The 55,252-nt window shown below is 60.3% G+C and carries 60 protein-coding genes (2 of these 60 only partly in view); 28 read left to right on the top strand and 32 right to left on the bottom strand.

The annotated features are described in order from the left end of the window. The 3 genes from AB6B39_RS02840 to AB6B39_RS02830 form a co-directional block, all read left to right on the top strand. Positions 1-869, top strand: partial view of a ligase-associated DNA damage response DEXH box helicase gene (locus AB6B39_RS02840; RefSeq protein WP_348520175.1) — the end only. 1,705 nt of this gene lie to the left of the window's left edge; the window shows 869 of its 2,574 coding nt (coding positions 1,706-2,574); its start codon lies off the left edge, out of view; it ends in the stop codon at positions 867-869. Continuing rightward, positions 856-1,530, top strand: a complete 675-nt coding sequence (gene pdeM / locus AB6B39_RS02835) for a ligase-associated DNA damage response endonuclease PdeM (protein ID WP_284371592.1) — start codon at positions 856-858, stop codon at positions 1,528-1,530. The genes AB6B39_RS02840 and pdeM overlap by 14 nt, the downstream gene beginning before the upstream one ends. 78 nt (positions 1,531-1,608) lie before the next feature. Beyond that, positions 1,609-1,860 (top strand): GlsB/YeaQ/YmgE family stress response membrane protein, encoded by a 252-nt coding sequence (locus AB6B39_RS02830; protein ID WP_284371590.1) that lies wholly within the window; start codon positions 1,609-1,611, stop codon positions 1,858-1,860. Here the strand turns inward: AB6B39_RS02830 and AB6B39_RS02825 are convergent. From AB6B39_RS02825 to AB6B39_RS02810, 4 genes are all read right to left on the bottom strand, one after another. Further along, complete coding sequence (locus AB6B39_RS02825) at positions 1,847-2,767, bottom strand: DMT family transporter (RefSeq protein ID WP_284371588.1); 921 nt, start codon at positions 2,765-2,767, stop codon at positions 1,847-1,849. The two genes, AB6B39_RS02830 and AB6B39_RS02825, sit on opposite strands and share 14 nt — an antisense overlap. Before the next feature lie 117 nt (positions 2,768-2,884). Then, entirely contained in the window at positions 2,885-3,316 is a 432-nt protein-coding gene (locus tag AB6B39_RS02820; protein WP_348520174.1) for a (deoxy)nucleoside triphosphate pyrophosphohydrolase, read from the bottom strand. Beyond that, entirely contained in the window at positions 3,310-4,632 is a 1,323-nt protein-coding gene (gene argJ / locus AB6B39_RS02815) for a bifunctional glutamate N-acetyltransferase/amino-acid acetyltransferase ArgJ (RefSeq protein ID WP_284371583.1), read from the bottom strand. The genes AB6B39_RS02820 and argJ overlap by 7 nt, the downstream gene beginning before the upstream one ends. Continuing rightward, the gene (locus AB6B39_RS02810) at positions 4,586-5,503 is read right to left on the bottom strand and encodes a peptidylprolyl isomerase (protein ID WP_284371581.1); all 918 of its coding nucleotides are present in this window, start codon (positions 5,501-5,503) and stop codon (positions 4,586-4,588) included. Before AB6B39_RS02810 ends, argJ begins: the two co-directional genes overlap by 47 nt. Before the next feature lie 139 nt (positions 5,504-5,642). On the opposite strand from AB6B39_RS02810, the gene secA reads away from it, so the two are divergent. Together secA and AB6B39_RS02800 are read left to right on the top strand one after the other, a co-directional pair. After that, the gene (secA, locus tag AB6B39_RS02805; RefSeq protein ID WP_284371579.1) at positions 5,643-8,429 is read left to right on the top strand and encodes a preprotein translocase subunit SecA; all 2,787 of its coding nucleotides are present in this window, start codon (positions 5,643-5,645) and stop codon (positions 8,427-8,429) included. 197 nt (positions 8,430-8,626) lie between these two features. After that, positions 8,627-9,331, top strand: a complete 705-nt coding sequence (locus AB6B39_RS02800; RefSeq protein ID WP_284371577.1) for a TorF family putative porin — start codon at positions 8,627-8,629, stop codon at positions 9,329-9,331. 120 nt (positions 9,332-9,451) lie between these two features. Here the strand turns inward: AB6B39_RS02800 and AB6B39_RS02795 are convergent, their stop codons facing one another. The 5 genes from AB6B39_RS02795 to AB6B39_RS02775 all read right to left on the bottom strand — a co-directional run bounded on the left by AB6B39_RS02795 (position 9,452) and on the right by AB6B39_RS02775 (position 13,430). Next, positions 9,452-10,456, bottom strand: a complete 1,005-nt coding sequence (locus AB6B39_RS02795) for an acetyl-CoA carboxylase carboxyltransferase subunit alpha (protein WP_284371575.1) — start codon at positions 10,454-10,456, stop codon at positions 9,452-9,454. A gap of 15 nt (positions 10,457-10,471) precedes the next feature. Beyond that, the gene (locus AB6B39_RS02790) at positions 10,472-10,747 is read right to left on the bottom strand and encodes a hypothetical protein (RefSeq protein WP_284371573.1); all 276 of its coding nucleotides are present in this window, start codon (positions 10,745-10,747) and stop codon (positions 10,472-10,474) included. A 9-nt stretch (positions 10,748-10,756) separates the two neighbouring features. Then, on the bottom strand, positions 10,757-11,671 hold the full coding sequence (locus AB6B39_RS02785; protein ID WP_284371571.1) for a site-specific tyrosine recombinase XerD: 915 nt from the start codon (positions 11,669-11,671) through the stop codon (positions 10,757-10,759). A 9-nt stretch (positions 11,672-11,680) separates the two neighbouring features. Next, positions 11,681-13,228: a hypothetical protein gene (locus tag AB6B39_RS02780; protein WP_284371569.1), complete on the bottom strand. Its 1,548-nt coding sequence runs from the start codon at positions 13,226-13,228 to the stop codon at positions 11,681-11,683. Between the two features lie 61 nt (positions 13,229-13,289). Then, positions 13,290-13,430: a hypothetical protein gene (locus tag AB6B39_RS02775; protein WP_284371567.1), complete on the bottom strand. Its 141-nt coding sequence runs from the start codon at positions 13,428-13,430 to the stop codon at positions 13,290-13,292. 103 nt (positions 13,431-13,533) lie between these two features. On the opposite strand from AB6B39_RS02775, the gene AB6B39_RS02770 reads away from it, so the two are divergent. Genes AB6B39_RS02770 through AB6B39_RS02755 form a run of 4 tightly spaced genes read left to right on the top strand, consistent with a single transcriptional unit; the run spans position 13,534 to position 18,317 of the window. Further along, positions 13,534-14,166: a shikimate kinase gene (locus AB6B39_RS02770; RefSeq protein ID WP_284371565.1), complete on the top strand. Its 633-nt coding sequence runs from the start codon at positions 13,534-13,536 to the stop codon at positions 14,164-14,166. Continuing rightward, the gene (gene aroB, locus AB6B39_RS02765) at positions 14,159-15,310 is read left to right on the top strand and encodes a 3-dehydroquinate synthase (protein ID WP_284371563.1); all 1,152 of its coding nucleotides are present in this window, start codon (positions 14,159-14,161) and stop codon (positions 15,308-15,310) included. The genes AB6B39_RS02770 and aroB overlap by 8 nt, the downstream gene beginning before the upstream one ends. Then, a complete protein-coding gene (locus AB6B39_RS02760) occupies positions 15,307-16,605 on the top strand; it encodes an HlyC/CorC family transporter (protein ID WP_284371561.1) in 1,299 nt (432 codons plus the stop codon). Before aroB ends, AB6B39_RS02760 begins: the two co-directional genes overlap by 4 nt. Before the next feature lie 5 nt (positions 16,606-16,610). Beyond that, entirely contained in the window at positions 16,611-18,317 is a 1,707-nt protein-coding gene (locus AB6B39_RS02755) for an amidohydrolase (protein ID WP_284371836.1), read from the top strand. Here the strand turns inward: AB6B39_RS02755 and AB6B39_RS02750 are convergent. Then, complete coding sequence (locus tag AB6B39_RS02750) at positions 18,296-18,754, bottom strand: XRE family transcriptional regulator (protein WP_284371559.1); 459 nt, start codon at positions 18,752-18,754, stop codon at positions 18,296-18,298. The genes AB6B39_RS02755 and AB6B39_RS02750 overlap by 22 nt on opposite strands. Before the next feature lie 135 nt (positions 18,755-18,889). Further along, positions 18,890-19,165, bottom strand: a complete 276-nt coding sequence (locus tag AB6B39_RS02745) for a BolA family protein (RefSeq protein ID WP_284371556.1) — start codon at positions 19,163-19,165, stop codon at positions 18,890-18,892. A gap of 127 nt (positions 19,166-19,292) precedes the next feature. Here AB6B39_RS02745 and AB6B39_RS02740 point away from each other — a divergent pair, with 127 nt between their 5' ends. From AB6B39_RS02740 to AB6B39_RS02725, 4 genes are all read left to right on the top strand, one after another. Beyond that, positions 19,293-19,907 carry a J domain-containing protein gene (locus AB6B39_RS02740; protein ID WP_284371554.1) on the top strand — a complete coding sequence of 205 codons (615 nt, stop codon included), beginning with the start codon at positions 19,293-19,295 and terminating at the stop codon, positions 19,905-19,907. A 104-nt stretch (positions 19,908-20,011) separates the two neighbouring features. Beyond that, positions 20,012-20,998 (top strand): cobaltochelatase subunit CobS, encoded by a 987-nt coding sequence (gene cobS, locus AB6B39_RS02735; RefSeq protein ID WP_284371551.1) that lies wholly within the window; start codon positions 20,012-20,014, stop codon positions 20,996-20,998. A gap of 33 nt (positions 20,999-21,031) precedes the next feature. Then, positions 21,032-22,324, top strand: coding sequence for an SDR family oxidoreductase (locus tag AB6B39_RS02730; RefSeq protein WP_284371549.1), 1,293 nt, complete (start codon positions 21,032-21,034; stop codon positions 22,322-22,324). Beyond that, positions 22,324-22,791 (top strand): DUF2269 family protein, encoded by a 468-nt coding sequence (locus AB6B39_RS02725; RefSeq protein ID WP_284371547.1) that lies wholly within the window; start codon positions 22,324-22,326, stop codon positions 22,789-22,791. Before AB6B39_RS02730 ends, AB6B39_RS02725 begins: the two co-directional genes overlap by 1 nt. Here the strand turns inward: AB6B39_RS02725 and AB6B39_RS02720 are convergent. Continuing rightward, positions 22,788-23,408 (bottom strand): exopolysaccharide biosynthesis protein, encoded by a 621-nt coding sequence (locus tag AB6B39_RS02720; protein WP_284371545.1) that lies wholly within the window; start codon positions 23,406-23,408, stop codon positions 22,788-22,790. The genes AB6B39_RS02725 and AB6B39_RS02720 overlap by 4 nt on opposite strands. Positions 23,409-23,453: 45 nt before the next feature. Here AB6B39_RS02720 and AB6B39_RS02715 point away from each other — a divergent pair, with 45 nt between their 5' ends. From AB6B39_RS02715 to AB6B39_RS02700, 4 genes are all read left to right on the top strand, one after another. Continuing rightward, complete coding sequence (locus AB6B39_RS02715; protein ID WP_371398685.1) at positions 23,454-24,080, top strand: LysE family translocator; 627 nt, start codon at positions 23,454-23,456, stop codon at positions 24,078-24,080. A gap of 169 nt (positions 24,081-24,249) precedes the next feature. After that, a complete protein-coding gene (gene ppa / locus AB6B39_RS02710) occupies positions 24,250-24,771 on the top strand; it encodes an inorganic diphosphatase (RefSeq protein WP_284371540.1) in 522 nt (173 codons plus the stop codon). 20 nt (positions 24,772-24,791) lie between these two features. Further along, positions 24,792-25,208: a hypothetical protein gene (locus AB6B39_RS02705; RefSeq protein ID WP_284371538.1), complete on the top strand. Its 417-nt coding sequence runs from the start codon at positions 24,792-24,794 to the stop codon at positions 25,206-25,208. Positions 25,209-25,331: 123 nt separating this feature from the next. Further along, on the top strand, positions 25,332-26,309 hold the full coding sequence (locus AB6B39_RS02700; RefSeq protein ID WP_284371536.1) for a chromophore lyase CpcT/CpeT: 978 nt from the start codon (positions 25,332-25,334) through the stop codon (positions 26,307-26,309). On the opposite strand, the gene AB6B39_RS02695 is transcribed toward AB6B39_RS02700, so the two are convergent. Together AB6B39_RS02695 and AB6B39_RS02690 are read right to left on the bottom strand one after the other, a co-directional pair. Continuing rightward, positions 26,291-27,643 (bottom strand): MATE family efflux transporter, encoded by a 1,353-nt coding sequence (locus AB6B39_RS02695; protein ID WP_284371534.1) that lies wholly within the window; start codon positions 27,641-27,643, stop codon positions 26,291-26,293. The two genes, AB6B39_RS02700 and AB6B39_RS02695, sit on opposite strands and share 19 nt — an antisense overlap. 24 nt (positions 27,644-27,667) lie before the next feature. Next, positions 27,668-28,444 (bottom strand): YebC/PmpR family DNA-binding transcriptional regulator, encoded by a 777-nt coding sequence (locus AB6B39_RS02690; RefSeq protein WP_284371533.1) that lies wholly within the window; start codon positions 28,442-28,444, stop codon positions 27,668-27,670. Between the two features lie 419 nt (positions 28,445-28,863). Here AB6B39_RS02690 and AB6B39_RS02685 point away from each other — a divergent pair, with 419 nt between their 5' ends. The 3 genes from AB6B39_RS02685 to AB6B39_RS02675 are packed head-to-tail and all read left to right on the top strand — an operon-like array spanning position 28,864 to position 30,488. Further along, positions 28,864-29,367: a DM13 domain-containing protein gene (locus tag AB6B39_RS02685; RefSeq protein ID WP_284371530.1), complete on the top strand. Its 504-nt coding sequence runs from the start codon at positions 28,864-28,866 to the stop codon at positions 29,365-29,367. After that, a complete protein-coding gene (locus AB6B39_RS02680) occupies positions 29,367-29,999 on the top strand; it encodes a TetR/AcrR family transcriptional regulator (protein ID WP_284371528.1) in 633 nt (210 codons plus the stop codon). Before AB6B39_RS02685 ends, AB6B39_RS02680 begins: the two co-directional genes overlap by 1 nt. A gap of 3 nt (positions 30,000-30,002) precedes the next feature. Then, positions 30,003-30,488 carry a DoxX family membrane protein gene (locus AB6B39_RS02675; RefSeq protein WP_284371526.1) on the top strand — a complete coding sequence of 162 codons (486 nt, stop codon included), beginning with the start codon at positions 30,003-30,005 and terminating at the stop codon, positions 30,486-30,488. Positions 30,489-30,645: 157 nt separating this feature from the next. Here the strand turns inward: AB6B39_RS02675 and AB6B39_RS02670 are convergent, their stop codons facing one another. From AB6B39_RS02670 to AB6B39_RS02660, 3 genes are all read right to left on the bottom strand, one after another. Then, entirely contained in the window at positions 30,646-31,416 is a 771-nt protein-coding gene (locus AB6B39_RS02670) for a hypothetical protein (protein WP_371398684.1), read from the bottom strand. A gap of 158 nt (positions 31,417-31,574) precedes the next feature. Beyond that, positions 31,575-32,384 carry a TIGR00282 family metallophosphoesterase gene (locus AB6B39_RS02665; RefSeq protein WP_284371522.1) on the bottom strand — a complete coding sequence of 270 codons (810 nt, stop codon included), beginning with the start codon at positions 32,382-32,384 and terminating at the stop codon, positions 31,575-31,577. Continuing rightward, positions 32,381-33,406 (bottom strand): PhoH family protein, encoded by a 1,026-nt coding sequence (locus AB6B39_RS02660; RefSeq protein ID WP_284371520.1) that lies wholly within the window; start codon positions 33,404-33,406, stop codon positions 32,381-32,383. The genes AB6B39_RS02665 and AB6B39_RS02660 overlap by 4 nt, the downstream gene beginning before the upstream one ends. Positions 33,407-33,593: 187 nt before the next feature. Here AB6B39_RS02660 and AB6B39_RS02655 point away from each other — a divergent pair, with 187 nt between their 5' ends. Then, the gene (locus AB6B39_RS02655; protein WP_371398683.1) at positions 33,594-34,595 is read left to right on the top strand and encodes an agmatine deiminase family protein; all 1,002 of its coding nucleotides are present in this window, start codon (positions 33,594-33,596) and stop codon (positions 34,593-34,595) included. A 57-nt stretch (positions 34,596-34,652) separates the two neighbouring features. Here AB6B39_RS02655 and AB6B39_RS02650 read toward each other — a convergent pair whose 3' ends face one another. The 6 genes from AB6B39_RS02650 to AB6B39_RS02625 form a co-directional block, all read right to left on the bottom strand. Further along, entirely contained in the window at positions 34,653-36,113 is a 1,461-nt protein-coding gene (locus AB6B39_RS02650) for a mechanosensitive ion channel family protein (protein ID WP_284371516.1), read from the bottom strand. 106 nt (positions 36,114-36,219) lie between these two features. Then, complete coding sequence (locus AB6B39_RS02645; protein ID WP_284371514.1) at positions 36,220-37,284, bottom strand: alpha/beta hydrolase; 1,065 nt, start codon at positions 37,282-37,284, stop codon at positions 36,220-36,222. A gap of 128 nt (positions 37,285-37,412) precedes the next feature. Further along, positions 37,413-37,763, bottom strand: coding sequence for a plastocyanin/azurin family copper-binding protein (locus AB6B39_RS02640; RefSeq protein ID WP_284371512.1), 351 nt, complete (start codon positions 37,761-37,763; stop codon positions 37,413-37,415). Beyond that, on the bottom strand, positions 37,763-39,637 hold the full coding sequence (locus tag AB6B39_RS02635) for a sensor histidine kinase (protein ID WP_284371510.1): 1,875 nt from the start codon (positions 39,635-39,637) through the stop codon (positions 37,763-37,765). The genes AB6B39_RS02640 and AB6B39_RS02635 overlap by 1 nt, the downstream gene beginning before the upstream one ends. Continuing rightward, the gene (locus AB6B39_RS02630) at positions 39,634-40,158 is read right to left on the bottom strand and encodes a group I truncated hemoglobin (protein ID WP_284371507.1); all 525 of its coding nucleotides are present in this window, start codon (positions 40,156-40,158) and stop codon (positions 39,634-39,636) included. Before AB6B39_RS02630 ends, AB6B39_RS02635 begins: the two co-directional genes overlap by 4 nt. A gap of 3 nt (positions 40,159-40,161) precedes the next feature. After that, the gene (locus AB6B39_RS02625) at positions 40,162-41,088 is read right to left on the bottom strand and encodes a DUF3034 family protein (RefSeq protein ID WP_284371506.1); all 927 of its coding nucleotides are present in this window, start codon (positions 41,086-41,088) and stop codon (positions 40,162-40,164) included. Positions 41,089-41,224: 136 nt separating this feature from the next. Here AB6B39_RS02625 and AB6B39_RS02620 point away from each other — a divergent pair, with 136 nt between their 5' ends. Continuing rightward, positions 41,225-42,826: an AbgT family transporter gene (locus AB6B39_RS02620; RefSeq protein ID WP_284371503.1), complete on the top strand. Its 1,602-nt coding sequence runs from the start codon at positions 41,225-41,227 to the stop codon at positions 42,824-42,826. Between the two features lie 99 nt (positions 42,827-42,925). Next, positions 42,926-43,855 carry a hypothetical protein gene (locus AB6B39_RS02615; protein ID WP_284371501.1) on the top strand — a complete coding sequence of 310 codons (930 nt, stop codon included), beginning with the start codon at positions 42,926-42,928 and terminating at the stop codon, positions 43,853-43,855. Between the two features lie 77 nt (positions 43,856-43,932). Here the strand turns inward: AB6B39_RS02615 and AB6B39_RS02610 are convergent, their stop codons facing one another. From AB6B39_RS02610 to AB6B39_RS02590, 5 genes are all read right to left on the bottom strand, one after another. Then, on the bottom strand, positions 43,933-44,187 hold the full coding sequence (locus tag AB6B39_RS02610; RefSeq protein WP_284371498.1) for a GlsB/YeaQ/YmgE family stress response membrane protein: 255 nt from the start codon (positions 44,185-44,187) through the stop codon (positions 43,933-43,935). Between the two features lie 317 nt (positions 44,188-44,504). Beyond that, the gene (gene miaB / locus AB6B39_RS02605; RefSeq protein ID WP_284371496.1) at positions 44,505-46,007 is read right to left on the bottom strand and encodes a tRNA (N6-isopentenyl adenosine(37)-C2)-methylthiotransferase MiaB; all 1,503 of its coding nucleotides are present in this window, start codon (positions 46,005-46,007) and stop codon (positions 44,505-44,507) included. Positions 46,008-46,075: 68 nt separating this feature from the next. Beyond that, positions 46,076-46,615 (bottom strand): DsrE family protein, encoded by a 540-nt coding sequence (locus AB6B39_RS02600; protein WP_284371494.1) that lies wholly within the window; start codon positions 46,613-46,615, stop codon positions 46,076-46,078. 10 nt (positions 46,616-46,625) lie between these two features. Further along, positions 46,626-47,324, bottom strand: a complete 699-nt coding sequence (gene nth, locus AB6B39_RS02595; protein WP_284371492.1) for an endonuclease III — start codon at positions 47,322-47,324, stop codon at positions 46,626-46,628. Continuing rightward, a complete protein-coding gene (locus tag AB6B39_RS02590) occupies positions 47,314-47,871 on the bottom strand; it encodes an NADPH-dependent FMN reductase (RefSeq protein ID WP_284371491.1) in 558 nt (185 codons plus the stop codon). The genes nth and AB6B39_RS02590 overlap by 11 nt, the downstream gene beginning before the upstream one ends. Before the next feature lie 47 nt (positions 47,872-47,918). On the opposite strand from AB6B39_RS02590, the gene AB6B39_RS02585 reads away from it, so the two are divergent. After that, positions 47,919-48,413: a hypothetical protein gene (locus AB6B39_RS02585; protein ID WP_284371488.1), complete on the top strand. Its 495-nt coding sequence runs from the start codon at positions 47,919-47,921 to the stop codon at positions 48,411-48,413. Here the strand turns inward: AB6B39_RS02585 and dapB are convergent. Continuing rightward, the gene (dapB, locus tag AB6B39_RS02580) at positions 48,410-49,123 is read right to left on the bottom strand and encodes a 4-hydroxy-tetrahydrodipicolinate reductase (RefSeq protein WP_284371486.1); all 714 of its coding nucleotides are present in this window, start codon (positions 49,121-49,123) and stop codon (positions 48,410-48,412) included. The two genes, AB6B39_RS02585 and dapB, sit on opposite strands and share 4 nt — an antisense overlap. Positions 49,124-49,210: 87 nt before the next feature. On the opposite strand from dapB, the gene AB6B39_RS02575 reads away from it, so the two are divergent. Both AB6B39_RS02575 and AB6B39_RS02570 read left to right on the top strand, forming a co-directional pair. Further along, a complete protein-coding gene (locus AB6B39_RS02575) occupies positions 49,211-49,900 on the top strand; it encodes a LolA family protein (RefSeq protein WP_284371484.1) in 690 nt (229 codons plus the stop codon). Positions 49,901-50,038: 138 nt separating this feature from the next. After that, entirely contained in the window at positions 50,039-50,884 is an 846-nt protein-coding gene (locus tag AB6B39_RS02570; RefSeq protein ID WP_284371482.1) for an exodeoxyribonuclease III, read from the top strand. Positions 50,885-50,894: 10 nt separating this feature from the next. Here the strand turns inward: AB6B39_RS02570 and AB6B39_RS02565 are convergent, their stop codons facing one another. Beyond that, a complete protein-coding gene (locus tag AB6B39_RS02565) occupies positions 50,895-51,944 on the bottom strand; it encodes a hypothetical protein (RefSeq protein WP_284371480.1) in 1,050 nt (349 codons plus the stop codon). 8 nt (positions 51,945-51,952) lie between these two features. Next, positions 51,953-53,161 (bottom strand): parallel beta-helix domain-containing protein, encoded by a 1,209-nt coding sequence (locus tag AB6B39_RS02560; protein ID WP_284371478.1) that lies wholly within the window; start codon positions 53,159-53,161, stop codon positions 51,953-51,955. On the opposite strand from AB6B39_RS02560, the gene mtgA reads away from it, so the two are divergent. Continuing rightward, complete coding sequence (mtgA, locus tag AB6B39_RS02555; protein ID WP_284371476.1) at positions 53,160-53,915, top strand: monofunctional biosynthetic peptidoglycan transglycosylase; 756 nt, start codon at positions 53,160-53,162, stop codon at positions 53,913-53,915. The two genes, AB6B39_RS02560 and mtgA, sit on opposite strands and share 2 nt — an antisense overlap. On the opposite strand, the gene AB6B39_RS02550 is transcribed toward mtgA, so the two are convergent. Beyond that, positions 53,912-55,108, bottom strand: coding sequence for an aromatic amino acid transaminase (locus tag AB6B39_RS02550; RefSeq protein WP_284371474.1), 1,197 nt, complete (start codon positions 55,106-55,108; stop codon positions 53,912-53,914). The two genes, mtgA and AB6B39_RS02550, sit on opposite strands and share 4 nt — an antisense overlap. A 95-nt stretch (positions 55,109-55,203) precedes the next feature. Between AB6B39_RS02550 and AB6B39_RS02545 the strand changes: the two genes are divergently transcribed. Next, on the top strand, positions 55,204-55,252 hold the 5' portion of the coding sequence (locus tag AB6B39_RS02545) for a S41 family peptidase (RefSeq protein WP_284371472.1). It continues 1,274 nt past the right edge of the window; the window shows 49 of its 1,323 coding nt (coding positions 1-49); its start codon is at positions 55,204-55,206; its stop codon lies beyond the right edge, outside the window.

The following is a 55,252-nucleotide window of genomic DNA, read 5'->3' as shown; positions in this document are numbered from 1 at the left end:
ATCTGGCGGACGGGGTGCGCGCCGTGGTCAGCGATCCGGCACAATGGCACCGGCTGCCCGATCAGGTCGAACAGTGGCTGACATTGCAATCGCTCTTCTCCGACCTGCCTGGACCTGACGGATTGCTGGTGGAAAGCTTCTTCGACCGCAACGATCATGTGCTGCTGGTCCACACATTCGAGGGGCGGAAAGTCAATAATGCACTGGGCTTCCTGCTGACCAAGCGGATGGAGACACAACGCCTCGCCCCGATCAATTTCACCATCACCGATTATGCGCTGACCATCACCAGCCTGGAGCCGGTCAATTCGCTCGACGGTCTGCTCGATACGGATATTCTGGATGCCGAGCTGGACGACTGGATCGTCAATTCGCCAATGATCAAGCGCAGTTTCCGTAAGATCGCAACCATTGCCGGACTGACCGAACAGCGCCTGCCCGGTCAGCAGCGCACCATGAAACAGGTCACGTTCTCGACGGACCTGATCTATGACGTGCTGCTGAAATACGAACCGGATCACATATTGCTGCGGATCGCGCGGGAGGAGGCGGAAAGCGACCTGCTCGACATTGGCCGGTTGCGCGGCTTCCTGAGCGAAGTTGCTGGCAAGACTGTATTCCGGACTTTGCCCCATGCCAGCCCCCTGTCTATTCCGGCCATGATGCAAGTGGGCAAGGAACGGATTCGCGGCGAAGCCCAGGACCGGCTCATGGCAGAAGCAAGCCATGTTCAGGACTATATGAACGGGGTCGGCGACTCGCTGCTGGATCAGGTCAGAGATTATGTGGACAGGGCGGCGAAACAGGAACCAGACGGCGGCGCCAGAACGCCCGCAACCCCAACGACGCCGGGTCATGGAACGGCTTGAGTTCGCAACCCGCGCGGGACTGATCGTGTTCGACTACCGCAAGGCCGCCTTCCTGCCGGACTGCGAGACCTTGCTGGTCGCCGATCTGCATTTCGAAAAGGCGTCCTATCTGCAGGCTATCGGCGGTGCACCTCTGCCGACCTATGATACGATGGACACGCTCGCGCGACTGGACGCGCTGATCGATCACTTTCAGCCCCGGCATGTTGCTGCGCTCGGCGACAGCTTCCACGACATTGCTGCCGGAGAGCGCATGAGCGCGCGCGATTTTGACGCGGCCAATGCGCTGGTCGCCAGGGTTTCACGCTTCACCTGGATCCTTGGCAATCATGATCCCGACATTCCGGACGGGCTCATCGGCGGGCGCGAGGATCATCTGCAATGCGGCGATTTTCTACTGACCCATCTGCCAACCCATCCATTCGGTACGGTGGGCGTCAATCTATGCGGACATCTGCATCCCAAAGTACGGGTCCAGACCCGGCGCGGCGGAGTGGCCAGGCCCTGCTTCGCTGTCAGCCGACAGCGTATCATCCTGCCCAGCTTCGGAACCTTTACGGGCGGGCTCGATGTGGGCCATCCGGCGATTGCCGACGAGCTGGACGGACCACGCGCCTTCTTCGCGACGACGCCGCGCGGCGTCATTCCGCTGGACGGTTGAGCGGGTCTTTCATGGAACGGCTTTGGTCTAGCCGGATTAACGTGCTATAAGTTTGCATCATTTGTGGGAGCCTCTGTCATGAGCATTATCTGGACTATTATCGTCGCGGCGCTTGCCGGATTCGTCGCCAAGATCATTCTACCGGATCGTCATGAGCCCAAAGGGTTGATCATGATGATCCTTGCCGGAATCCTGGGCGGGTTGCTCTTCACCTGGCTCGGACAGACGCTCGGCTTTTACACAATGGGCGAAGTCGCTGGCTTTATTGGCACGGTCATCGGCGCCATTCTCGTGTCCATCATCGCATCGAAGATTTTCAAGCGCGGCTGAAAATCCGACCATCTGTCACAAGAAGACCGACGCCGATCAGCGCCCCACCGGCCAGCTGCATCGGCGTTAATCTTTCCCCGAGAAACATCGCCCCCAAGGCGATGGCTGAGACGGGTATCAGATAGGCGACGAGCACCGCATTGGTCGCACCAGCCCGGTCGATCAGGCGGAAATAAAGGATATAGGCCAGCACCGTCGACAGTAGTGCCAAAGCCAGCAGCGCCAGCCAGGCGTCGCACGGCGCGGCGGCGAGCGGAGCCAGACCATCTGTTGCTATTGCGAGCGGGACCATCAGTATGGCGGCGAGACTACATTGCCCCGTCGCAACCATGAGCGGAGAGATGCCGATCCGTGAAAAACGTCGCGAGACGATGCCGGCGACCGAATAGCATAATGCGGCCAGTATGACCGCGGCCTGACCCAGCGCGGAGCCATTCGCATTGAGAATCGCCGACGGCCCGACCAGCACCCCGACGCCGAGCAGACCGATTGCAACGCCCCCGAATTTGGCCAGCGTGATCCGCTCATCGGTCAGAAACAGCCCCGCGATCACAACGGTGAAGAGCGGGGCTGTGGCGTTGAGTATGGCCGCCAGGCCACCCGTAATGCGGGTTTGTCCCCATACGATCAGCATGAACGGCACGGCGACGCCGATCAGTCCGACCGTGGCGAGCGTCGCCCAGCCGCCTGCGTGTCGTGGGACAGGTGTGCGTGTCACCGCCACCAGCCCCCACAGGACTGCGCTGGCCAGGGTCAACCGTACGGCAATGATCGAAAATGGCGGCAGGCTTTGCAGCAGAATTTCGACGAAAAAATAGGACCCGCCCCAGAGCAGGCCCAGAACGAGAAGGATCGCAACTTCGGCACGCCCCATCCGGGTCCGGATCGCAGATAAAGTGTCGCTCATGTCAGCCACACCGGGTCTTGTGCGAAAATATTCGCAGCCAGTTGAGCGCTTACGCGAAATCCGGCTGCGACCCAGGTTTTCAAGATCCTGAAAAGTATCATCTGCCCAGTCCAGCCATCAAGTCAGAAACCGCCGTCCCTTGGGCAGGCGCGCAGCCAGATGGCGCGCCAACGGGATGTCAGCCGGCAAGAGGGGCAGCCGAACAATATCTTCGGCCCAAGCCCATTTCGTCGCCTGCCCTTCGCGCGGGCGAACCATGCCGTCCCACTGCCGACAGACATAGGTCGGCATGATCAGGTGGAAATCGGGATAGGCATGGCTGGCGAAAGTCAGCGGTTCCAAGCAGTCCAGACACGGCTCGACCGATAGCTCTTCATAGAGCTCGCGCACCAGCGTCTCTTCAGGCCGCTCACCCGGTTCGATCTTGCCGCCGGGAAACTCCCACAAACCGGCATGATCCCGACCGTCGGGACGCTGCGTCACCAGCACGCGTCCGTCCGCATCGATCAGGCCGCAGGCGGCGACCCACAGAACAGGGGTTTTCACGATCGGTAATCCGCATTGATGTCGATATAGGCGTGGGTCAGGTCGCAGCCATAGACGGTTGCGGCCCCCTCGCCGAGCGCGAGATCGACCCCGATCCGGATCTCCGATTGCTTCATATAGGCCGCCCCCATGGCTTCACGGTAATTCGGGTCAGGCTGGCCATTCGTGGCCAGGCAGTGCGGACCGATATGAATGCTGAGCCGGTCCCGCTCGGCCGGTTCGCCAGCCTTACCGACCGCCATGATGATCCGGCCCCAATTCGCATCTTCTCCGGCGACGGCCGTCTTGACCAGAGGCGAATTGGCGATGGACCGGGCAACCGCGTCGGCGCTGGCATTGCTGACCGCGCCCGTGACGACGACCTCGATCAGCTTGCTGATGCCTTCGCCGTCGCGCACGATCTGCTGCGACAGATCGAACATTACACGGCGCAGAGCCTGTCGGAAATCCGCCAGTGCGGGATCATCGCTTCCCGTCACTTCAGGGTGATCGGCTGCCCCGCTGGCCAGTAGCAAGAGTGTGTCGGACGTCGACGTGTCGCTATCGACGGTGATCGAATTGAAGGTCGGCCCTGTCAGATCCGTCAACAGAGCCTGCAGGCTTGCCTGATCGAGGCGTGCATCCGTCGCTATATAAGCCAGCATCGTCGCCATGTCAGGCGCGATCATGCCCGACCCCTTGGCGATGCCGTTGATCGTAACCCGGGTCCCGTGGATCATCGCCGTCGCGCTCGCCCCTTTGGGATAGGTATCCGTCGTCATGATGGCGCGGGCCGCCGCGTCCCAGCCATCGCTGCGCATCCGGCTGGCCATGTCCGGAAATTGCGCCACGACCTTGCTGGCGTCCAGCGCGACGCCAATGACGCCCGTGCTGGCGATCTGGACCGCGTCCGCATGACCGCCGAACACCTCCACCGCACCTTGCGCCGTCAGCTTGACGGCGTCCCGTCCGGCCTGACCGGAAAAGACATTGGCCGTCCCGCTATTGACAACCACCAGACGCGGGCCGTCCGGGCGGGCCGACAAGGCCTTGCGCGACCAGTCCACGGGCGCACCGGGGCAGCGATTTTGTGTGAAGACGCCTGCCACAGATGTGCCCGGATCACAGCGTAACACCCAGAGGTCGGTCCGGCCCCGATATTTCACCCCGGCCTCTGCCGTCGCCATGGTGAAACCGTCGAGCGGCGGCAGCGTCGGAAAATACTCTGGCGCAAATGGGCTGATAGCTGTCGTCATAAGGCGTTGGAAATCTTCAAGTTCGGCGTGCGCACTGTCAGGGATCGGGCGTTTCAGACGCGTCCGGCGCCATATCGGATTCATAGACGCGTTCGATCGCAGCATCCTCCCGCAGATCCGACATCAGGCCGTCAATCGCTTCGAATGTCATGAAGCGCGCAATGTCTTCGCGCATTTCCTCGAAACTTCGCTGATTGGGGATACGACGATCGAGAACTTCCAGAACCACCCAGCCGTCCTGCGCTTTGATCGGCCCCACACGGCCACCGATCGGCGCCGCGAAGACGGCGTCGCGCAAACCGGATTCGACCATATCGCGGCTGAGCCAGCCCCGTTCACCGCCCGATTGCGAAGTTTGCGCATCGATCGACAGCTCTGCTGCCAAGAGCTCGAAATCCTCTTCGTCGCGCAGCCGGTTCAGCACATTTGTGGCCTGTTCTTCGTCCGCCACGACAATCTGGCGGATGCGCCGTTCCTCACCCCGTGAGCCGAGATTGTTCTGCGCCTCGTAAAGGGTCCGGATCGTTTCCTCGTTCACCGTCGCCGCCAGATGGGTCTCGATCCGGTAATTGCCCAGAATGCGCTCTCGCGCCGCGGCCAGTCGCCGTTGCGCTTCCTCCTGCTTCATCAAGTCCTGGCTGATCGCATCGAGTGCCAACAGGCGCTGATCGATCAGTTCGTCGACAGTCACCTTGAACACATTGCTACCCGTCGACAGGGCATCGCCCTGACCGATCAGTCCTTGCGCGACCGCGGCGCGTTCCACATCGGACCGGTAGATCACGGTCTCTTCGACCCGCGCCACAACTGGATCATCGGCGCGCTGTATGGCACTTGTCGGCAGATCAGCATTCAGAGACGTCCCGGATTCATCCGTGCCGGAACAGCCCGCCAGAACAGCACTGAACAGTATCAAACTCAGCCCTGTCGGCATCACCCGTCTTATCGTCATCATATTGCAAACCCCATCATCCTGTCTGCCCGCCTGCGTTGACTTAGGCGAGGGCCGTTCCTAAGTCACGCCCAAGCAAAGACGGAACCGCAAAACCCACTTTACGCAGCGCGTTCCGCGCCCCTGCCTCAAGGACCTCTCAATGCTCGGCATCGCCAAGAAGCTGTTCGGTACGGAAAACGACCGCAAGCTCAAGAAGCTCCGTCCCATCGTCGCGCGCATCAACGCGCTCGAACCAACGATGGAGGCGATGAGCGACGATCAGCTCAAAGCCCAGACCGAAGCCTTCAAGACCCGGCTGGATCAGGGCGAAACGCTTGACGAGCTGCTGGAAGAGGCCTTCGCGACGGTCCGCGAAGCCGCGAAACGCACATTGGGGCAGCGCCATTATGATGTGCAGCTGATCGGCGGCCTGACCCTGCACCGCGGCGAAATCGCGGAAATGCGTACGGGCGAAGGCAAGACGCTCGTGTCGACACTGGCCGCCTATCTCAATGCGCTGACCGGGCGGGGCGTCCATATCGTGACCGTCAACGACTATCTGGCGCGCCGCGATGCGGAATGGATGGGGCAGATCTACACGTTCCTCGGGCTGACCGTCGGTTGCATCAACAATCACGATCCGCAAAGTCCCGGTCGCAAGGCGGCCTATGACGCCGACATCACCTACGGCACCAATAATGAGTATGGCTTCGACTATTTGCGCGACAATATGAAACTGTCGGTCGAGGAGATGGCGCAACGCGGCCATGTCTATGCCATTATCGATGAAATCGACTCCATCCTGATCGACGAAGCCCGGACACCGCTGATCATTTCCGGACCGACGGAAGACCGGGCGGAACTGTACCGGACGCTGGATGGGATTATCCCGCTGATCGACGCAGACGGTTACGAGGTCGACGAAAAGGCCCGTACAGCCACCTTCAACGAGGAGGGCAATGAGCAACTGGAGCAGATCCTCCGCGAGCGCGAACTGTTGGAAGGCGAAAGCCTCTATGACATTGAAAACGTCACCATCGTGCATCACGCCAATCAGGCGTTGAAGGCTCACCGCCTCTACGTCGCCGACAAGGATTATATCGTCAAGGATGGCGAGGTCGTGCTTATCGACGAGTTTACCGGACGCATGATGCAGGGGCGTCGCCTGTCAGAAGGCCTGCACCAGGCGATTGAAGCCAAGGAAGGCGTGAACATCCAGTCCGAGAACCAGACCATGGCCTCGGTCACGCTGCAGAACTATTTCCGCCTTTACGAAAAACTGTCCGGCATGACCGGCACGGCTGAGACCGAAGCAGGCGAATTTGCCGAAATCTACAAGCTTGAAGTTCTGGTTATCCCGACAAACCGCCCGATCCAGCGGATCGACATCGAGGATGTCATCTACCGGACAGAAGACGAGAAGTTTGCGGCAATTGTCGACGAAATCGCCGCCTGCAAGGCTAAGGGTCAACCCATGCTGGTCGGCACGGTCTCGATCGAGAAATCAGAGAAACTGTCGCGTTTCCTGACGGAAAAAGGCGTGGAGCACCGCGTGCTGAATGCGCGCCATCACGAGCAGGAAGCCGAGATCGTCGCGCAGGCCGGTGTGCCGGCGGCCGTCACGATCGCAACCAATATGGCGGGCCGCGGGACGGACATTCAGCTTGGCGGCAATGCCGACATGCGGATCGAAGCCGAGACCGAAGGTGTGACGGATGAGAGCGAAAAAGACCGGATTGCGGATAAGATCCGGGCTGAAGTCAAGGCACTCAAGGACACGGCGCTACAGGCTGGCGGTCTTTACGTTCTGGGGACGGAACGGCATGAATCCCGACGGATCGACAATCAGCTGCGCGGCCGGACAGGGCGTCAGGGGGATCCGGGCACATCGAAATTCTATCTCTCGACCGAAGACGATCTGATGCGTATCTTTGGCGGTGACCGCCTGAAAAGCATGATGGGCAAAATGGGCTGGGAAGAAGGCGAAGAGCTGACCAACCGCTTTATGACCAAGGCCGTCGAACGGGCACAAGGTAAGGTCGAGGCCCGCAACTTCGATATCCGCAAGAACTTGCTGAAATTCGACGATGTGATGAATGATCAGCGCAAGACGATCTTCGAACAGCGCATGGAATTTATGACGGATGAAGACGTTTCCGACGTGATCGAGGATTTCCGCCGTCAGCTATGCGAAGATCTTATCGAAAAGCATGTGCCCAAAAAGGCCTATGCCGAACAGTGGGACATTGATGGTCTGAAACAGGCTGTTCAGTCTGCCGGTCTGATGGGGACATTCGAGATCGATGGTCAGCCTGCCCTGACCAATGATTTCCCGCTCGAACAATGGGCTGCCGAGGAAGGCATTGCCGACGAGGAAATGACCAAGCGTCTGAAGGATGTAACCGATAGCGCCTATCAGCAGCTGACCGTCGGGATTGATGATACGGACATGCAGCGTCTGGAAAAACAGGTCCTGCTGCAGGTCATCGATCGAAACTGGCGCGAGCATCTGCAACAGCTCGATGCGCTGAAATCCGTGATCGGTATGCGCGCCTATGGTCAGCGCGATCCACTCAACGAATACAAGTCCGAAGCCTTCACCCTGTTCGACAAGCTGCTCATCTCCTTACGCGAAGACGTGACAGCAGCCATGTTCCGCACGCTTCTGAATGCTCAGCTGCAGCGTCAGCAGATGGCGATGGCTCAAGCGCAATCTCAAGCCAAAAGCCAGGGCGGAACGCGGGCGCAGCCATCGGCCCTGCCACAAGCGCTTAGCGGGGCACGCTCTCCGATGGAATTGATGGGGGCCGCGCCTGGTCTCGGCGAAGCGACGGCTCCGACGCAACCGAAGGCGACACCGGAACAGCTGGACGGGCTGTCACGCAATGCCCCGTGCCCGTGCGGGTCGGGACTGAAGGTCAAACAATGCTGCGGGAAAATCACTTAGCGCGATTTACCCGCAACTGATCGCTTGCGATTGATCAACTGACATTGCGGGCGGAAGCCCGGTTTCGGTGCAAACAGGCATATTATTGCGCCTCATTCCGAGGCGTCAGCTGCATAAGACACATTATTTCATCATGTTCGGTCGAGGCGATGAAATTCGCCTCCTACCCCCTGTCTCGACATTGCAGGGAGATCGTCATGAAAAAATCCATCATCGCCGCTAGCGCCATATGTACCGCCAGTTTGTTCGCCTCAGCGCCAGCCTACGCGCAGGACAGCGACGTCAGCGTTTCCGTTTCCATCGACTATGTGACGGAATATGTCTTTCGCGGGGTCAGCTTCGAAGACGAAGCCATTCAGCCGGGTGTGGAGCTGGGCTTCGGCAACTTCACGCTGGGCACATGGGCCTCGACCGGGCTGGGATCGGACAGTCTGGCCGATACAGACGAAATCGACGTCTATGCCGGTTACAGTTTCCCGCTATCGGACCTCGTCTCCGGGAGCGTCGGGGCGACCTGGTATCATTTCCCAGACGGAACGGACACGTATGAAGGCTATGTCGGATTGGGTTTCGACACAGCACTCGCGCCGTCATTGACAGCCTATTATGATGTCGAGCTGGAAGCCTTAACCTTGGAGGGCGGGATCGGGCACAGCATTCCGACCGGCGACAAGACCAGTTTCGATCTGGGTTTGGTCGGCGGTGTAGTGACGGTCGACGGGCCAGGCGACTATGAATGGGCAACCGCGTCAGCCGCCCTGACCTACGCCATTAATGATGTGGGATCGGTCTATGCGGGCCTGAACGTCACGCTGAATTCCGAGGACGTGCTGAATTTCAGCGCCGGTACGCCGGATGACAGCCTGATCTGGGCCGGTGTCGGTATCGCCGCAGGCTTCTAAGCCCTCGTCACACAGGCCATCAGCCTACCGTCTTTGCTATGGGAGGACACACTTTGGTGCCAGCAAAGACCGCCTGGACGGCTCGTCCGTCCAGGTCTGGGTTCGGTTCCGGTTCTCGCTTCAGCTCTTCTTCGCTACAGGCAGGGCGCGACCGATCTTGAGAAACTTGTCCCGACGGCGGTCAACCAGACGGGCCGTGCCCAGAGCATTGAGGATATCAAGTTCGGAGATGATCTTCGCCCCGACCCGCTTGATCGCTTCGTCCGGGGTCCGGTGAGCCCCGCCGACCGGTTCCTTGATGATCCCATCGATGACGCCGAGTTTCTTCAGGTCCTGCGCTGTGATCTTCATCGCCTTGGCGGCATCTTCGGCCCTTGCCCCGTCGCGCCACAGGATCGACGCGCAGCCTTCCGGCGAAATCACGGAATAGATGGAATGTTCCAGCATCAGAACCGAGTCCGCCGTCGCGATCGCAACCGCGCCGCCTGATCCGCCCTCGCCCGTTATGATGGAGATGAACGGCACTTTGAGCGACAGCCCCTTATCGATGGATCGGGCAATGGCCTCGGCCTGACCGCGTTCTTCCGCGCCCCGGCCGGGATAGGCCCCCGCCGTATCGACGAAGCTGATCACGGGCAGGTTGAACCGTTCCGCCAGCTCCATCAGGCGCACGGCTTTCCGGTAGCCTTCGGGCCGCGCCATGCCGAAATTATGCTTCAGCCGCGTGTCGAGGTCCTTGCCCTTTTCATGGCCCATCACGATCACGGAACGCCCACGAATTTTGGCAGGCCCGCCCAGCAAGGCATGATCATCGCCGAACTGCCGGTCCCCGGCCAGCGGGGTGTAATCCGTCGTGAGAAGTTCGATATAATCGGAAAAATGCGGACGGCCAGGGTGACGCGCAACCTGCGTCTTCTGCCACGATCCGAGTTTCGCGTAGAGCTTCTTGAGCTCTACCGCAGCCCGGGCCTCAGCATCCTTCGCAGCCGTTGCGTCTGTTTCCGCAAGGCTTATCGCCTGCTTGTCGAGCTCGGCTACGGGGCGTTCGAAATCGAGATAGGTCTGAACCATCTGCGCCTGATAGCGTCCCTTGCGCGTGTGTAAACCGTCTTGCGCGCCCGGCATGACGGTCAGACTGGCCTAAAAGGGACGATAGTCCCGACGTGTGACGGCGTGACCGTAGCGCTGAACGAAGCGCCGTTTGACACGGCGCTCCCAACTGGCGCGATTGCCCGGCAATTCGCTTTCGGCGTCCAGAACGGCGTCCGTAAACTGTTTCGACGTCAGCGGTTTGGCGCCTTTCACCAAGTCGGCACCGCGCACCCCGGCACAAAAATCCCAATCCGCGCAAAGCGCGTCGAGCAACAGGTCGAGATCCCGGATCAGATCAGTATCGCGGTCTTGAGAGATCGGCATGATCGTCTCTTAGCCTGTCTTCGGGCGGGTCGCCAGCGGATGCGCGGCTTCGAGCAGCGCTTTCATGCGCGCATCCAGCACATGGGTGTAGATTTGCGTGGTCGAAATATCAGCATGACCCAGCAATGTCTGAACGGCACGCAAATCCGCACCCCCTTCCAGCAGATGCGTGGCAAAAGCGTGACGCAGCACATGCGGGCTGATGCGCGATGGTTGCAGTCCTGCATCACGCGCCAGGTCCTTCAAGGCCTTGGCAAAGGCTTCGCGTGTAAGATGTCCCGACTTGGCCGCGCCGGGAAACAGATAGGGCTTTGCTCGCTGCGCCGCATCGACCCCCTTCGGCAGCGTTTTCACGCGAACAGATTTCCACGCCTCGATCGCCCCGATGGCCGGCGGGGTCAGCGGCACGAGCCGTTCCCGTCCCCCTTTGCCGCGTATCAGAAGGCAGCCATCCCGCCTCTGCACTTGGGACAGAGTCAGGCTGACGAGTTCAGACACGCGCAGCCCGCCAGCATAGAGTATCTCCAGCATGGCCTGCATGCGCAGGCCTTTTGCCGACATGTCCGACGCTGCCTGAGTCAGCAGCGCGTCGACATCGGACTGGCTCATCCCTTTGGGTAGGGGTTTGGGTGCTTTCGGCGCGCGCAGGCGATGAGCGGGATTATCCTGACGCAATCCCTCCGTCTGGGCGAACAGGCAATATTGCTTTAACGCGGACAGTTTGCGGGCCGCCGTGGACGCACCCAGTCCAGCCCGCGCCCAGACCGACAGAACGCCTTCCAGATGACCGGTCGACGCATCAGTCAATGTCCGGGGGTTGAGCGCCGCCTGCCAGTCGCGAAGGTCCCGGCCATAGGCAGCCAGCGTATTCGGAGCAGCGCCGCGTTCCGCGCTCATCATTTCCAGAAAGGAGTCGATGCTCACGATACGCGCCTAGAGACCGCGCAGAAATTCATAGGCTGCCAGACGGTTCGCCAGATCGGAAAACCCGCTTTGACGCAACGCTTTGAGGACCCTGTAGAGCCTGACCGCCTCCTGCGATCCGCGATCCCCCGCCGTGCCGGCATCCGGGATCAGAGTGGCCAGCCTGAGCAATGTTTCGGCCTGCGCGCCACGGTCGAGCGCCTGATCCACGGCAATCCAATCCAGCAGTGAGGATATATCAGAGCCGGACAGATCATAGTCGCGTAGCGCCGCATCGGCTCGCGCACTAAGGCGCGCACCCAGTCCGAGCGCAATCATGACGTCGCCCAGCGCGGCGGCATCCCCTGTTTCCAGATCCATTTCGAGCCAGTCGCCCAAGGGCTTATCGTAATATCCACTCCCCAGCGCATCCGACGCCAGCGCCAGTCTTTGCTGCAGCTCCAGATCTTCCGTCGCAACGAAGAGCGCCTGAATGAGCGGAATATCACCTGTCGCCACGGCGTAGCGGGCAAAGAGCGGTAGATCGACGACCGCCATCTGTGTCGGATCCAGTAAAGCCGGTATGCGGGCCAGAACGCGGTTGGCATCGAGCCCGGCAGCTTTCGCGCGGCGGACGAATTCGGATACGGCTTTGGCATCCCCGTCCAGACCGAGACGGAATAAGCGCGCCGTTCCACGATCCGTCTCATCGGTCAGGACTGCGCCCAGATCGATGGCGGACGCCGCTGCGGGCGGCACTTCAGGCTCGGCCTCGCTTTCAGCGTCGTTATTCAGGTCCAGGACTGCCAGATCGTCAGCTGGTGGCAATAGATTGATCGGCGCCTCTGCTACCACATCGTCGGCAGGCAAGGCGTTCAAATCAATCGGGTCCGATGCTTCGACTTCAGGCTCGATCACAAGCGGCAGGGCTGGCGCGGGCCAGTCGGCGGCAACGTCCATGAAGGCGATCAGCTCAGCCTCACCCAGCGCCATCACTTCGACCCAGAAGCCTTTCGGCGGTTCGGGCACGACCAGCTCGGCGGTTTCGCCACGGTCTCGCAACAGGTCGCGCGCCAGTTCCGCAAGCGCTGTCTCCCCGCGGTGCTCATGACAGGCCGCGCGGAGACGGACCCAGAAACTCTCGCCCCGTCCCTGAGTGATCGTGTCGGAAATGGTGCAGGCGGTCTCGAGATCGCCCTGAGCGATGGCGGCCTCGGCGCGCAGGCTCGGATCGCGCGCTGCCGGATTGCGGGCGGCGAACAGCTCATATTCATCCGGCGTGGCGAGATCTTGTGCCGCTTCGATGCGGGCACGATCAAAGGCGTCCCCGGCCCCGGCCGGCGGAGACAGTCCGGCGAGCACAACCCTGCGCCGCATATTGCTGACGATGGGATGATTGCTGTCGCCTTGAATAGCCTCCAGCAGCGCTATCGCCGTGTTCGCATCAGTCCCCGTCCAGGCTGAACGGGGCAGTTCGCCCGCCACATCGATGCCCGGCGCGAATGCCTTGGCGGCGTCCAGACCTTCGACCTCGATCGTCTGCGCAAAAGCGGGCGACACCAGAGCCATGACGGTCATGGCCGCGAGGCCGACACCGCAACGCAGAGGCCAACGGACCGCGCGTCTGCGACTTGGCACGCTAGCGGTCATACGGGTTGGGCAATTCGATCGTCTGGACATCCTGCGGAGCCGTATCCGGGCCGACAGAGGCTGCCAGCCAGACCAGGATCAGGATAAGGAGCAGCAAAACGCCACCTGTAATGATCAGCATCTTCTTCATAGCGCACCTTATCGCGTTTAAATGTTGAGTGGGGGTTGATAAGACCCCATACTTAGTACCGAATATGACATTCTGCGGGCAGTCCGCAGCACTGAGAGACAGTTTGGCAGACACAAGCACGGAAGATAAGGGCGCAACTGCGCCGAAATTGATGCCTTGTCCCTTTGCGGACCGCCCCATCGCGCTGGTGGGCCTGATGGGTGTGGGGAAGACCACTGTGGGTCGACGCCTGGCCCGGGCCCTCGACCGGGATTTTTTTGATTCGGACGAAGAAATCGAGCGCGCCTCGGGACGTACGGTTGCCGGCTATTTTCGCGATCATGGTGAGGCGGCCTTTCGCGACGGGGAACGACGCGTCGTCGAGCGGCTGCTGACAGACGCCGCCACGGTTCTGGCGACGGGCGGCGGCGCCTTCATCCATCCTCCGACGCATGAGCTGCTGAAGGAGCGGGCGCTGGTGATCTGGCTGAAAGGCGATTTCGAAACCATCATGGAGCGCGTCTCCCGCAAGGATACGCGGCCCCTTTTGCATGTCCCCGATCCGCGGACCCGCATGCGCGAGCTGATGGATGAACGCGAGCCTATCTACAGCCAGGCCCATATCACCGTGCCCGTTGCCAAGGGGCCGCATATGCGCACGGTGGCTCGGGTTGAACGCGCCATTCGTGCCTTTCTGGCCGCGCGGTCGAGCCCTGACAAGCCGTCTCCCAGACCCGGACTTCGCCAGAATGGCTGATCCCACCCAAACAGATACCAATCAGGCTCACGCCATCGACACGCCTCTGCACGAAGTCCGCGTCGATCTGGGGTCGCGCGGCTATGATATATGTATCGGCGGCGGCGCACTCGCCCACCTTGCAGACCGGCTACGCGCCGTCACGCCCTCAGGCCGGGTTGCCGTGGTCACAGACGAGACCGTTCACGCGTTGCATGGAGAGGCACTGGCCGGAGCCCTGTCAGATTTCCAGACACATATGATCGTGCGGCCCGAAGGCGAAGACCAGAAGAGCATGGAGGGGCTGGACGCCGTGCTGGATTCGCTGTTTCGCGCAGGCTTTGACCGGTCCGATACGGTGCTGGCCTTTGGCGGCGGAGTGATCGGAGATCTGACGGGCTTCGCCGCCAGCGTCTTCAAACGCGGTGCCCCTTTCGTGCAGGTGCCCACCACATTGCTGGCACAGGTCGACAGCTCGGTCGGCGGCAAGACGGCGATCAATAATGCCTATGGCAAGAATCTGGTCGGAGCCTTCTACCAACCCCGACTGGTTCTGATCGACACGGACCTGCTCTCGACCTTGCCGCTCCGCCAGATCAAGGCGGGCTATGCCGAGATCGTCAAATACGGGCTGATCGATCGTCCGGAGTTCTTTTCAGCCCTCGATGACGGGCTGGGAAAGCGCGTGCTGGACCGTGATGCGGACGCCCTGCGGGAGGCCATTTCCGTCTCTTGTGCAGCCAAAGCCGATGTCGTGGCACAGGATGAACGTGAAGGCGGGGTCCGGGCCCTGCTGAATCTGGGTCACACCTTTGCGCATGCACTGGAACGGGTGGCAGGCTATGGCGGCGCATTGCTGCACGGCGAGGCCGTCAGTGCCGGTCTGGATATGGCGTTCGAATTCTCAGCTCGCACAACGCTGTGCCCGCAACTGGCCGCCGACCGGGTGCGTAACCATCTGACCCGTCTGTCCATGCCGACGCGTTTGGACATGTCGCATTTCCTCGGCGATCCGGACAGCGTGATGTCGCATATGCGGCAGGACAAGAAAAATTCAGGCGGGCAGATCACACTGATCCTGTGCCATGATATCGGTCGCAGCTTTGTCCATCCCGGCGTCGATGAAGCCGAACTGGCCGCCTATCTGGAGGATATCGCCCCATGAGCGCCCTACTGGAACCGGACAATCTGATCCTGATCGGCGTGATCCTGACACTGCTGGTCTGTTCGGGATTCTTCTCTTCATCCGAAACCGCGCTGACGGCAGCGTCGCGCGTGCGCATGCACGCAGCCGAAAAGGACGGCGACCGGCGCGCCACCATCGTCTCGCGCCTGATCAACATGCGCGAACGGCTGCTGGGCGGAATCCTTCTGGGCAACAATCTGGTCAATATTCTGGCGTCGATTCTGACCGCGCGCCTGTTCGCCGAACTGTTCGGTGACGGCATCATTGCAACTGCAGTGGCAACGGGTGTGATGACGGCGCTCATCCTGATTTTCGCAGAAGTACTGCCGAAGACCTACGCCATTTCCCAACCCGACAAGCTGGCCCTGATCGTCGCGCGCCCGATCAGTCTGATCATCCGTTTTCTCGCGCCGATTGTTCTGGTCGTGCAGGCCATCGTCAATGGCGTGTTGCGTCTGTTCGGTGTCGACACCAATGCCAGCGCCTGGACGGCCGCCGATGAAATCAAAGGCGCGGTCGATCTGCACCTGCAGGAAGGCGGAGTCGCCAAGCGCGCCCGCGACCAGATTTACGGCGTGCTGGAAATTGGCGAGCTGACGGTCGAAGATGTGATGATCCATCGCTCCAGCCTGTCCATGGTCGACAGGGACAGCCCGACGGACGAACTGATCAAGGAGGTCCTCGCATCCGGTCATTCCCGGCTACCCGTTTATTCGGGCGACAGTGATAATGTCGTTGGCATCATTCATGTCAAGGATCTGCTCGCATCGCTGACCAAATCCGGCGAGGTTGCCACCGTTGACGTGAAGAAATTGCTGCGTCCACCCTGGTTCGTCCCGGAGACGACGTCGGTCGTGAAACAGCTCCGGGCCTTTCAGAGCAAGCGCGAGCACTTCGCGCTGGTCGTGGATGAATATGGCGCGCTGATGGGCGTCATCACGCTGGAAGATATTCTGGAAGAAATCGTCGGCGATATTCAGGACGAATATGACGAGGAACTGGCCGGCGTGACCCGGTCCAAGGATGGCGGCGCAGTCGTGCGCGGCGACGTGGCCATCCGCGATCTGAACCGGGCCATGGACTGGAAACTGCCGGACGACGAGGCGGTAACCATTGCCGGGCTGGTCATCCATGAAAGCCAGACCATTCCGACGGCGGGGCAGACCTTCGCCTATCACGGCTACCGATTCGAAATTCTGTCGCGTGAGCGCAATCAGATTCAATCCCTGAAAGTCCGTAAGACGTTCGAGCCCGATCAACGGAAGCTTCCGTGAGGCAGATGCGCTGGCAACCGGTCGGATTTGCCGTTGCCATGGGAATGATGCTCGGCGGATGCGCGGCAGATGCAGTGATTCCCGATGCGCAGCTGATCACGGGCGCGACATTCATCACGATGGAAGACGGACCCGCGCCCGGCGCTATGCTGATCGAAGATGGCAAGATCACGGCGCTCGGCACCGAAGACGCGCTGCGCGTCCGCAATCCCGGCGCGGTGCTGAGCGACTTTTCCGGGCGCACGATCATGCCAGGCATCGTCGACAGCCATGCGCATGTGCGTGAGCTGGGTCTGGATGCGCTGAAGGTCGATCTGGTCGGCGCGCGAAGCGTCGAGGCCATAATTGCCCGCATTCGGCAGCAGCGACCCGACGCGCAACCCGGTGACTGGATCATCGGGCAGGGCTGGGATGAAGGCGCTTTTGCCAGCTATGACGGAACGGATGCGGTGGGCGGCTATCCGACGACGCGAGATTTGAGCGAAGCTTATCCTGACAATCCAATCGCCTTGGAAAGTCTACACGGTTTTGCTGCCATGGCCAATGACGCCGCCCTGATGCGCGCGGGTATCACGGACACGACGCCTGATCCGGAGGGTGGCACGATTTTGCGAAGTCCCTCAGGCCACGCCACAGGCGTGCTGCTGACGCTGGCGCAAAATCTGTTGTTCGACGCTGTCCCTGACCCCAGTCCGGACCAGCTCGAAGCTGCGATCATCGCGGGTCTGGGCCGCCTGGCAGAAGCTGGCGTTACGAGCGTTCACGAAGCTGGTATGCAGACCGGGGATGTCGCCGCTTTCCAGGCGCTCGCCGAGGCGGGCCGCTTGCCGATCCGCGTGTTCGGTATGCTCAATGGAAATGATGCAGCGCTGATGGAGGACTGGTTCGCGAGCGGTCGGCAGGACGATCCGGATGACTGGCTCGATATCGGCGCGATCAAGGTCTTTTATGACGGAAGTCTGGGGTCGCGCACGGCGATCCTGCATGCCCCCTATACGGATCGCCCCGAGGCTGCGCGCCCGACGGCGCGAATTTCACTGCCGCAGGTCGAACGACTGGCCGAACGGGCGCGACAGACCGGATTTCAGATGGCGGTTCACGCGATTGGCGATGCCGCCAATGATCACATTTTGACCAGTTTCGAGCGACGCCTGGCACCCGACGCCAACGGCCCGGTTCCGGATCACCGCTGGCGGATCGAGCATGCGCAGCTCGTGCGACCTGATTTTGCACAACGCGCGAGCGCCTTGCGGCTCATCGCCTCCATGCAGCCCAGCCATGCTATGGGGGATAGTGACTGGGCCGAAGACCGCGTCGGCTCTCGCCGCATTCGCCGGGCCTATGCCTGGCGGATGTTACAGGACGCCGGGGTCCCGATCATTTTCAACTCGGACCTGCCGGGCGAACCCTGGGAACCGATGCAGACGCTGCATTTCGCAACCACCCGAACCAAGCGGGACGGAACGCCGGAGGGCGGCTGGTATCCCGCGCAGGCGGTCGATCGAGAAACGGCACTGCGGGCGATGACGATCGACGGCGCGCATGCGGCTTTTCAGGACCAGGCTCTGGGCAGTCTCGCCCCCGGTAAGTGGGCCGATTTCGTCGTGCTGAGCGATAACCCCCTGACGGCGTCCGATATACAGGCGATCACGGTCGAGGCGACCTATGTCGCCGGGACACGAATGACCGATCAGGGCGCCAGCTCACCCTGATTGAATTTATGGACAAGCGTAAAGATCGCAACCGCCAAGCCATGACCGGAAATACCGACCGTGCACCAGGCGGCGGGAACAAGCATAGTGAAACCGTCACCGGGCTGGCTCAGGTCGATCGCCAGAAACACGATCATCACAAAGACATAGCTCGCCAGATGGATCCAGAACGAAAGTCGCAACCCTGCGAGCCCTTTTGAGGCTTCCGTTATTTTCTCTGCTTTGGCCTGCTCGTTCGGATCGACCGTCAGGGCCACGACATCGACATTGAACGCCGCCGCCAGTGCCATGACGGATTCGTAGGTCGCGGCCTCTCCTTTTTCGATACGCTGTACGGTGCGCGTGCCGATCCCGGCCAGGTCGGCGAGATGGTCCTGTGACCAGTGTCGTTCTTCGCGCCAGCGCTTTATCTTCGAAGCATCAGGGTGAAATTGCATAACTGTCTCCTCGGCCCGGAATAGGCGATTACAGAGTTCAGACAATCGCAACAGCCTCTGGTCCGCAATGTCATCACCCCGTCAGCGACACGTCACGACCCCGCCAGCAAGACGCCAGACAGGGGTCTGGATCACCTAGTCATTCACCGTCAGACGGATGGCGTGCAAGCGTTTCACCTCGTCTACAATCGTGTCCATGACGGCCCGGTGCCGCGCCAGTCGGGACAGGTCTTCCAGCGCGGCAGCCGTAATCCGGATATGAATGTGGCTCGGCGTGTCGCCAAATTCGGCCTTATGCTCAGCCGCTCCGCCATGACCGGCATGCTGATGCGATTCGTCTTCGACCGACAGCAGCGACGGCGCGAAAGCCAGAGTCAGTTTCGTCTGAATTGTTGCAAGAATATCGGTCATAGCCGTCCTTAGACTGTTTTGCGGCCCTGCGTCGACCTTGCGCGGTGATCGTGACTTGATTTGAGGCCCGCATATCGCCATGTTGCGCCGTTCGAAATTTCATTCTTTTCAACGACCGGAGTATTCCTTGGCCTCTTCCTGGAAATCCAAAGGCATCGATATCAGCGCCGCGAAAGCGAAGAAGAAAAAGGCGCCGTCGCAGGAGCCCTGCGAATGGGCCGGATGCGAAAAAATGGGCGGCTGCAAGGCCCCGAAGTCGCCGGACCGCCTGCGCGAATATCATAATTTCTGTCAGGCGCATGCGCGCGAATACAATAAGAACTGGAACTTCTTCCAAGGCATGTCTGATGCCGACATTACGGAATGGCAGGTGGGTGCCCGCCATGGTCACAGACCGACCTGGGACGTGCGCAAGAACACGGCCGAGCGCGCGCAGGCGAACAAGAAACGCAAGGCGGGAGCAACGGCGGCGACGGCGGAAGGCTACACCATTTTCGGCGATGGCGGCGATCCCGGCAGCGTCGACGCCGCGCCGCGCCGCAGCGTATCCAAGATGGCGCTCAAGGCCTTGCATGATCTGGGTCTGGATGAAGGGGCCACACCAGACGAGGTCCGCAAGCGCTACACCAAGCTGGTCAAACAGTTCCACCCCGACGCCAATCAGGGTAAGCGCGACGCCGAAGAAAGCTTCCAGCGCGTGCTCAAGGCCTGGAAAATCCTCAAAAACGCCAATCTCGGCTAGCGATCATGCGCTCAACGCATGGTGGTCAGTCATCGCTGTGCTTGGATTGTAAGCCAGCAGGGGCTAGAGCCGCTTCATATTCCACTCTTATCAGATAGATTGCCATGAGCACCGACCAGTTTCCGCTGTTTCAACCCGACATCACCGTTTCCGCCCGCGAAACATTCGGCGTCGATTTCGACATGCAGGTTCCGGCCTTTTCGCAGGCATCGGAATTCGTCCCGTCGATTGACGATGCCTACCGCTTTGACGGACCGACGACGCAGGCGATTCTGGCCGGCTTTGCCTATGATCGTCGGGTGATGATTCAGGGCTATCACGGCACGGGCAAGTCGACCCATATCGAACAGGTCGCCGCACGATTGAACTGGCCGATGGTGCGCATCAATCTGGACAGCCATGTCAGCCGGATCGACCTGATCGGCAAGGATGCGATCGTCCTGAAGGACGGCATGCAGATTACGGAGTTTCGAGAAGGCCTGCTGCCATGGGCGCTGCAGAACCCGGTCGCGCTGACATTCGACGAATATGATGCGGGCCGTCCGGACGTGATGTTCGTGATCCAGCGCGTACTGGAAGCGCAAGGCCGCCTGACGCTGCTGGATCAGAACAAGGTTATCACGCCGCATTCCGCATTCCGCCTGTTCGCCACGACCAACACGGTGGGCCTCGGCGATACGTCCGGCCTCTATCACGGCACGCAACAGATCAATCAGGGCCAGATGGATCGCTGGTCGATCGTTTGTCAGCTCAACTATCTGCCGCATGACGAAGAAGAAAAGATCGTTCTGGCCAAGAGCCCGTCTTATGACAATGCGGAAGGTCGCGACGTGATTGCCAGCATGGTCCGCGTCGCCGACATGACCCGTAATGCCTTCATCAATGGCGACATCTCAACGGTCATGAGCCCGCGCACGGTGATGAACTGGGCCGAAAACGCCCGCATCTTCGACGGTGATCTGGCCCAAGCCTTCCGCCTGACCTTCCTGAATAAATGCGACGAGCTGGAACGCCCCGTCATCAGCGAATTCTACCAGCGCGCCTTTGGTGAGGATCTACCGGAGAGTTCAGCAAGCGTGATGGTGGCGTAGAGCAACCACCACTTGATTGAAGGAGAGCCGGCGATGCGCATTCTGGTTCTCGGCGCCTACGGCCTGATTGGACTTCCTCTATCCCGTCGTCTGTTAGAGGACGGTCATTCGATAGTCGGACTGGGCCGGTCCCGATCACGAGGGAAGGCCCTGCTGCCAGAAGCCGACTGGATTGGAGCCGACCTGTCGGTGCTGAAAGAGGCCTCCGACTGGTTGCCACATCTGGAGGCCGTCGATGTCGTGGTCAACGCATCCGGCGTTCTGCAAGGCGGGCTGAACCGCCGCGTGTCCGATACGCAGCATAGCGCCATCGTCGCCCTGATACAGGCATGCGAGACGGTGGGGGTCGAGCGCTTCGTTCAGATATCCGCAACGGGTGCGAGTGAGGGTGCAACGACTGAATTCTTCCGTAGCAAAGGTCGGGCCGACAAAGCGATTCAGGAATCCGGCCTATCTTGGACAATCCTGCGGCCCGGTCTGGTCCTGTCTCCGCAATCCTATGGCGGGACGGCGCTTATACGCATGCTCGCGGCCTTTCCCTGGGTGCAACCCATCTTCATGGCAGACGCCCAAGTTCAGACCGTTCATGTCGCTGACGTGGCGCAGGCCGTCGCCCTGTCCGTGGCGGGAGAGTTGGACCGGCACGATATCGACTTGGTCGAAACCAAGAGCCATGACCTTCTCGACGTCGTTCTTGCCTTCCGGCAGTGGCTCGGTTTCGCACCGCCGCGTCATGCTTGGCATGTTCCGTCTTGGCTGGGATGGATGACCGTCCAACTCGCCGATCTCGCTGGATGGCTGGGATGGCCGTCCGCTCTCAGATCGACTTCCTTGACCGTATTGGCCGATGGCGTCCGAGGCAACGCTGCGGACGGGACTGCCTTGCACGGTGCATCCTTGCGGTCTCTGCAAGCCAGCCTGCAGTCCCTGCCCTCGACACGGCAGGAGCGGATCGCGGCGCGTCTCTCGCTCGTCTATCCGGTCATGGTCGCGACCCTGTCATTATTCTGGATCGTTTCGGGCGTGATCGGAGTGATCAGGCACGAAGTCGCTCTGGACGTTCTATCCGAGGTCGTACCGGAAGGTCTGTCTCGTCTTGCGGTTTTTGGCGGATCCCTCGCAGACATTATTGTCGGCACCATGATCGCCTTTCGTCCAACCGTGCGCATGGGTTGCGCTGTAAGCTTCGTCCTGGGAGGGGCCTATCTGGTCGCGAGTGCATGGCTGACGCCGACTCTCTGGGCCGATCCGCTGGGACCGATGGTCAAAGTCTTTCCCGCCCTGACCCTCGCACTCGCTGTGGCGGCCATGTCGGAGGCGCGGTGATGATGATCGACTTCGTCCGGTGGCTGCACGTGATCGGCGCAACCGTCCTGCTGGGTACGGGGGCGGGAATCGCCTTCTTTATGCTGATGGCGCATCGGACGCGAAGCCCGACCCTGATCGCCCATACGGCGCACATCGTCGTCATCGCAGACTGGGTCTTCACTGCCAGCGCTGTCGTCATCCAGCCCCTGACCGGATTGTGGCTGGCCCATATGATTGGCTGGCCTCTAACGGAAGGATGGATCCTGCTCTCCGTCGGGCTCTACGTTCTGACAGGTATTTTCTGGCTGCCCGTCGTCAGGATTCAGAAGAAGATGCGCGACTTGGCTCTGCAGGCCGTCCGTGAGAGAACGGATCTCCCTGCACGCTATGACCACCTGTTCCGAATCTGGTTCGCCTGCGGTGTTCCAGCGTTCTTTTCAGTCCTTGCTATCCTCTGGTTGATGATCGCGCGACCTGTTTTTTAGGCCAGCAAGCCACCTACCAGAATCCCTGCCCATGCGAAAATCCCGATGGATACGCTGAGCGCTATGAGCATCAGCACGCCGTCGCGCGCGATCAGGGCCAGCCCCATCAACCCCAATATGAATGCCGCCGGGACGACACCGAAAGGGATCAGGCCCAGCGGAACCATGGTCGCCGATAGCAGGATCGCCACGAGCGCGGCGAGCACGAGCATGGGGCCTTCCGTTGCGGACGGCAGACGCGGCCGGATGACATTGTCGATCCTGGCGAGCCACGGCGCGACCTTGGCGTGAGCCTTTGCAACGCGCGCATGCGGAACCTGCACCTTGGCCAGGATGTCAGGGACCCACGGATAGGGCCGCCGTGCCAGCAGTTGTACGGCAAAGGCGATATTGATCAGACCGAATGCCGCCGGCAAGCCGGGTATTGCGCCGATCGGCGTCATCAAGAACAGGCCGCACAGCACCATGACGGGACCGAAGGCGCGGTGGCCCATGCTGGCGACAATGTCGCGCAAATTGCTGTCTTCGCCGTCCATTTCTGACAGGACATGGGCGAGCACACCTTGCAACGGCGCTTCTTCGATCGGGGGGTCGATATCGTCAGACGCTTCGGTCACAGCGGTGACAGATAGGGCGGACGCTGTTAGGGCGCTAGCGCTAATATGAGGGGCATCGCGTTGGATTTCGAAACATGGCTGAAACTGGTCGTGCTGTTTGGTGCGGGCGGATTGACACCGGGACCGGCGGTCATGCTCGTGATGGCGAGTTCCTTTCGCTATGGGTTTCGCCCTGCCATGCTGGCCGCTTTCGGGATTGCGGCGGCCAATGTCCTGTGGCTGCTGCTGGCGGCCAGTGGGACGGGCGCCCTGCTGGAGGCCTTTCCAGCCGTCACCTTCGCGCTCAAAATGCTCGGCCTGCTGGTCATTCTCTATCTGGCGTTGTCCGTTATTATCGGGCCCTTACCCGATATGTCGGTCGGCAGCGAAGATGCGCCGCGGCGGTCGCGCCTGTTCGCCAAGGGGCTGGGGCTGCAGATCAGCAGCCCGATGCCGCTCGTCTATTTCGGCATTTTGCTGCCGGTTTTCTTCGATCCGGCCAAACCCATGATTCAGCAATTTCTGATCATGCTGATCACCGTCACCGTAACAGAGATTTGCGGGCTGGCCGTCTATGCCGGCTTCTCGCGCTGGATCCGCACGAAGCTGCAGGATCCTCGCGCTGCGAAGGCGTTCAACTGGATCATCGGAATCGTCATGATCATTTCGGGCGGCTGGGCGATCCTGGGGTGAGGCGCCGTCAGGCAGAGGGACTGCGAAATCCGGATGACTTGACTCCAGACAATGGCGGTCGTCTCAAGCGCGGGTAGGCCTTGCGGAGCGGCGCAGAGGCTTCTATGGGCGGCGCGACGTTACTGGTCTTTTGGGCCAGCCCCTTTAATCGTTTAGCGACCCAGCCCCGATGAACCTCTCAGCCATTTCCGCCGGTGAGAATCCGCCCGATGACATCAATGTCGTCATCGAGGTCCCGCTTGGCGGCGAACCGATCAAATATGAGCTCGACAAGGCCAGCGGAGCCATGTTCGTGGACCGCTTTCTCTATACGTCCATGCGCTATCCCTGCAATTACGGCTTTATTCCGCACACGCTGTCCGATGACGGCGATCCGACGGATGTTCTGGTCGTCGGCCAGCGTGCGCTGATGCCGGGTTGCGTCGTTCGCGCCCGTCCCGTCGGTGTTCTGATGATGGAAGACGAAGCGGGTCTGGACGAAAAGATCGTGGCTGTGCCGCACACTAAATTGACGCCCTATTATTCGCAGATCCAGACCTATCGCGATCTGCCGCAGGTCCTCCAGGACCGGATCCCGCACTTCTTCGCCCATTATAAGGATCTGGAAGAGGACAAATGGGTCAAGGTGCTGGGCTGGGGCGGTCTCGACAAGGCACGCGAATTGATCGCCAGCGGCATTGCCGCAGGCTGAGTGAACCCGGAGTCGATGTCATGATGCGATCGATCCTTATCCTGACCAGCGTCCTTATTCTGGGCGCGAGTGGTCTGGCCGCCGCGGATGAGCCTGTGGAGACACAGGCCACGCCCGCCGCGCTTCTGCTGGACGCTCTGGCACAGCAGGGCCTGACCGAAGACGCGTCCACCCCGGCCCCATGGTCACCTGACCTGAAACAGGGCCTCAATAGCTTTTCCGGTCGCGCGCCCGTCTGCCTGCGCCAGTGCGAAATCAAATTTGTCGATGGCTATGAGAGCTGCGCAGCCCTGTTCGAAAAACTGGCCGCCAAGTCGCCGCAGACAACACAAACGCCGCGATCCGAAATGTGCGGACGCGCGGCCCTGTCCGGCTTGAACGTCTGTCGGTCCGACTGCGAACAGCTCAATCAGCCCGAGGCTCAAGCCAGAGACTGACTCCAGAGACATAAATCTCAGTGGCTCTCGTAGCGTCCAGCCTTGGGACTATGCCGAAGTCTGCGTCTATGCGACAAAGTCACTATGACATGTCACTCACCCGACAGCCGCCGAATTGGCTCGATGCGGTTCCTGCCGGCTTTCCTGCTCTTGACCCTGCTCCCCGGAGCCTGTCTCTCATCTGATGTGGTCCCTCAAGCGGACGATGCCACGCCCGAAACTTCACTGACTGCGGAGCAGCAGCTGGCGCGCTTCGTCACGATATTCCCGGGTCGCTATGACAGTACCCGCCAATGGCTTGACGAGGCGAGATCAGATCAGCGTAACTATCGGCGGCACTCCATTTTCCGACGGGTCGAAGTCCCGGCTCTGGGTGACATCGTTTTTCTGGCCCATCAATATCGCGACGGCGATCCGCAAAAAGTCTACAGGCAACGGCTCTATACGTTAAGCCTCGCAGACTCGCGGGAGGATGCGGCCTTTCGCCTGCGGGTTCATGTCCCCCGGACGGACGACATGTTGGCCGGGGCCTATCGCGATCCGTCGCCCCTATCCGTCTTGGGGCCGGATGACTTCACCGTCTGGGAGGGCTGCGATCTGTTCTGGTCGCTGGACCGGCGGGACAATCAGGACCGGTTTGTCGGCACACTCGACGAAGGCGCCTGCCGTTTTTCATCCGACGCGTTCGCCCAAGACATTGTCCTGGAAGAAACGCTGACCCTCACGGCTGACGGGATCACCTTTGCCGATCGCGGGCTCAGCCTGACGGGCGACTGGCTGTTCGGCATGCGAGGGGCGGTCCCGAACATATCGCTGAAAGTCCGACCCTTTCTCTGTCAGTCGGGCATCAGGACGGCGTGGCTGCACGATCAGGGCGGAACCTCGGACGCACTCGGCTTTCCGATCCGGCTCGACCGCTTGCGCTCTGCGGACATGACGGGATTGCGCCTGACAATCCCGTTCGCGGAGCAAAGGGATCTGACAGTGCTGGACCGATGGGACGCCGAGCAGATCAGCTTGGACGCCCAAGATAGACGCGTGGTTTGCCGACATGCGCCGGAAACGCTTTATTCCGAGACGATCTATTCCGAAGCCGACTGAGTTTCCGGGCCGATATGTCGAAGAATGCGGGGATAATAGACGCCCAAGGTTAGCGCGCGCACCGCGTAATAGAACAGGAACGCCAGCCAGATACCAGCTGGACCTGTCAGCGGGACCAGGACCGTATGCGCGCCGATATAAAGCACGACAGCAGCCACTCCGGCGTTGCGCATCTCCGCCGTGCGGGTCGTTCCGATGAAGATACCGTCCATCTGATAGGCCGCGAAGCCGATGATGGGGGCCAGTGCAGCATAGGGCAGATAGGTTCGCGCCATGTCCCGCACGGCCGGATCGATTGACAGACCGTCGATCAGGAAGGGCCCCAGCCCAATGATCAGCGCGCCGATAATCAGCGCGAACAGGGCCGAAAAACGCGTCGTCAGGCGCACGGCACGGTTAAATCGCCGTCTGTCCTTAGCTCCATAGGCCGCCCCCGTGACGGCTTCCGCCGTATGCGCAAATGCATCCAGCACCAGCGCGCTCATCGTGATCAGCTGCATGTGAATATGGTTGGCCGCCATGAAAAGCGATCCTTCCGACGCGGCGGCATTGCTGAAGAAGTTGAATCCAAGCGTCAGCGCCAATGTACGGATGAAGATGTTGGAATTGGCCACGCCGAGCCGCCGTAGCTGGACCGGGTCCAGAAGGTTCGAGCGGGTCACAACCCCAGGCTGTAGCCCGCCCCGCCGGATGAATTCGCGCCGCATCAGCATCAGCCCCATGCCGAAGCCCGCCCATTCCGCGAGAGCCGACGCCAGTCCCACGCCATACAACCCCGCTCCCAAGCCGATCACGAACAGAGGCGACAAGACGATATTGACGAGGTTAAGGACGACCTGGAGCTGCAGCGCCAGACCGGCCCGGCTGATCCCGACGAACCACCCCATCAGAGCGATGGTCCCCAATGTCGCGGGCAGACCCCAGAGCCGGGCCTGAATATAGGTCGAGGCTTCTGCTTCGAGAGCCGGATCTGCGGTAAAGATGGCGAAGGCGGCGGGAAGCAGTAATAGCTGCAAGGCAAAGACCAGCGCGCCGATCAGGAGGCCGAGTGGCACGGCCCGTAATATATGGCCCTGAACGCCTTCGACATTTCCGGCCCCGTCATCCTGAGCCGCCAGCCCTGCCGTGCTCATGCGCAGAAAGCCAAAGCCCCAATAGACGATACCGTAAATGACCGCGCCCAGACCAATCCCGGCCAGCGCCTGGGTCCCGACAAAACGTCCGATCACGAATGTATCGACCAGCCCGACGACCGGCGCAGCCGCATTGGCCAGCATGATCGGCCAACTCTGGTTGAAAACGGCCCTGGCCGTAAGCGTGTGCGTGGCGGCCACAGTGTCTAGCCGCGCTATGCTGCCCTAATCGTCTTCCAGACGCGCGGCAGCTTCATCCGTCATGTCGAAATTGTGGAAGACGGACGACACGTCATCCAGATCTTCCAGCGCGTCATTAATCCGCATGACCTGCGCAGCAATGTCCGGGTTATCGATATCGTTCTGGGCTTTCCAAACCAGATTGACCGATTTGGCTTCTCCGAACTTGGCTTCCAGATTGGATGCCACTTCGCCCAGATCATCGCGCGCAGTCCAGATCGTGTGAACGGGTTCATATTCATCCCACTGATCTTCCGCTGGGTCGTCATGTTCGACATCGTCCGCACCCGCTTCGATCGCGGCTTCCATGACCGTATCTTCATCGGCTGTTTCCAGCGCATATTCAATCTTGCCAACCTGATCGAACATGAAAGCGACGGAACCGGTTTCGCCCATATTACCGCCATTCTTGGAAAAGGCGGTACGGACTTCCATAGCCGTGCGGTTGGTATTGTCCGTGCTGGCTTCGATGATGAAACCGATACCGCCGGGGCCGAAGCCTTCATAGCGCATCTCTTCATAGTCTGCGCCGTCACCGCCTGCGCCCTTGTCGATCGCGCGCTGGATATTGTCCTTGGGCATGGACTGGCCCTTGGCGTTGGCGATCGCTAGGCGCAGACGCGGGTTCATGTCCGGGTCGCCGCCGCCCATTTTGGCAGCCACGGCGATATCTTTGGCGAGTTTTGAGAACAGCTTGGAGCGCAGCTTATCCTGGCGACCCTTGCGGTGCTGGATATTGGCCCATTTGGAATGGCCTGCCATGGTGAACCTCGTTTTGAAATCGTCTCTGGCGGTAAAGTTGCGCCCCTGTAACCAAGCAAGGCTTTGGCGGCAAGCCAGCGGATCGCCCCGAAGGCACCCTGTTCCCATCATTCTCACACATCCGTGACGTGGCGTGATAAACCGTTACTGGAACGATCGGTACACATGTGGCTTGAAGGTGGTGACAGGCACAACCGTCTGCCCCCGGACCATAAAAATAACCGGGATCACAAGAAAAAGAGAGAGAGAGCCCATGTCGCAGGACCATACATTTTCCCACCTGTTTACCTTCGCCATTCTGGGCGGGATCACGGGCAGCCTTGTCTACCTGCTGCTGACCACAAGCACAGGTCTCTACTAGGCCGCCGTCCCGCTCTCGCTGGACCTTTTCCTTTTCTCCCGTCACAAGGACCAAACCCATGAAGACCAATTCCGATATATCGCGCGCCGTGCGGGCCCGCCTTGCCACCGTCGCCGCCCTCGGCGTGATCTACCCAGTCGCCGCGCTCGGCGCAGCGCTCTGTGCAACAACCATGTTCTCCGGCGCCGCCTTTGCCGCCGAGGCCTCTGCGGCTGTGCAGGTCGACCATACCTCGTCCGCACCCGCTGAGTTTCAAAAGAAAAGCTTCTCGCTGAAAGGCTCCGTGACTATCGAGCAACGCGGCGATCGCACCGTCATCGTCTTTTCCGATGATTTCCGAACCAAAAACGGCCCGGATCTGAAAGTCTTCCTGTCGCAAAACACTGTTACGGACGCGACTGGCCGCAACGCCACACAGAGCGCGGTTCGGCTGGGCGTCTTGACGTCCAACAAGGGCGGGCAGGAATATGTGCTGCCGGCAGGCATCAATCTGGCTGACTACAATTCGGTGCTTGTTCACTGCGAAGCCTACAGCAAGCTCTGGGGCGGTGCGGATATCTGATGAACGATACTGGCGCAGACATGACTCCGACCAAAATGGGCCGCCCCGCCCTGTTCGACCCCGACCGCGTTGTCGAACAGGTCGCGGACCTGTTCTGGGCGCACGGTTATGACGGCGTGTCCCTGTCGGACATTACGGCGGCCACAGGCCTGTCGAAATCTTCGCTTTATAATAGTTTCGGCGGCAAGGACGCCCTCTTTGCCAAGGCACTCACCCACTACCATGACCAGACCGTCCAGGCCGGGGCCGACTGGCTCGCGCTGGATGATGGGACCGACCCGATGGAGAAACTCGACCAGTTGTTATCTGGCCCGGCTGATGACGTTCATGGCCAGAGCGACCTGCGGGGTTGTTTCCTTTGCAACACATCAGCCGATGGCATCGGGCGAGCGCCGGATGTCGATCGGCTGATCGGCAAAGGCTTCGCCCAGCTCGAAGCCGGACTGATGGCTCTGTTCCGGCGCTTCTCCCCCGACGCCGCGACCGATACATTGCACAATGCAGCGCGCCTGGCGCTGACGACCTATACCGGGCTGCGCGTTCGCAGCCGGACCCAACCCACACGCGCCGAGTTTGACTCCGTGCGGATCGCGACGGTTCAGGCCGTTCGCGCCATTCTGAAAGAAAGTTGACCCATGTCCATCCTCAAGAAATATCTGCCGATTGGCCTGAGCCTCTTCAGTGCCGCCATCTTTATCGACAGCTTGCGCTTCAAATTCACAGACGCGCCTGAAACCCAGACCATATTCGGAAAACTTGACGCCTGGGCGACCGGCTTCGGTGCCGACGGCATTTTCGACAAAACTGGCATCTTCTCGCAATATGTCATCGGATCGGCCGAACTGGTCGCCTCGATCCTGCTGCTGATTGGCCTGTTCTCACGTTTCGTGAAATGGGGCGTCGTCGGCAATCTGATCGCGCTCGGCGTGATGACGGGCGCTGTAAGCTTCCACCTGTTCACGCCGCTCGGCATCGACCCGAACAATGATGGCGGACTGCTCTTCGTTATGGCCGTTCTGGTCTGGCTGTCGCAAATCATCATGCTCTATCTGCGCCGCGACACGCTCGGCGGACTACTCAGGAACCCGCTCAGCCTGTTCAAGGCACCAAGTCAGACTTAGGCTGGAAAAGCGGGATAGATTGTCATGCTGGAACACCTCCTCGAACAGGCGCCCTGAGGCGCTCCTGTGCCGGATCGCCAGAACGCTATGGGCGGGTTTGCAATGAGGGGCTCGACAATTCCGAGACGAAAATCAGAGAACCCTTCCTCTGATCGTTTCACCCTTCCGGGGCGGCTTCAATCAGTTCGAGGTCGCTCACGCTCAATTCCATGACATTGGTGATATTCTTGCCCAAGGCCGTGACCTGCACATCCATGGAAAAACGCGACACATAGGGATGACCGTTAGGCGCGATGGAACAGCCTTGTTCCATCCGCATTTCCCGGATCTTCGCGATCAACAGAACCGTCATCGGTCGCGTAATGTGGAAGGCCGCTTCCTGTATGCGGCCAGACGGCTTGTGATAAACCAACTCGCCCTCCAGCCGATCAGACAGTTTCTTGGCCATGGACCGTTCCTTGCGGTCCAGATCCCGGTCGCCGGTCTGCATGAAGAGAGACACCATGCGCTCCGCCGTCGGACGTAGACGGGCCATGGCGTCCGTCTCTTCAAGAACGGTAAAGTCTTCAGGATTCGGGGTCGCCCCTGCCGGGTTGCACCAGAAGCTTTGCGCCTGCGCGGCAGGCGTTCGGTCTTCATCTTCGATCTCTTCGATCATTTCGCGCAGAGCTTTCTCCATCTCGCCACGCGCATCCTCGGTCTGCTCCAGCACTGTGACACGCTCACCCGGCGGCTGCGACGGATCGATGCGCAGTTTGGCAATAAGCGGATCGTGAACATCGTCACCTTTCGAGCCCGACACGACCACATCGACCGTATGCCGATAGGGGACGAAGTCCGGCGCCGCGGCGCGGCCCACAGCATCATTGCGGGCCAGAATATCGAAAATATCCTCAGCCTGCGCCGGAACAACCATGACCCCCGCCATGAGAACGGCCATCACAAGAGAGTTGAGGGCGCCAATGGGCCCGGAAGCAAAGGATCGAGTGGTCATGACAGGCTTCATGCCATGCGAGCCAACCTCATCAAGGGTTGATATGCAGCACGCGACGCGAATAACCGCGGCAGTCACGACGCTCTGACTGATCAGGCCGCCGGCACCTGATCGGCCAACTGTCCCCCGATCCGGATCGGTTCAGCCCGCACAGCCAGCCCGCGCCCATCGGTTTCGACGAAGACACCGCAGAGCGTCCCGGTTCCGGTCGCTGGTTCGAACCGGGCGGACCGCATGCGCGTGGTGAAGCGACGCAGCGGCTCATCGATTTCCATCCCGATCACGGAATTATAATCGCCGCACATGCCTGCATCGGTCTGATACGCCGTGCCCTGCGGCAGGATCCGCGTATCGGCTGTGGGAACATGCTGATGCGTGCCGACAACCAGCGAGGCGCGGCCATCGCAGAAATAGCCCATCGCGTTCTTCTCGCTCGTCGCTTCGGCGTGCAAATCAACGACGACGATGTCGGCGACTTCCCCCAAAGGGGCGGCTGCCAACTCACGCTCGGCGGCCTGAAACGGATCATCCAGCGCATCCATGAAAACGCGACCATGCAGGCTGACGACCAGCATTTGATAGCCGTTCACATCATAGAGATTGGCCCCGCGCCCCGGCGTGCCGGGCGGGTAATTGGCCGGGCGCAGAATACGCGGATCATTATCGATCAGGCTGATGCCCTGCGGTTGATCGAATGTATGGTTGCCCATCGTCAGAACATCCGCACCTGCATCGAACAGCTGCTCCGCCGTTCCAGCCGTAATGCCGAAGCCGCCCGCCGCATTCTCCGCATTGATAATGACCGCATCCAGCTCCAACCGTTTGCGCAGGCCTGGCAGATGATCTGACACGGCCCTGCGCCCCGACCGTCCGACGACATCGCCGAAAAAGGCGAGTTTCATTCCTCTTCGGCCTTGTCGGCGCTGCGGGCGATCGTTTTCGTCACGCCGTCGCGCTCCGATCCTTTGACGGCCCGGGTCGGGCTGTCGGCCTCATAGGCGTCGACAATCTTGCCGACCAGCGGGTGACGGACCACGTCTGCGCCCTTGAAATGGATCTGGCTGATGCCGCGAATGCCCTCCAATATATTGAGCGCATGCGCCAGACCGGAGGGTTGGCTGCGCGGCAGATCGGTCTGAGATGGATCGCCCGTCACAGCATATTTGGCCCGCTCGCCAAGGCGCGTCAGCACCATCTTCATCTGCGCGACCGTCGCGTTCTGCGCTTCGTCGATGACGACGAAGGCATCGGACAGCGTCCGCCCGCGCATGAAGGCCAGCGGCGCGACTTCGATGTCGCCAGCGGCGCGGCGGCGATCCACCTCATCACGGCCCAGCACCATGTGCAGCGCGTCCCAGATCGGCTGCATATAGGGATCGACTTTTTCGTTCAGGTCGCCGGGCAGGAAGCCGAGCTGTTCGCCCGCTTCGACCGCCGGGCGGCAGGCGATGAACTTGTTGACTTCACCGCGCGCCAGCAATGACGCGCCATAGGCTGTCGCCAGAAAGGTCTTGCCCGTGCCTGCCGGACCGACGCCGAAAGTGATGGTATCGTCGCGCATGGCATTGATGAAGGTTTCCTGCCGCGGCGTCTTGGGCACAATCGGACTGCGGCGCGGAAAAGGAATGATGGCCTCGGCGCTAGCCGCCTTGACCTTACCCTGCCCCATGGCGCGGATCAGCGCGCGAATGTCGGACGGACCACATGGCCAGCCACGCTCCAGCCGCTGGTAGATTTCCTTGACCAGTTCGCCTGCGCGCGCACGGCTAGGCGTGTCGCCATTAATGTGCACGGCGCTTCCCGGCGCTTCGATATAGACGTCGAACGCGTCTTCGATCAGCGCCAGATTGGCATGGTTCGGGCCACACAGTTTTCGCACCAGCGAGGCATCGGAAAATTCAAGAATATCGGTCTGTTTGCTCACACTGTAGGAAATAGAGGCGGATCACGATAAAAGCGACTGATGATTGTGACGGAAACGAACCTTTATGCAGACAAAGCGCAGAATTTCGCCGGTCGCGGCGCGTCTGGCGGCTGGCCTGACAGTCGCCGCATGTTTGATACTCACGGCTTGTGGCTCCAGCCGTAACACCGCGCCCGTCAATAACGTTGTGAATACCGATATCCCCGGAGCCACTGTGAACCCCTCGCCAGATCGGGAGCTCATCATTCTCGGCGCGCCGGGTCGCGACGGCTATTATGATGCGGTCCTTGATGAGATTGTCGATTTTCATATCCATTACGCCGAGCAGATCAGCCGTCATGACGATGTGATCGTCCTGACCGGGCCGCAGCTGTATGACCTTTATGTCGACGCGCTAGGAACTGACCGCGTTGCCAATCGCGCCGTGGCCGATATCTGGATGCGGGATTTTGCCCCGCTCAATAGCGAAGCCCCTGTCATGATGCGCTATTCGGCGGCTGGACAAGGCGGCGGTCGCAAGAGCCAGCGCGAAGCGGATTACGTTCAGGCCGGTCTGGCCCGCTTGCTCAGGCGTGCCGGGATCGATGTCGCAGATAGCGAGCTGATCAATGATGGCGGCAATTTCGTCGACGATTATCATGGCCGCGTCGTGATCAGCCGGAAATTCCTGCGCGATAATAATCTGAGTGAAGATCAGGGCCGGTCCGCCATTGGCGCGGCGACAGGCGCCGATCACATCGCCTTTATCGATGCAGACGAACAGGGCGGTCTGGAACATGCGGACGGGGTCGTCGCCTTCATTGCGCCCAATGTCCTGGCCATTAACAGCTATCCCGAAGACCCCGCCTATGCAGCAAAGCTCAAGGCGGACCTGCGGACCGGGCTTCCAAATGTGACGCTGCATGAAATCGTCACGCCCTATGATGGGGACCGGATCTATGATGCCCGCTTCGGGTCGGCCTGCGGACTCTACACCAATATGCTGGTCACGATGGACCGCATCTATGTGCCCCAATTCGGTATTCCCGAAGATGCAATAGCGATCGCGCAGCTCGGCGGCTGGACGGACAAGACGCTGATCCCCGTATCTTCCGCGCAGGTCTGCCGCATGGGCGGTGGTGTGCGATGCATGAGTTGGCAAGTGCGCGGCAACATGGCCGCACAGCTAAAGGCGTGGTTGCGCCAATAATCGCCTGTTCGTTCACATCGGAGAGGCCGGAAGACAGCGCTTCAATGGCCGACGCGCTTACTCGGTCTTTACACTTTTCTCCGCCATCCTGACGGTAATCTCGGCCGGGGCGCGTAAATTCAGATCGCGCTGCGGGAACGGGATTTCGAGCTCATACGCCTCAAGAGCCGTATGCAGCGCCCAGTTGTAATCCGCCATGACCCGACCCGGACGTTTGACCGCACGATCATTGAGCCAGACGACCAATTCATAGTTCAGGCTCGAATCGCCAAACTCGACAAGCCACACCTGCGTCTCTTTACCCGGCTCCTTGACCGTCCATTCCACAGCTTCCGCAGCCTCAAGCGCCGCTTTTCTGACGACCTCCTTATCGGTGCCATATGCGACACCGAAAGGCACGCGCAGACGGCGTCTGGGATCGCGTAACGTCCAGTTGATAACCTGAGCCTTGATGAACTCCTCATTTGGAACAAGAATATCGACGCTGTCATTGGTAGTCACCAGCGTTGACCGGATATTGAGCTCCTTGACCTGTCCGCGCACGCCGGATTGCAGCTCGATAAAATCTCCGACTTTGATCGACTTCTCGAACAGAATGATGATGCCCGAAATGAAGTTGGAGAAGATCGACTGCAGGCCAAAACCGATACCGACGCCGATCGCGCCGGACACAACGGCAAAGGCGGTCAGTGGAATGCCGATACTCTGCAGGGCGATGATCACGGCCAGGATCATCAGTCCAATCTTTGCCACCTGTCCCAGCAATCCGGACATGGATGGTGTCAGCCGTGGCGAGGATCGAAGGGAGCTCTGCGCTGCATCGCCTAGAATGCGCCCAATCCAGAGCGCGGCAATCGCCAGGATGAAACTGGTCAGCACATCCAGAATCGATATGCGTGTACCACCGATCGAGAGGGCAGCGCTGTCCAGCGCGCCCGTCAGCGGGTCGAGCAGATTGAGAATATAAAGCGCGGCGACACCCCAGGCGGTAATGGCAATGAGCGTCCGCAGCGGCCCGGCTTCCATGTTCCGCGTCAGCAAGCGGACGATGATGGCCGCATTGGTCAGGCTCGCGGCGATCCTGAGAATATTGGACGGCAAGCCGGCTGCCGAGAAAATAAAGGTGGCCAGCCAGAGCAGAAGCACCACGAAGAGCGGCCACATGATGCCAGCAATGGCATTATACGCTTTATGGAGAAACGCATCCGGTTTGCGCGCAGCGCGCATCGCCTCGACACGCTGTTTTGGCCCCCGGGAGAGAATAAAACCCAGAATGGCGGCCAGCAGAATAGCCAGCAACTGCCACAGCGATGAAAGCGAAAGAAGCTGGTCCAGGACACTCAGCCCCCAGTCCTGCGCCTCAGTCAGCATATCCTGAAAAGACCGACTGACTTCGACGTCGACTTCGTCAAACACTCCCTGAACCGTATCGGGGGTCGGGTCGGCATCCTGCACATCGGGTTCGGCCTGCGCTGGCATATCTTGGGCTGGCATATCTTCGATCTGCTGATCCTGCATGACGATCTCCCCTGACGATGCCCGAATGCCGGGTCCTCGTACTGAGCAACCCTATATGGGATCAGCCGGAAAGATACGACTCATCTGTTGCGACCGATCCCCGGCCTTAGCCTTTTACGAAGGCGGCGATCGCCGGGACGACACTGTCGGCCAGCGGCAGGTCGGGATCGGCATAGGTCGCCAAATTACCCCCACGGTCTGCGGGTGCGTCCTTGAGAATGTGATTGACGCCGGGCAGCACGACCAGCTCGGCCCCGGCATCCGCCAGGCGCTGCGCGTCCTCGACCGTCACCTGAATGTCATGCTCGCCTTGCACCACAAGAACGGGCGCATCGATCGCTGCGACCAGTGTGGCCGGGTCAGTCGCAAACATCGATTTCAGGAAGTCTTGGACCATGGGGTTGAACAGGCCCTGCAGCGCAGGATGCATGCCGGAGACATCAACACTGTCCCCCGCCTCCAGACTGTCGATCGTCGACAGCGCATTCGGTAGAAGTGGCGCATTGGCAGGATTGGCCCGGAGCTGTTCGCGCAGGACATCGCCCAGCATGCGACCCGGCGACGCGACGAGGATCACGCCGCACAGGCCCTCATCCATCTGCGTCGCGGCGGCGCTGACCATGAGACCGCCTTCGGAGTGACCCAGCAGATAGACGCAGTCATTGCCGCTTTCTTCGCGTAATAGCCCCGCCCAGTCGCGATAGTCCTGGGCATATATGTCGACGCTCACCGCATTTGGATCGCCTGCGCCCGCACTGCCGAACATGCCGCGCTTATCGATCCGCAGTGAGGAAATCCCGGCATCCTGAAGGCCGTCGGCGAGTAACTGATAGGTCTGCGTCGGGCCAGCCATCGGGTTGTTCCCGTCTCGGTCCGTTGGGCCCGAGCCCGGCACGATCAGGATGGCTGGCGCACCATCGCCGGCACTGCGGAACGATCCGGCCAGATTATTGACAGTCAATTCCCGGTCGGTCCGGGCCACCGCGGGCGCACTCACTTCCGTCGGAGCGTCTGCCTCGGCCGCAGGGGCATCCGCCATCATCTCTTCGGAGGCTGTGTCGACTGCGGACGGGCCTTCGGAACAGGCGGAGAGCATCAGTGCCGTTAGCGACATGACGGAGGCAGCGAAAAATCCGGGGCGATATTGTCTTGGGCGTTGTCGTTCGGACATGGGGTGGTTCTCCTTTAAGTCGGTTGAACCCTATCCCATCGATGCAGAGCGTCAAATTCATTCCGAAACGAATGCGCCCTTTCATGATTACCGACATGCGCGGTCCTGACGGCGCAGGACAATGAGATTCAGGGCGTGACTGTCACATCCAGCTTCATCTTCGGGTGGATGGCGCATCGCACCTCATATCGGCCCGGCGCGTCGAACTGAATGTCGCGAGTCTCCCCCTCCTCCATCGAGCCGGAATCAAATCGCAGTGCCTCGCTATCGACGAAGGCGTGATGCAGGAAAATATCATCATTGATGACCCGCAGCGTATCTCCCGGTTTAATCGTGACGGCACCGGGCGCATAGGTACGTTTTTTCTGTGAAATCATGACGACACTGGACGATTGCGCCATCACGCCTGCGGGAAATGCAATCAGTGAAATGATCAGGGCTTTCGTCAGGGTCGACGGGGCTTTTCTCTGTCTGGACATCAGGCGGCTTCTTTCCGGCTGGTGGTTCGGGGCGATTGCGTCGATTGCGGCAACGTCACTGTAAAGACGCTGCCCTTGCCGGGAACGGACCGGACAGACAGGTTTCCGCCCAATCGGCGGGCTATTCGATCGACAATGCTCAGCCCCAGACCTGTTCCATCAACAGCGCGGCTATAACCCGCATCCAGCTGGATGAAGGGCTGGCATATCCGGTCGAAATCGTCCGGTTTGATTCCGATCCCGGTATCGATGACATCCAGCCGAAGCCTGCCGTCCGGGCGAACATTGATCTGAGCCTTGACCGCACCGCCAGGTCGATTGAACTTCACGCCATTATCGAGCAGTTTGAAAACCAGCTGCGACAGATCATCCATCTCGCCCTTCACCTCGCAGGCATGGTCGGGTCTGTTCCAGATTAGCTTTACCGAACGTTCCGCGGCGAGGGCCGTCAAATCCTTCATGCCCGCATCGACCGCCGATCGCAGATCCGTACTGGGTAGTTTTCCAAGATCGACAGGGTCGGTTTCGCCATTGGCGATTTCAAGCATGTCGCGGACGATCTGCGCGATCTTCCCGCCGCTTTCCGAGATCAGACCCACCATACCCGCATATGACGCATGACCGTCGTCTTTTGAAAATTCACGCTGCAGTACATCCGACAGGCCGACAATCGCATTGAGTGGCGTATTCAGTTCATGCCCCATCGCTGCAAGAAACATCGTCTTGGCACGGCTGGCCGCCTGGGCGTCTGTCAACGCGATTCGCAAACGTTCGGACCGATCGCGCGATTCCGTAATGTCGCTCCAGATGAACAGGCGTCCGCCTTCGCGGGTCGTGGAGGCATTGACCCGCACCCAGCGACCGTCGGGCAACTGGAAATTGTTACCCTCTTGCAGTCCAGCGCTCCCGATCGTCCGCGGGACACCGTCAATTCCGAAATGAGACTCGCATGGCGACCCGACAATATCTCCTGTCAATTGGGCGTCGAACAGGCTCATCACACCGGGATTGGCAAGTATGATGCAGCCATCGACATCTGTCAGCAGGATCGCGTCCTTGGAATTTTCCAGTGAATCTGCCAGCCGATGCTGAGCCAGCGTCCGCAGGTCCTGCTCCATTTCCATGCGTTCGCGGATATTGCTCTGCATGTCGCGCATGGTGCGCAGCAACTGTCCCGTCTCGTCGTCCCCGCCTTTCGGGATCAGCGTATTCAGGCGTCCGGCCGAAATCTGTTCTGCGACCCGCGCCGCAGCTTTCAGCGGTCGCACGATCGTCAGGGCAAGCCAGATGCTGAGCCCCACAGTCAGAAACAGGGCTGCGCTGAGGGCATAGCCCGTATAGCGACGGACCAGCGCCATGGCACTCAGGGCAGCTTCCCGGTTGCGAAAGCTCTCATTGGTCTGCAGTTCGACGATAATGTCGAGATTGGTCTCGATCGTAAGGGCCAGCGATTCCAGATCCTGATCTATGCGCCCCGCAGCCGTTTGCCCGCGCACGCGATTTTCCCAAATCCGGAAATCCTGCGCGACATCTTCGAAGAAATCATCGGCCCGGGGCGCAATCGATCGTTCGCGGGCAACAGCCAGATCTTCCGTGAACCGGACACTCAGCGTATCGAATGCCGCGAACGGGTTATCTGGATCGGATGGTCGGAACACTTCCAACTCAAGCGCGGCGAAAGCCTGACTGGCCGAGCGCGCAAAGTTAATGGCCATCAACGGCCTATCGAACGTGTCTGTCACGACTTGGCCCGCATCATTGATCGACAGAAGCGCATAGCCACCGAGGCTTGCGATCAGCACCGTCATGGCCAGAAATCCCGCAAACAGTTTCTGTTTGACCGAGACAAGCAGTCGAGGGGCCTGAAGGCTCACCGGTTCCCCACAGGCGCGCGTGAATGGCTATTGGGCTTCCCGTTGCGTGGCGGAACGGCTGAGCGCTCCGTCACATCATTATGAAACGGTGCCAAGCGAGCGAGCAGCCGGTTCTGGGTCCGGAACGCAACACCCTGTTCGTCCATCGCGTCCTGCATATATTCGACCAGGCGATTGAAATGTCGCGTTTCGATCCCCAGACCGTCATGCGCACGGCGCATATGCTGACCATCGTAAACGCAGGGACCATCAGCCAGATGGCACATATGAAGAACCAGCATGGACTGGAGCCGGTCCATGTCGGAATTGGCAAAGATCGGTGCCATCTCCGGATCGGCCAGCGAACGCGCCAGCATATCAGAAATGACCGCGCTCAACACGGCGTAACCGCCAAAATCGTCATAGAGCGTTGTGCGCTCACCCGCGAAGGCCGGGATCTGGATCAGAAGCAGGCCCGACGCCAGAACGAACGACGCCCCTCGTTTTAATCCTTTGAAGAGGGGCCGCGGTAGGACGGACATCACCTAGAACCCCAACTGAACAGATCCGTAGACACCCTGCTGTCGACCCTGCAGGGCGATCGGCCCCAGATCGACGGCGGCCAGGGTGAACGATACAGACTTGTTGGGGAACCAGGCAGCGTAGGCGGCCATGGCATCGCCTTCTTCGGCAAAGGCCAGATTGTCAGGCTTCGTCCGATAATCTGCGCCCAGCACCAGATGGCGCGACACCATATAGACAGCTGAGCCTTCGACCTGCAGCGAATAATCATTATTGTTCGGACCGCCAAACCCTAGCAGCCCCAGCTGATTGGCCTTGGTTCCGCGCAACGACGCACTGAGCAGGAGGTTTCTGTCGAGCACCAGCTTGGATGCAGCAGCATAGAGATCGACACCGGACCGACTGGTTGCGCCGAGCGCGCCGACAAGCTCGCTATTGGCTGATGATTTGAACTGCGCCCCGACGGAAATCTGCGGCATCAGACTGTTCTGATCGAAGACCAGATCGCCGGCCACTTTCACCTTGGCACCGACGATATCCTGATGAAATTTGTAGCCGTCTCGCAAGCCCAGTTTTGGCCCCGTCGCGCCCGTGTCGAAGGTCTGGCGTGCATAGGACAGCTCGATGCGGTTGCCGACCCCCACTGCAGCCCCTGTAACCTGCAAGTCGAAATCATCGAGCGCGGCCCGCGAGTGGAAGGCCGTCGCCCCGTAACTGTCCCTGGATCCATATCCCGTAATGGTGGCCCAGCTTGCAAGACCGGCCCCGCCTGTTCCTTCGACTTGGCTTACCCCACCCGTCGCCAGCAGTCGTCCCTGATCGGGGCGCGCCAGGTCCGCCATAGCGCAACCCGTCACAGCAAGCCCCGCAGCGACCGCAATCGCGCGCAGCATCTCTCTGCGCAGGTTAGCCAAATGCGGCTTCGTCTGTGTCGAAGATCTCGATGTCATGATGCAGTCAGGCTCTAATTATTGCTGGTTAATGAGCCGTTGATCCATAGGCGCCACTAAGATTGGCGATCAGATGTTTGCTTTTGCGTCAGAGCCTCATAAGGTCGGGAAAAGCCACCCGATTGATGAGCCCGACATGACCGACAGTACCGTTCCGACAGAACCGCCACAAAAAGGGTTTCTCTCATGGGTCGAAAAAACGGGTAACCGCCTGCCGGACCCTGTCTTCATCTTCTTTTATCTGATCGCCCTGCTGTTGATCATATCGGTTGTTCTGAAATGGATGGGCCTGTCCGCCCTGCATCCCACGCAGGTCGGCGCTGACGGATCGCCCGAAGTGATCCGGTCTGCCTCTCTGCTCTCGGCAGAGAATATTCAGCTGCTCTGGACGGAAATGCCGAAGACCTTCACCCACTTCCATCCGCTCGGCTATGTGCTGGTGGTGATGCTGGGCGCGGGCGTGGCGGAACGCTCGGGCCTGTTTGCGGCGGGCATTCGTCAGGCCGTTCGCGGCGCGCCGCTATTCCTGCTGACGCCGGTCGTAGCGCTGGTGGCGATGCTGTCCAACCATGCGGCGGATGCGGGCTACGTTGTCATGATCCCGCTGGCTGCAATCCTGTTCGCATCCGCCGGACGACATCCGCTAGCAGGTATTGCCGCCGCTTTCGCCGGTGTATCGGGCGGGTTTTCCGCTAACATCTCCCCCGGTCAGCTCGACGCCTTGCTGTTCGGCATCACCGAAGCCGCCGTTGATGGCTCAGGTCTGGACCCAAGTTGGACCATGAATATTGCCGGCAACTGGTGGTTCATCGCCGTTCTGATGGTGATCTATCTGCCGACTATCTGGTTCGTGACCGACAAGATCATCGAGCCCCGCCTGGGCAAATGGGCCCCCGATGAGCGTCAGGCCGCAGAATATGGCGAAGAAGACAAGCCACTGAGCGATGCACAGCGCCGGGGCCTGCGCAATGCTGGACTGGCCATGCTGGCCGTCTTTGCCCTCTGGGCCGCCATGACCTTTGCCCCCGGTACGCCCTTGCTCGCCGACGAGACGGCCGTGCCCGGACAGGCTTGGTACGTGACCGCAACGCCCTTTTTCCGTTCGCTGGTCGCGGGTTTCATGATCCTGTTCCTCGCCATGGGCTGGGCCTATGGTCGCGCTGCCGGATCGATCAAGGATCATCGCGATCTGGTCAATATGATGGCCGAAGCGATGAAGGATATGGGCTATTACCTCGTTCTGGCCTTCGCCGCCGCCCATTTCGTCGCCATGTTCAACTGGTCCAATCTGGGCCTGATTACGGCGATCCACGGTGCCAACGGGATTGAAGCCTCGGGCCTCCCCCTGCCGATCGCCCTCGGCCTGATCGTGCTTTTCGCGGGTTTGCTGAACCTGTTCGTCGGATCGGCGTCTGCCAAATGGGCTCTGCTCGCTCCGGTGCTCGTGCCGATGCTGATGCTGCTCGGCGTCTCTCCGGAAGGGGCAACCGCCGCCTACCGGGTCGGCGACGGGGCAACCAATATCATCACGCCGCTCATGGTCTATTTCCCGCTGATCCTCGTCTTCGCCCAGCGTTGGCAGAAGGATTTCGGGATCGGTAGCCTGACGGCGATGATGATCCCCTATTCGGTCTGGCTGCTGATTACGGGCGTCATCCTGATGATGGTCTGGATCTTCCTGGGTATCGATCTGGGGCCGGGCGCGCCGGTCGGCTACATATTGCCAGGGGCGGGTTAGTCCAACTTCAAGCGCTGATTGACCGGAATTGCCAGATAGGTCTTGAGTGTAAGGACGGATGTCGTAGAAAGAGGCTCCTTCTGTTTTCGGAGCCCTCTCATGCCCATCCGTTGTCTTACCCTTCTGTCTCTGTCGACCGCGCTTCTGGCTTGTGCGCCCGAAACCGCTCTGGACAATGCGACGTCAGCCGAGTCGGCTGAACAACCCATTACCGAGACCATAGCACTCACCCTGAACGAAGCCTGGGTGCTGGACGGGTTCGACGCGCCGGAGAGCGTGATCGCGACGCAAGACGGGCGCGGCTATTACGTGTCCAATGTCGGCGGCGACGGCACGGCGCAGGATAATGACGGCGTTATTTCACTGGTCGGAACGAACGGCACGATCCTCGAACGCAACTGGGTCGCGGGCACGGATGCCGTCCCGCTGCACGCGCCAAAAGGCATGACGCTGGTCGAAAATGACAAGGGTCTCACCCTGCTCGCCACCGATATCGACCACGTCGCCTTCATCCTCGCTGATGAGGGACGCCTCGCCAAACGCCTGCCGGCACCGGACGCAACCTTCCTGAACGACATTGCCAAGGGTCCGGGCGCGAGCGCCTTTCTCAGCGACAGTGCCAATGCCCGCATCTACAAGCTGGAAGATGACACGATCACGGTCTGGCTCGAAGACGACCGTCTCGGCGGCGTCAACGGCCTGCAGATGGAAGGCGACAGACTGCTCGTCACCACGATGAGCGCGGGTGAGTTGCTCAGCATCGATCTGGAAACCAAGGCCATTACTGGCCTCGCGGCGGGCATGGAGAATGCCGACGGTATCGGACTGCGCAGCGACGGGAGCTACATCATCAGCAGCTGGCCCGGACAGCTCTGGCATGTCCGCGAGGGCGAGGCCCCTGTCCTGTTGCAGGACACGAGCGGTGAAGAGGGCGCGACCCTGATGAACGATATTCTGCTCGTGGATGACGCTACGCTGATTACGCCGAACTGGATGCCGGGAACCGTGCGGGGCTACAGAGTGCAATAAAAACGCCCGCCGGGAGGGCGGGCGCGACTGATCGATCTTTGACGGTTTGAGCCGTGCGTGCGATCAAACGGTCTTGATCAAGCCTTCTTGATGAGGCGGATCAGGAAGATCAGCACGACGGCGCCGATAAAGGCCGTCACGATGGTCCCCAGAATGCCACCAAAGGCGACGCCCAGCATTCCGAGCAGCCAGCCGCCGATGAAGGCGCCGACGATACCGATGATGATGTCTCCGATCAGCCCGTAAGGCCGCCCGGATTTCATCACCACCCCAGCGAGCCAACCCGCCACGGCCCCGATCAGAATCCAGATCAGAATTGCTTCCAATGTCATAATGTCCTCCCAAATATGCGCCCATCGCGCATCTGTCGCTTACACCAAAATGCGACAATTAAGAAGGAAAGTCGTGAATTGGCCATCAACGGCACATGAATGGCTTCGCCGTGAAGGGTCTTCTATTCACAAAAGCTGGGCGGCAGAATCTTTACATTTTTAGTTGAAAGCCGAGCATAACTCGACCCCTTATGCTTTCCAGTGATTATGTAATCTGGAGAAATGGTGGCTCTGTAAATTGCACCATCGCAAGTTAATACGCACCATCCCTACATGGTTTTCGGTAAAAACCGCAGCAACAGCATTTAGCCTGATCCTTAAACCAACGCCCCCACCAGAGAGTTCACCCCCGCGCTCGTGATCGTCACGGGCACGATTTGCCCGATCAGGTCGTCAGGGCCGTCGAAATGGGTGCCTGTCAGGTAGGGGCTGCGTCCGAACAGACGTCCCGGCTCTTTGGCATGGCCTTCGACCAGCACATCGAGCGTTTTGCCGATCAGGCTTTCATTCCATTCGCGCTGCTGCGTGTAGAGCAGGTCTTGTAGCCGTTTGAGGCGCTCCGATTTCACCGCTTCAGGCACCTGATGGGGCAAGGTGGCGCCAGGTGTGCCGGGCCGGGTGGAGTATTTGAACGAGAACGAGCTGGCATAGCCGATTTCGCGCACGCAGTTCATCGTCGCTTCGAAATCCTCATCCGTTTCACCGGGAAAGCCGACAATGAAATCCCCGGACAGGGCGATGTCCGGACGCGCGGCGCGGACTTTCGCAATCAGGTCGCGGTAATGCGCATAGCTATGGCCGCGATTCATGGCGTGGAGCACCCGATCGCTGCCGGCCTGAATCGGCAGATGCAGATAGGGCATCAGTTTCGGCTCAGTGCTGAGCGTTTCAATCAGCCCGTCATCCATGTCGCGCGGGTGGGAGGTGGTGAAGCGCAGCCGGTCGATCCCGCCGATCTTGGCCACATGACGGATCAGTTCGCCCAGACCCCACTCCGCCCCGTCCGGACCATCCGCATGGTATGCGTCCACATTCTGTCCGATCAGCGTGATTTCGCGCACGCCCTGGCTGGCGAGGCTGCGCGCTTCGGCTACGATCTGTTCGACCGGACGGCTCACTTCCGCGCCGCGCGTATAGGGGACGACGCAGAAGGTGCAGAATTTGTCGCAGCCCTCTTGGACGGTGAGAAACGCCGAATAGCCCTTGGCCTGACGCCCGGCAGGCAGCGCGTCGAACTTCTCGATCGTGTCGAACTCAGTCTCAAGCACATCACCTGTTTCGCGCGACACACGCGCAATCATTTCCGGCAGCTTGTGATAGGTCTGCGGGCCGAGCACCATGTCGACCACGGGGGCGCGGCGCTTGATCTCAGCGCCTTCGGCCTGCGCGACGCAGCCGGCGACGGCGACTTTCATGTCCGGTTTATTGCGTTCCTTATGCTGCCGGATCCGACCCAGCTCGGAATAGACTTTCTCGGCTGCCTTTTCGCGAATGTGACAGGTGTTGAGGATGACCAGATCGGCATCGTCCGGTTTGTCGACAGCGGCGTAGCCAATCGGTGCGAGCACGTCGGCCATACGCTCGCTGTCATAGACGTTCATCTGGCACCCATAGGTCTTGATGAAGACCGATTTGGTGTTTTTGCCCGGCGTGATGCGCGGTTTCGCGATCGTCGGTGCTTCGACGTTCAGATGAGTGGCAGGTCTGGGTTTGCTGGCGGCAGCCGTGACAGGTCGTCCGATATCCAGAACAGTGCTCTTTCGCGCTGTCTTGGTACTCGAGCGGCTGTCACGGGACGCGGTTTTATCGCGGGGTGACATGGCGGGCTTTCGATGATGTAGTGATGCGCGCTTTAGAGCCTCATCGAGGCCCCTGCAAGCCGGCCCACTCAGAACGGGTTCAGCGTATAGCCATCCTGTTGCAGTTGGGCATGAGCCGTCATGGCGGACAGGGCGAGCTCGACACCAGGCAGCAGATCGTCTTTGGCGATGTCGCGATAGGCGGCGGTCTGTCCGCACAGAATGATGCGGACATTCCGGTCCGTCAGGGCCGCAATCAGCGCGACATTCGGATTGGTGCGGCCCTCATGACGATCCGCATAGGCTTCCGCGTGCAGCATATCGAACGCCGCGCCACCATGGGTGACAACGGCCAGCCTGATATTCTCCGGATCGACGCCGGCGGCAGCATGCATGTTGAGGAAGCGCGCGGCACTTTCCAGTGTCCGGTTGAGCGCATCACCCTCCGACGCTTTGGCGGTGTCGAAGGCCACTTTGAAACTGATGTCATCCGGCAGCGTCTGCGCCTCCGCAACCACCGCCTTAGGTCCGAACCCGTCGATAACGGGACCTGTCTGGAAGTCACTGGGCCCGGCCAAGGCCGCAACCGGAAACAGGATCATGCAGGCGAGGAGACAGATATGGCGCATGCGGAGGTCCTTATGGATCCGGGGTCTTTGGTCTGAACTGGCACAGATCGGCGATCTTGCAATCATAGCATTTCGGTGTGCGGGCGACGCAAGTATAGCGGCCATGCAGCAGCACCCAGTGATGGGCCCCCATCAGAAATTCGTCCGGCGTCACGCGCAACAGGTTCAGCTCCACCTCCACCACATCCTTGCCCGGCGCCATACCCGTCCGGTTGGCGACGCGGAAGATATGCGTATCGACGGCCATGGTCGGCTGACCGAAAGCTTCGTTCATCACCACGTTCGCGGTCTTTCGCCCGACGCCCGGGAGCTTGATCAGATCGTCCCGGTTTTGCGGGACCTCGCCGCCAAACGCGTCGAGGATCATGCGCGACAGCTTGATCACGTTCTTGGCCTTATTGCGGTACAGGCCGATCGTCTTGATGTGATCGCGCACCACATCTTCGCCCAGCTCGAGCATGGCCTGCGGATTGTCCGCCTTTTCGAACAGGGCCCGGGTCGCACGGTTCACGCCGACATCGGTCGCCTGTGCCGACAGGGCGACGGCGACAACCAGCGTATAGGGGTTGGAGTAGTTTAGCTCTGTGCGCGGATTTGGATTGTCGCGGTGCAGCCGCTGATAGATTTCCGCGATCTGCGCCCGGTTCAGTTTCGGGCGCGGCAAGATGTTGTAGAGCCTTTCCTTTTTCACACGCACCTCAGCTGTCACGCGCCTGTCTGGCCCGTTCGATGAGCTGGCCCAGCATCTTGTCCGCCAGGCCGTTTGTCGGCTCCACGGCGATGCGGCCCTCCCCGTCAAAGGCCTTCGATGCATTGCCGCAGCCGACTTGCGCCGGAACGACTTCAGCGCCGACGCGGTTCAGAATATAATGTAGCTGGCGCAGACACATGATCCCGCTCATCGGGCCGGGTGTGCAGGATGCAATGCCGTAGATCGGTCCGGTCAGATGCCCGGTCTCCACGGTCGACGTCCAATCGATGACATTCTTCAAGAGTGGTGGCAGCGACCCGTTATATTCGGGCGTCACGATCACGATCGCGTCAAACGTCTTCAACCGGTCGATCAGCGCCTGAACCGTGTCCGGCGTTCTCAGATCGCCATGATAGAGCGGCATGTCGTACTCGGACAGATCGATCTTGACGGGCTCCGCATCCAGCGCCGCTGCCTTGATCATCAGGGCCGTTTCCAGCGTCTGGTTGATAGAGCCTTCACGCAAGCTGGCGCAGACAAAGGCAATGGAAACAGGATCGGACATGGCATCAGCCCCTATGTCAGCGGCTGCCACGGGGCAAGCCGCTTGAAGTGAAGCCTTTATACGCCATATCGGGAGGCATGGTTTACGGCGATATTGTTCTCTGGGCGGTTTTTGGTCCCGTTGCACTGGTTGCATTTGTGTTCACGATCCGCGCGGCGATCGGCTGGGTCGGACTGACAAAAGAGGCGAATGACGATTTCGCCTATCGCTGCGAGCAGGACATGGTCGGCGCCCATGTTGCACAGGACCGCTTTGTCAGCGCCTATCGCCGCGTGCATGCGCCGCGCGTATCGAGCTATGTTGCGGCGACATTGTGGACCGTACTGCTGGCGACGCCGCTGATCGCCAAGATCATGGAAGTCTTGTTGGACATGCTGTGGCGCGCCTCGGGCCGATCCCGCGTGTTCGAACCGGGCTATCTGGTCTGGGCCTTTTTCATCTTTTTCGGCCTGATGGGGGCCTGGGCCGCTATCGCCTTTCTCAGCGCGCGCCGCTTTCATGCGCGCACGCCAGGGCGGCTGGAGGACGAACTGGCCCGTTAGACGGTTATCATGTCCTCCAGGGAATAGAGCCCCGCCGGACGGCCCAACAGCCAATCGGCGGCTTGAACAGCGCCGTCGGCGAAAACCTGCCGGTTCAGGGCCCGGTGACCCAGCGTGATCTGCTCCGATTCGGAGACGATCCGGACCTCATGATCACCATAAATGCCGCCGCCGCGCAGAACCGAAAAACCGATATCACCAATCCTCCGCGCACCGGCTCGTTCATGCGCGGCGACATCGGAGAGCGTGACGCCCCGTCCTTTGGCGAGCGCCTCACCCAGCATTAGCGCGGTTCCGGACGGCGCGTCGACCTTGTGTCTATGATGCATCTCCAGCACTTCCACATCCCAGTCGTCGCCCAGCGAGGCCGCCGCCTGCCGTGCCAGCGCGCACAGCACCGCAATGCCGATGGAAAAATTGCCGGACCGGAGCAGGGGCAAACGCGCCGACACATTGGATATGGCGCGCTCTTCGTCAGGACTGAGTCCAGTCGTTCCCGACACCAGCGCCGTCCCGTCCGAAAAATGGGGCAGCGCCTGCACTAGCGCCGATCCGACTGAAAAGTCGATCACAACGTCGCATTGCGATAGAGCCGGATAGTCCGCATCATCCTTCGATATGCGCGCAACAATGTCGTAGCGTTTCTGCGCTGCCAGCCCGACCGCCTGCCCCATGCGCCCGTCTGCACCGATAATACCGAGAGTTTTCATGATTTCGGCTTACAGCCTTGCGGAAGTTTAAGGAAGATGAGCTAGACGTTCAGTCGCCGTTTAGTTCCGCTTCGCTATAGGGACCGCATGAAATCGATCCATACACTCTCCGCCGCCGCTCTGATAGCGCTGGCCGTTCCGGCTTTTTCGACCGCACAGGATGCCTACGCGCCGCAGCCGCGTGTCCAGAATGCCTCCACGACCAATCTGCCGGCCTTTACGCACCCGCAGTCGGTTCCTCAGGATCTGGCGCGGGTGGATGGTGGCCTGAACGCGACGGGCAGCTTTCAAGGGCGGTTCACTCAATATGGTGCGGATGGATCGGTCTCCACCGGCACAGTCCACCTGCAACGCCCCGGTCGCGTCCGGTTCGAATATGACGCGCCCAATCCTCTGCTGATTGTCTCAGACGGTGTCACGCTGGTGCAGCAGGACCGCGCACTGGAAACTTTCGATCGTGTGCCACTCTCGGCCACGCCGCTGAACTATTTCCTCAAGGAAAATGTCAATCTGGCGCGCGATACGGAAGTTATCGGGTTTCAGAAACTGCCAAACCAGTGGCGCGTGACTTCCCGCGACGGGTCTGGCGAGATGGCTGGAGCGATCACGCTGGTTTTCGATCCGCAGAGCCTCGCCCTGATGGAATGGGTCATTGCCGATGAATTTGGTGGCACGACGACGGTGCGTCTGTCCGAGCTGCAATATAATCAGGCCCTTGATCCGCGCCTGTTCATTCTGCGCGACCAGCGCGAAGATCGCCGCGACCGCCGCCGCTAGGCGGGGTCGCCAGCACACTGATCCGATCCGGCACTAGATCTGGCATTGGCTTGGCCAGCACCCGACGCTGGGTCGCGATCTGACAAATGGGCGAAAGTTTCACCTGACGCTGCACGCCTGCTGCGTTAGGCAGCCCATATGAAAATCTCCATCGCCACCTGGAATATCAACTCGGTCCGCCTGCGCGAACCCAGCGTCTTGCGGTTTCTGGAAGAGCGGCAGCCGGACATTCTCTGCCTGCAGGAAATCAAGTGCCAAAACGACCAGTTCCCGATGAAGAACTTCAAGGCGCTCGGCTATGAATATATCGAAGTCGCCGGGATGAAAGCCTATCACGGGGCGGCGACGATTTCGAAGCTGCCGCTTGAGCGCCTGCCGACAAGCTTCTGTCCGCTCGATCACGCCCGCCATGTCAGTACGCGCGTAGTGGCGGACGCGGCGCGCGGCGATGCGGGCGATTTCGAGCTGCATAACTTCTATATTCCGGCCGGCGGCGATGTGGCCGACCGGACCGTCAATGATAAATTCGGGCACAAGCTCGATTTCATCGAGAACATGCGTGCATATTTCGCCGAACGCTTCGCCATCGGCGACCAGCATCAGGTGCTGGTAGGGGACTTCAACATCGCCCCACATGAGCATGACGTCTGGTCGCACAAGCAGCTGCTGAAGGTTGTCAGCCACACGCCGCAGGAGGTCGAATTGCTCGAGACCCTGCGCGCCAGCCACGATTTTACTGACACATCGCGCCTGTTCCGGGACGACGCTGAAAAACTCTATAGCTGGTGGAGCTACCGGGCGAAGGATGTAATGGCGTCCAATCGCGGGCGTCGCCTCGACCATATCTGGGTCAGCCCGGCCCTGAAACCCGCCGCAGTCGCGACGGGTCGCGAAGGCTTCGAAATCCATACGGATGCCCGCATCTGGGACAAGCCGTCAGACCATGTCCCGGTCGTTCAACTCCTGGATCTGGACGCGATCTAAAAAAGCGCTGTCACACGCCGCATTCGCCGTCCATCTCTGCGATCCAGCCACGGATCAGGGCGAGGCCTTCCGCGTGCGCGAGGCTGCGACCCAGTTCTGGCATCATCGCGCCCGGTGCCGTGCTGGCCATACGGTAGGTCATAATCGACCGATCGGGCGCACCCGGCACGATCGAATAGAGATGACCGCCCGTGCCGGACCCTGCGGCGATGGGTGGCTTGCAACGGCCCATCGCCCGTTCATCGACAGCGTCCAGCCTCAAGTCGAGGCCGGACGTGTCGGCTGGACCATCGGGTTGGTGACAGTGAGCACAATTTGCGGCCAGATAGCTGCGCGCGCGATCAGCAATCGGCAGGGTCTCGTCGCGGTAGTCGAGCTGAGGCGTAAAGGCATCATGGCGCATCACGCCCGCAACGACCATTTTCCCCCGATCCTGGAATTGCGGGGCCGTCGCCCCCAGCGGATGGAAGGCTTTGGTGCGCATATCCGTGACGTGGCAACCGGCGCATTGATTTTCATTAGGCACGACATAAGCGAACGGATCGTTCCGAGCCTCGCCTGACAAGGTCAAGGCGATCACCGCGCCTGTGCGTTTCAACCGGGCTTCGCTCTCACTCGCGTTCCAGACATAGGAGACCGGTTGCCACCCGGCGTCGCGACGCACCAGCAGGCGCGTTTCGATAATGCGGTGCGCGCTCAGATCGATCGCACCCAATCCCTGATCGTCCGTTTTCAGAACCCTGTCTTCACGCTCGGGATAATAGAATGTCTTGCTGAGAACCGACCCGACCGGAAAGTCGAGCGCCCCATCCGCCAGAACGGTGGCCGCCTGCGGCGTATAGACGGTCCGCATCTTGTGCGCGTAATCCGTAAAGAGCGGAGCCGACACGTCATAGACCACGCTCCCGCCCGTCGGAACGAGATGGCCGCGATCAATCTTCAGCACATTCCATTCCGCCAGCGTCGAGGGATTGGCCTCGGCGTGAAAGACGGCCTGATCCGGAGCCGCCTGCGAACAGGCGGACAGGATCAGACCCGCAGCCAGAATCAGGCGTTTCATGTCCGGGCTCATCGCTCCGGCAGGACCACTTCGGCCAGACGGGGCAAGGTGCAGCGATGCGGCTCCGTTTCGACACGCATATTCGCGCTATCATTCGCCAGATCCGCATTGAAGACCTCTGCATCCTCTTGCTCGATACAGATTTGCGGGTCTTCTTCTCCGCGCGCGTAACCGTCCCAGAGCACATGCGGGAACCGTCCCGTCAGGCCGAATTTCAATGTTTTCGCCGCCTTGAGCTCCATGCCGTCCGGCTTATCGCCGCCGCCGGACAGGCTGTTGGAATGAACATGGATCCGGTCCGGATAAGGATCGAATGTGTCCGACCAGGAGGAGTCCGAGAAGTTGGACGAATAGACAGAGGAGATGATGATGTTAGCCGTACGGTTGTCACGGATGCGGTTCTCGAAAATCTCAATGTCATCATGGCTGTTGACCACAACGCCCGATCCTGCCGGAATGCTGGCCACGGGTGTGCCGGGGTGACCGAAATTACCGCGATCGTTCGCATAGACATCATTGTCGAAGACCCGCACCCGAGCACCCGGCTGCGTCAGTCCCGGCATGTTGAAGACGAGGATCCCGCCTGTATTATCGGTCGCGACATTGCCGTAGACATCAGCGTCCTGCGTGTTCTCGATCTCGATCCCGGCCACATTGCGCTCAGCGCGGCTGTTGCGCACGATCACGCCGCGTGACTGCCCGACATAGATGCCCGCATCCGAAGCGCCGATGGCGACCACATCTTCGATCAGCACATTGGTCGTCTGCACCGGATAGAGACCATATGCGCCGTTTTCCGTTTTAGGCTCGCCCGTCCATTCGACGCGCACACCCCGGATCGTCACCCCGTCCGTATCGCTGATCTTAATGGCATCGCCCTGACTGTCTTCGACTGCGAAGTTCTCCAGCACGACATTGTCACCGGTGATGAGCAGACCTTCAGCACCTGCGATCTGATTTCTGAAAGACAGAATGCTGGCGTCCATGCCTTCGCCCCGGATCGTCACATCATCGACGGTCAGTGACAGGCCGCGGTCCAGTTGATGTGTGCCCGCCGGAATGGTGATGACATCACCGGCTTGGGCGTCCAGAAGGGCCAGCTGCAGTGTGTCCTGATAGGCCACATCCGTTTCGACAGGAGCTTCCGCCGGCGTACAGGCGCTCAGGCAGAGCGTTGCAAGACAGATGGCGGTCGGCAGTATAAGATGATAGCGCATGGTAACGTCTCCCCACACCAATAATGAAGCCGAACCCCGCCCAGTCAAGGGACAGAGCAACGACCCGGGCCGCCTGTCGCAGTGGGCGGCCCGTCTCGGTCTTCTTCTATGCGCCGTCTTTCTGGCGATCCACGCTATGGGGCTGAGCCACAGCGTCGCGCCGGTTCATGGGTCGCTGAACATGCTGATGCGCCCCAGTGGAACGGAACTGCGCCAGGACTGGGTTCCGATCGAACGCATATCGCCCGATCTCGTGCAGGCCGTGATCGCGGCTGAGGATTCCCGCTTCTGCGCCCATAATGGGATCGACGTCGATGCGCTGGAAGAGGCGATCGAGGAGAATCGCGATGGCGGACGGCGGCGCGGCGGTTCGACATTGACCCAGCAGACCGCCAAGAATGTGTTCTTGTGGAATGGCGGCGGCTATGCGCGCAAGGCAGTCGAAGCATGGCTCGCTCTCTATATCGACACGATCTGGAGCAAACGCCGGATCATGGAAGTCTATCTGAACATCGCGGAATGGGGCGACGGCATTTACGGGGCCGAAGCGGCTGCGCAGGCGCGGTTCGGCAAACCGGCATCAGACCTGACCCGGCAGGAAGCCGCATTGTTGGCCGCCGTGCTGCCAAGCCCGAACAAGTGGCGCGTCGACCCGCCCGGACCTTACGTGCGCAGGCGGGCCGGCACATTGCGGCAACGCGCCGCCGTCGTCGCCAATGAGGGTCTGGATGACTGCGTGCTGCGGGACGACTAGCTAAGTACGTCGAGCAAGGCCGTCGCCAATGTCGGGATATTGTCGCCATTGGCCCCGGCAATATTGATGCGCCCGGAATTGGTCATATAAATGGCATGGTCTTCGCGCAGGGTGATCGCCTGATCCTGGGTGACCGGCAAGGTCGAGAACATGCCGTTCTGATCGATCACGGCTCGGGCGATATGTTCGCCGCCTTGCACGTCGAGCGCGTCGCTGAGCTGATGGCGCAGACCCCGCATCCGTTCGCGCATGACCGTCAGCTCTTCGGACCAGATTCGCCGCAGCTCAGGATCGCCGAGAATGCGCTCAACGATCTTTGCACCGTGGTCCGGCGGCATGGAAATCAGCGTCCGCTGGATCATGCCGAGCTGCGACTGGGCAATCTGTGTTTGGTCCGGTGTCTCGCAGAGCACGGCCAGCAGACCGACCCGTTCCTTGTAGAGTCCGAAATTCTTTGAACAGGAAACAGCTATCAAGGCTTCGGGGCAGTCCCGCATCGCGAGCCGGACGCCATAGGCGTCTTTTTCAAGCCCATGCCCGAGACCGAGATAGGCCAGATCGATAAACGGAAGCAGACCTCTCTTATTCAGGAAGGGGATGAGGCGGTCCCATTGCGCCGGTGTCAGATCGGCACCGGTCGGATTGTGACAGCAGCCATGCAGGACGATGATGTCGCCTGCCTTGGCGTGATCCTCCAGATGGGTCAGCATATCCTCGAAGTCGACGCCGAGCGTATCGCGATTATAATAGGGATAGGATTTCATCGCAAAACCGGCTGAGCCGATGAGAGGAATATGGTTCGCCCATGTCGGGGTCGACACCCAGACGGAGGCGTCCGGCGCAGCCGTAAAGGCGAGCTGTGCGCCGATCCGCAGCGCGCCGGACCCGCCCGCCGCCTGTGTCGATGCGATCCGTCCAGCCTGCAGGGCGGGATGTTCCGCGCCTAAAACCAATGACAACATATACTCCCGATAGGTCACCCGACCCGTCGTCCCGACATAGGTCTTGGTCTTTTCATCGGCGACGATCTGCGTCTCTGCCATCTTGACGGCTTGCATGATCGGGATGTTCCCCGCCGAATCCTTGTACACACCAACGCCGAGATCGATCTTATCGGGGCGGTCATCGGCCTGACATTGCTGCATCAGCGCAATAATGGCATCGGGCGGAAGGGCTTCGAGACGATCAAACATGGACCCGGCTTTAGAACAAAGCCGGACGATCAACCAGAGGGATGCGTGACAGACAGTCGCTTTTCATCGACGATAATGACGACTAGGCCCTGTTCATGACATTCAAACCTGCAACTGCCTTGTTTTGCACCCTGACGGCTATTA

This window comes from Algimonas porphyrae (assembly GCF_041429795.1).
GTDB lineage: Bacteria > Pseudomonadota > Alphaproteobacteria > Caulobacterales > Maricaulaceae > Litorimonas > Litorimonas porphyrae.
This window is presented reverse-complemented; position numbering and strand designations above follow the sequence as displayed.

What these genes read in the sequence shown, in the direction of transcription:
- AB6B39_RS02830 (WP_284371590.1), top strand. Translation starts at nt 1,609, where the DNA reads ATGAGCATTATCTGGACTATTATCGTCGCGGCGCTTGCCGGATTCGTC.
- AB6B39_RS02670 (WP_371398684.1), bottom strand. Translation starts at nt 31,416, where the DNA reads ATGGCGGGGGTCATGGTTGTTCCGGCGCAGGCTGAGGATATTTTCGAT.
- AB6B39_RS02690 (WP_284371533.1), bottom strand. Translation starts at nt 28,444, where the DNA reads ATGGCAGGCCATTCCAAATGGGCCAATATCCAGCACCGCAAGGGTCGC.
- AB6B39_RS02600 (WP_284371494.1), bottom strand. Translation starts at nt 46,615, where the DNA reads ATGCGCCATATCTGTCTCCTCGCCTGCATGATCCTGTTTCCGGTTGCG.
- AB6B39_RS02665 (WP_284371522.1), bottom strand. Translation starts at nt 32,384, where the DNA reads ATGAAACTCGCCTTTTTCGGCGATGTCGTCGGACGGTCGGGGCGCAGG.
- aroB (WP_284371563.1), top strand. Translation starts at nt 14,159, where the DNA reads ATGGCTGATCCCACCCAAACAGATACCAATCAGGCTCACGCCATCGAC.
- AB6B39_RS02650 (WP_284371516.1), bottom strand. Translation starts at nt 36,113, where the DNA reads ATGCAGGATCAGCAGATCGAAGATATGCCAGCCCAAGATATGCCAGCG.
- AB6B39_RS02705 (WP_284371538.1), top strand. Translation starts at nt 24,792, where the DNA reads ATGATGCGATCGATCCTTATCCTGACCAGCGTCCTTATTCTGGGCGCG.
- argJ (WP_284371583.1), bottom strand. Translation starts at nt 4,632, where the DNA reads ATGAATCCGATATGGCGCCGGACGCGTCTGAAACGCCCGATCCCTGAC.
- AB6B39_RS02760 (WP_284371561.1), top strand. Translation starts at nt 15,307, where the DNA reads ATGAGCGCCCTACTGGAACCGGACAATCTGATCCTGATCGGCGTGATC.
- AB6B39_RS02565 (WP_284371480.1), bottom strand. Translation starts at nt 51,944, where the DNA reads ATGAAACGCCTGATTCTGGCTGCGGGTCTGATCCTGTCCGCCTGTTCG.
- AB6B39_RS02550 (WP_284371474.1), bottom strand. Translation starts at nt 55,108, where the DNA reads ATGTTTGATCGTCTCGAAGCCCTTCCGCCCGATGCCATTATTGCGCTG.
- dapB (WP_284371486.1), bottom strand. Translation starts at nt 49,123, where the DNA reads ATGAAAACTCTCGGTATTATCGGTGCAGACGGGCGCATGGGGCAGGCG.
- ppa (WP_284371540.1), top strand. Translation starts at nt 24,250, where the DNA reads ATGAACCTCTCAGCCATTTCCGCCGGTGAGAATCCGCCCGATGACATC.
- AB6B39_RS02825 (WP_284371588.1), bottom strand. Translation starts at nt 2,767, where the DNA reads ATGAGCGACACTTTATCTGCGATCCGGACCCGGATGGGGCGTGCCGAA.
- AB6B39_RS02640 (WP_284371512.1), bottom strand. Translation starts at nt 37,763, where the DNA reads ATGTCCAGACAGAGAAAAGCCCCGTCGACCCTGACGAAAGCCCTGATC.
- AB6B39_RS02590 (WP_284371491.1), bottom strand. Translation starts at nt 47,871, where the DNA reads ATGTCCGATCCTGTTTCCATTGCCTTTGTCTGCGCCAGCTTGCGTGAA.
- AB6B39_RS02685 (WP_284371530.1), top strand. Translation starts at nt 28,864, where the DNA reads ATGAAGACCAATTCCGATATATCGCGCGCCGTGCGGGCCCGCCTTGCC.
- AB6B39_RS02645 (WP_284371514.1), bottom strand. Translation starts at nt 37,284, where the DNA reads ATGTCCGAACGACAACGCCCAAGACAATATCGCCCCGGATTTTTCGCT.
- cobS (WP_284371551.1), top strand. Translation starts at nt 20,012, where the DNA reads ATGAGCACCGACCAGTTTCCGCTGTTTCAACCCGACATCACCGTTTCC.
- AB6B39_RS02560 (WP_284371478.1), bottom strand. Translation starts at nt 53,161, where the DNA reads ATGCGCTATCATCTTATACTGCCGACCGCCATCTGTCTTGCAACGCTC.
- AB6B39_RS02790 (WP_284371573.1), bottom strand. Translation starts at nt 10,747, where the DNA reads ATGCCGATCTCTCAAGACCGCGATACTGATCTGATCCGGGATCTCGAC.
- AB6B39_RS02775 (WP_284371567.1), bottom strand. Translation starts at nt 13,430, where the DNA reads ATGAAGAAGATGCTGATCATTACAGGTGGCGTTTTGCTGCTCCTTATC.
- AB6B39_RS02700 (WP_284371536.1), top strand. Translation starts at nt 25,332, where the DNA reads ATGCGGTTCCTGCCGGCTTTCCTGCTCTTGACCCTGCTCCCCGGAGCC.
- miaB (WP_284371496.1), bottom strand. Translation starts at nt 46,007, where the DNA reads ATGTCACCCCGCGATAAAACCGCGTCCCGTGACAGCCGCTCGAGTACC.
- AB6B39_RS02800 (WP_284371577.1), top strand. Translation starts at nt 8,627, where the DNA reads ATGAAAAAATCCATCATCGCCGCTAGCGCCATATGTACCGCCAGTTTG.
- AB6B39_RS02810 (WP_284371581.1), bottom strand. Translation starts at nt 5,503, where the DNA reads ATGATGACGATAAGACGGGTGATGCCGACAGGGCTGAGTTTGATACTG.
- AB6B39_RS02795 (WP_284371575.1), bottom strand. Translation starts at nt 10,456, where the DNA reads ATGCCGGGCGCGCAAGACGGTTTACACACGCGCAAGGGACGCTATCAG.
- AB6B39_RS02575 (WP_284371484.1), top strand. Translation starts at nt 49,211, where the DNA reads ATGAAATCGATCCATACACTCTCCGCCGCCGCTCTGATAGCGCTGGCC.
- AB6B39_RS02675 (WP_284371526.1), top strand. Translation starts at nt 30,003, where the DNA reads ATGTCCATCCTCAAGAAATATCTGCCGATTGGCCTGAGCCTCTTCAGT.
- AB6B39_RS02780 (WP_284371569.1), bottom strand. Translation starts at nt 13,228, where the DNA reads ATGACCGTCATGGCTCTGGTGTCGCCCGCTTTTGCGCAGACGATCGAG.
- AB6B39_RS02725 (WP_284371547.1), top strand. Translation starts at nt 22,324, where the DNA reads ATGATGATCGACTTCGTCCGGTGGCTGCACGTGATCGGCGCAACCGTC.
- AB6B39_RS02715 (WP_371398685.1), top strand. Translation starts at nt 23,454, where the DNA reads ATGAGGGGCATCGCGTTGGATTTCGAAACATGGCTGAAACTGGTCGTG.
- mtgA (WP_284371476.1), top strand. Translation starts at nt 53,160, where the DNA reads ATGGTAACGTCTCCCCACACCAATAATGAAGCCGAACCCCGCCCAGTC.
- AB6B39_RS02625 (WP_284371506.1), bottom strand. Translation starts at nt 41,088, where the DNA reads ATGACATCGAGATCTTCGACACAGACGAAGCCGCATTTGGCTAACCTG.
- AB6B39_RS02615 (WP_284371501.1), top strand. Translation starts at nt 42,926, where the DNA reads ATGCCCATCCGTTGTCTTACCCTTCTGTCTCTGTCGACCGCGCTTCTG.
- AB6B39_RS02750 (WP_284371559.1), bottom strand. Translation starts at nt 18,754, where the DNA reads ATGCAATTTCACCCTGATGCTTCGAAGATAAAGCGCTGGCGCGAAGAA.
- AB6B39_RS02730 (WP_284371549.1), top strand. Translation starts at nt 21,032, where the DNA reads ATGCGCATTCTGGTTCTCGGCGCCTACGGCCTGATTGGACTTCCTCTA.
- AB6B39_RS02680 (WP_284371528.1), top strand. Translation starts at nt 29,367, where the DNA reads ATGAACGATACTGGCGCAGACATGACTCCGACCAAAATGGGCCGCCCC.
- secA (WP_284371579.1), top strand. Translation starts at nt 5,643, where the DNA reads ATGCTCGGCATCGCCAAGAAGCTGTTCGGTACGGAAAACGACCGCAAG.
- AB6B39_RS02570 (WP_284371482.1), top strand. Translation starts at nt 50,039, where the DNA reads ATGAAAATCTCCATCGCCACCTGGAATATCAACTCGGTCCGCCTGCGC.
- pdeM (WP_284371592.1), top strand. Translation starts at nt 856, where the DNA reads ATGGAACGGCTTGAGTTCGCAACCCGCGCGGGACTGATCGTGTTCGAC.
- AB6B39_RS02610 (WP_284371498.1), bottom strand. Translation starts at nt 44,187, where the DNA reads ATGACATTGGAAGCAATTCTGATCTGGATTCTGATCGGGGCCGTGGCG.
- AB6B39_RS02755 (WP_284371836.1), top strand. Translation starts at nt 16,611, where the DNA reads ATGCGCTGGCAACCGGTCGGATTTGCCGTTGCCATGGGAATGATGCTC.
- AB6B39_RS02630 (WP_284371507.1), bottom strand. Translation starts at nt 40,158, where the DNA reads ATGTCCGTCCTACCGCGGCCCCTCTTCAAAGGATTAAAACGAGGGGCG.
- AB6B39_RS02745 (WP_284371556.1), bottom strand. Translation starts at nt 19,165, where the DNA reads ATGACCGATATTCTTGCAACAATTCAGACGAAACTGACTCTGGCTTTC.
- AB6B39_RS02620 (WP_284371503.1), top strand. Translation starts at nt 41,225, where the DNA reads ATGACCGACAGTACCGTTCCGACAGAACCGCCACAAAAAGGGTTTCTC.